This is a genomic window from Exiguobacterium sp. s149, assembly GCF_018618395.1.
GTDB classification, from domain to species: domain Bacteria; phylum Bacillota; class Bacilli; order Exiguobacteriales; family Exiguobacteriaceae; genus Exiguobacterium; species Exiguobacterium chiriqhucha.
Genome location: NZ_JACSLZ010000005.1, coordinates 171,383 through 228,576, shown reverse-complemented (window position 1 = coordinate 228,576; position 57,194 = coordinate 171,383). Strand labels below are relative to the sequence as shown.

Annotated in this window: 62 protein-coding genes and 2 pseudogenes (2 of these 64 running past the window's edge); 51 read left to right on the top strand and 13 right to left on the bottom strand. The window is 52.4% G+C overall.

Annotated elements, in window-relative coordinates:
• The 3 genes in view from asnS to nth are tightly spaced (at most 59 nt apart) and all read left to right on the top strand, a layout consistent with a single transcriptional unit that may run on beyond the window.
• Positions 1–567: the 3' end of an asparagine--tRNA ligase gene (gene asnS / locus KNP81_RS09395; RefSeq protein ID WP_214719751.1), read on the top strand. 735 nt of this gene lie to the left of the window's left edge; only the last 567 of its 1,302 coding nucleotides appear in the window; its start codon lies off the left edge, out of view; the stop codon is at positions 565–567.
• Positions 568–626: 59 nt separating this feature from the next.
• On the top strand, positions 627–1,214 hold the full coding sequence (locus tag KNP81_RS09390) for a DnaD domain-containing protein (protein ID WP_021067227.1): 588 nt from the start codon (positions 627–629) through the stop codon (positions 1,212–1,214).
• Positions 1,214–1,876 (top strand): endonuclease III, encoded by a 663-nt coding sequence (gene nth / locus KNP81_RS09385; RefSeq protein WP_021067228.1) that lies wholly within the window; start codon positions 1,214–1,216, stop codon positions 1,874–1,876. Before KNP81_RS09390 ends, nth begins: the two co-directional genes overlap by 1 nt.
• A 39-nt stretch (positions 1,877–1,915) precedes the next feature.
• Here the strand turns inward: nth and KNP81_RS09380 are convergent, their stop codons facing one another.
• On the bottom strand, positions 1,916–2,767 hold the full coding sequence (locus KNP81_RS09380; protein WP_021067230.1) for a DUF3800 domain-containing protein: 852 nt from the start codon (positions 2,765–2,767) through the stop codon (positions 1,916–1,918).
• A gap of 353 nt (positions 2,768–3,120) precedes the next feature.
• On the opposite strand from KNP81_RS09380, the gene recU reads away from it, so the two are divergent.
• The 9 genes from recU (at position 3,121) to KNP81_RS09335 (ending at position 12,201) form a co-directional block, all read left to right on the top strand.
• Positions 3,121–3,717 (top strand): Holliday junction resolvase RecU, encoded by a 597-nt coding sequence (gene recU / locus KNP81_RS09375; protein ID WP_029595649.1) that lies wholly within the window; start codon positions 3,121–3,123, stop codon positions 3,715–3,717.
• A 21-nt stretch (positions 3,718–3,738) separates the two neighbouring features.
• The gene (locus KNP81_RS09370; protein ID WP_214719750.1) at positions 3,739–6,369 is read left to right on the top strand and encodes a transglycosylase domain-containing protein; all 2,631 of its coding nucleotides are present in this window, start codon (positions 3,739–3,741) and stop codon (positions 6,367–6,369) included.
• A gap of 90 nt (positions 6,370–6,459) precedes the next feature.
• A complete protein-coding gene (locus KNP81_RS09365; RefSeq protein ID WP_251128934.1) occupies positions 6,460–7,020 on the top strand; it encodes a hypothetical protein in 561 nt (186 codons plus the stop codon).
• A 14-nt stretch (positions 7,021–7,034) separates the two neighbouring features.
• Entirely contained in the window at positions 7,035–9,284 is a 2,250-nt protein-coding gene (locus KNP81_RS09360; protein WP_214719749.1) for a DEAD/DEAH box helicase, read from the top strand.
• On the top strand, positions 9,281–10,438 hold the full coding sequence (locus KNP81_RS09355) for a ribonuclease H-like domain-containing protein (RefSeq protein ID WP_214719748.1): 1,158 nt from the start codon (positions 9,281–9,283) through the stop codon (positions 10,436–10,438). The genes KNP81_RS09360 and KNP81_RS09355 overlap by 4 nt, the downstream gene beginning before the upstream one ends.
• Entirely contained in the window at positions 10,435–10,980 is a 546-nt protein-coding gene (locus tag KNP81_RS09350) for an SLOG family protein (RefSeq protein ID WP_214719747.1), read from the top strand. The genes KNP81_RS09355 and KNP81_RS09350 overlap by 4 nt, the downstream gene beginning before the upstream one ends.
• 5 nt (positions 10,981–10,985) lie before the next feature.
• Entirely contained in the window at positions 10,986–11,285 is a 300-nt protein-coding gene (gene gpsB, locus KNP81_RS09345) for a cell division regulator GpsB (RefSeq protein ID WP_021067237.1), read from the top strand.
• A gap of 18 nt (positions 11,286–11,303) precedes the next feature.
• Positions 11,304–11,879 carry an NERD domain-containing protein gene (locus tag KNP81_RS09340; RefSeq protein WP_214719746.1) on the top strand — a complete coding sequence of 192 codons (576 nt, stop codon included), beginning with the start codon at positions 11,304–11,306 and terminating at the stop codon, positions 11,877–11,879.
• A gap of 49 nt (positions 11,880–11,928) precedes the next feature.
• A complete protein-coding gene (locus KNP81_RS09335; RefSeq protein WP_214719745.1) occupies positions 11,929–12,201 on the top strand; it encodes a hypothetical protein in 273 nt (90 codons plus the stop codon).
• Positions 12,202–12,319: 118 nt separating this feature from the next.
• On the opposite strand, the gene KNP81_RS09330 is transcribed toward KNP81_RS09335, so the two are convergent.
• A complete protein-coding gene (locus tag KNP81_RS09330; RefSeq protein WP_021067239.1) occupies positions 12,320–12,613 on the bottom strand; it encodes a hypothetical protein in 294 nt (97 codons plus the stop codon).
• A 95-nt stretch (positions 12,614–12,708) separates the two neighbouring features.
• On the opposite strand from KNP81_RS09330, the gene KNP81_RS09325 reads away from it, so the two are divergent.
• Entirely contained in the window at positions 12,709–12,957 is a 249-nt protein-coding gene (locus tag KNP81_RS09325; RefSeq protein WP_021067240.1) for a hypothetical protein, read from the top strand.
• A 35-nt stretch (positions 12,958–12,992) separates the two neighbouring features.
• Here the strand turns inward: KNP81_RS09325 and KNP81_RS09320 are convergent, their stop codons facing one another.
• The gene (locus KNP81_RS09320; RefSeq protein WP_286038183.1) at positions 12,993–14,525 is read right to left on the bottom strand and encodes an FAD-dependent monooxygenase; all 1,533 of its coding nucleotides are present in this window, start codon (positions 14,523–14,525) and stop codon (positions 12,993–12,995) included.
• 155 nt (positions 14,526–14,680) lie between these two features.
• Between KNP81_RS09320 and KNP81_RS09315 the strand changes: the two genes are divergently transcribed.
• From KNP81_RS09315 to KNP81_RS09255, 13 genes and pseudogenes are all read left to right on the top strand, one after another.
• Positions 14,681–15,259, top strand: a complete 579-nt coding sequence (locus KNP81_RS09315; protein WP_380081934.1) for an NUDIX hydrolase — start codon at positions 14,681–14,683, stop codon at positions 15,257–15,259.
• Positions 15,260–15,300: 41 nt separating this feature from the next.
• Positions 15,301–15,501, top strand: coding sequence for a DUF2187 family protein (locus KNP81_RS09310; protein ID WP_138859537.1), 201 nt, complete (start codon positions 15,301–15,303; stop codon positions 15,499–15,501).
• A gap of 17 nt (positions 15,502–15,518) precedes the next feature.
• On the top strand, positions 15,519–16,712 hold the full coding sequence (locus KNP81_RS09305; protein WP_214719743.1) for a DUF2157 domain-containing protein: 1,194 nt from the start codon (positions 15,519–15,521) through the stop codon (positions 16,710–16,712).
• Positions 16,709–17,173 (top strand): GDYXXLXY domain-containing protein, encoded by a 465-nt coding sequence (locus KNP81_RS09300; protein WP_214719742.1) that lies wholly within the window; start codon positions 16,709–16,711, stop codon positions 17,171–17,173. Before KNP81_RS09305 ends, KNP81_RS09300 begins: the two co-directional genes overlap by 4 nt.
• Positions 17,174–17,435: 262 nt before the next feature.
• Positions 17,436–18,149, top strand: a complete 714-nt coding sequence (locus tag KNP81_RS09295) for a 3D domain-containing protein (protein ID WP_251130322.1) — start codon at positions 17,436–17,438, stop codon at positions 18,147–18,149.
• A 170-nt stretch (positions 18,150–18,319) separates the two neighbouring features.
• Positions 18,320–19,036 (top strand): annotated as a pseudogene (locus tag KNP81_RS09290) (ABC transporter ATP-binding protein); the annotation flags it as partial.
• Between the two features lie 10 nt (positions 19,037–19,046).
• On the top strand, positions 19,047–20,552 hold the full coding sequence (locus tag KNP81_RS09285; protein WP_214719740.1) for an ABC transporter permease/substrate-binding protein: 1,506 nt from the start codon (positions 19,047–19,049) through the stop codon (positions 20,550–20,552).
• A complete protein-coding gene (locus KNP81_RS09280; protein WP_214719739.1) occupies positions 20,549–21,427 on the top strand; it encodes a diacylglycerol/lipid kinase family protein in 879 nt (292 codons plus the stop codon). The genes KNP81_RS09285 and KNP81_RS09280 overlap by 4 nt, the downstream gene beginning before the upstream one ends.
• Before the next feature lie 133 nt (positions 21,428–21,560).
• Complete coding sequence (locus KNP81_RS09275) at positions 21,561–22,913, top strand: sodium-dependent transporter (RefSeq protein WP_214719738.1); 1,353 nt, start codon at positions 21,561–21,563, stop codon at positions 22,911–22,913.
• A 181-nt stretch (positions 22,914–23,094) separates the two neighbouring features.
• The gene (locus KNP81_RS09270) at positions 23,095–23,811 is read left to right on the top strand and encodes a 5-bromo-4-chloroindolyl phosphate hydrolysis family protein (RefSeq protein ID WP_214719737.1); all 717 of its coding nucleotides are present in this window, start codon (positions 23,095–23,097) and stop codon (positions 23,809–23,811) included.
• Entirely contained in the window at positions 23,795–25,024 is a 1,230-nt protein-coding gene (locus KNP81_RS09265; protein ID WP_021067252.1) for a toxic anion resistance protein, read from the top strand. The genes KNP81_RS09270 and KNP81_RS09265 overlap by 17 nt, the downstream gene beginning before the upstream one ends.
• A 52-nt stretch (positions 25,025–25,076) precedes the next feature.
• Positions 25,077–25,652, top strand: coding sequence for a deoxycytidylate deaminase (locus KNP81_RS09260; RefSeq protein ID WP_214719736.1), 576 nt, complete (start codon positions 25,077–25,079; stop codon positions 25,650–25,652).
• Positions 25,653–25,852: 200 nt separating this feature from the next.
• On the top strand, positions 25,853–26,209 hold the full coding sequence (locus KNP81_RS09255) for a hypothetical protein (protein WP_029595627.1): 357 nt from the start codon (positions 25,853–25,855) through the stop codon (positions 26,207–26,209).
• Positions 26,210–26,372: 163 nt separating this feature from the next.
• Here the strand turns inward: KNP81_RS09255 and hisJ are convergent, their stop codons facing one another.
• A complete protein-coding gene (gene hisJ / locus KNP81_RS09250; protein ID WP_214719735.1) occupies positions 26,373–27,185 on the bottom strand; it encodes a histidinol-phosphatase HisJ in 813 nt (270 codons plus the stop codon).
• A gap of 109 nt (positions 27,186–27,294) precedes the next feature.
• Here hisJ and KNP81_RS09245 point away from each other — a divergent pair, with 109 nt between their 5' ends.
• The 10 genes from KNP81_RS09245 to hisE are packed head-to-tail and all read left to right on the top strand — an operon-like array spanning position 27,295 to position 34,242.
• The gene (locus KNP81_RS09245) at positions 27,295–28,218 is read left to right on the top strand and encodes an ATP phosphoribosyltransferase regulatory subunit (protein ID WP_214719734.1); all 924 of its coding nucleotides are present in this window, start codon (positions 27,295–27,297) and stop codon (positions 28,216–28,218) included.
• Positions 28,215–28,823, top strand: a complete 609-nt coding sequence (hisG, locus tag KNP81_RS09240; protein WP_214719733.1) for an ATP phosphoribosyltransferase — start codon at positions 28,215–28,217, stop codon at positions 28,821–28,823. Before KNP81_RS09245 ends, hisG begins: the two co-directional genes overlap by 4 nt.
• Entirely contained in the window at positions 28,820–30,037 is a 1,218-nt protein-coding gene (hisD, locus tag KNP81_RS09235) for a histidinol dehydrogenase (RefSeq protein ID WP_214719732.1), read from the top strand. Before hisG ends, hisD begins: the two co-directional genes overlap by 4 nt.
• The gene (locus tag KNP81_RS09230; RefSeq protein ID WP_214719731.1) at positions 30,034–31,047 is read left to right on the top strand and encodes a pyridoxal phosphate-dependent aminotransferase; all 1,014 of its coding nucleotides are present in this window, start codon (positions 30,034–30,036) and stop codon (positions 31,045–31,047) included. Before hisD ends, KNP81_RS09230 begins: the two co-directional genes overlap by 4 nt.
• Positions 31,034–31,621 carry an imidazoleglycerol-phosphate dehydratase HisB gene (gene hisB / locus KNP81_RS09225; RefSeq protein WP_214719730.1) on the top strand — a complete coding sequence of 196 codons (588 nt, stop codon included), beginning with the start codon at positions 31,034–31,036 and terminating at the stop codon, positions 31,619–31,621. The genes KNP81_RS09230 and hisB overlap by 14 nt, the downstream gene beginning before the upstream one ends.
• Positions 31,618–32,205, top strand: a complete 588-nt coding sequence (hisH, locus tag KNP81_RS09220) for an imidazole glycerol phosphate synthase subunit HisH (protein ID WP_214719729.1) — start codon at positions 31,618–31,620, stop codon at positions 32,203–32,205. The genes hisB and hisH overlap by 4 nt, the downstream gene beginning before the upstream one ends.
• Positions 32,183–32,896, top strand: a complete 714-nt coding sequence (hisA, locus tag KNP81_RS09215) for a 1-(5-phosphoribosyl)-5-[(5-phosphoribosylamino)methylideneamino]imidazole-4-carboxamide isomerase (protein WP_214719728.1) — start codon at positions 32,183–32,185, stop codon at positions 32,894–32,896. The genes hisH and hisA overlap by 23 nt, the downstream gene beginning before the upstream one ends.
• Positions 32,889–33,656 (top strand): imidazole glycerol phosphate synthase subunit HisF, encoded by a 768-nt coding sequence (gene hisF / locus KNP81_RS09210; protein ID WP_214719727.1) that lies wholly within the window; start codon positions 32,889–32,891, stop codon positions 33,654–33,656. Before hisA ends, hisF begins: the two co-directional genes overlap by 8 nt.
• Positions 33,605–33,937: a phosphoribosyl-AMP cyclohydrolase gene (hisI, locus tag KNP81_RS09205; RefSeq protein ID WP_214719726.1), complete on the top strand. Its 333-nt coding sequence runs from the start codon at positions 33,605–33,607 to the stop codon at positions 33,935–33,937. The genes hisF and hisI overlap by 52 nt, the downstream gene beginning before the upstream one ends.
• A complete protein-coding gene (hisE, locus tag KNP81_RS09200; RefSeq protein WP_214719725.1) occupies positions 33,934–34,242 on the top strand; it encodes a phosphoribosyl-ATP diphosphatase in 309 nt (102 codons plus the stop codon). The genes hisI and hisE overlap by 4 nt, the downstream gene beginning before the upstream one ends.
• A gap of 42 nt (positions 34,243–34,284) precedes the next feature.
• On the opposite strand, the gene KNP81_RS09195 is transcribed toward hisE, so the two are convergent.
• Positions 34,285–35,208 (bottom strand): DUF7916 family protein, encoded by a 924-nt coding sequence (locus KNP81_RS09195; protein ID WP_214719724.1) that lies wholly within the window; start codon positions 35,206–35,208, stop codon positions 34,285–34,287.
• A gap of 90 nt (positions 35,209–35,298) precedes the next feature.
• Between KNP81_RS09195 and KNP81_RS09190 the strand changes: the two genes are divergently transcribed.
• Positions 35,299–35,853: a maltose acetyltransferase domain-containing protein gene (locus KNP81_RS09190; RefSeq protein ID WP_214719723.1), complete on the top strand. Its 555-nt coding sequence runs from the start codon at positions 35,299–35,301 to the stop codon at positions 35,851–35,853.
• Between the two features lie 33 nt (positions 35,854–35,886).
• Here KNP81_RS09190 and KNP81_RS09185 read toward each other — a convergent pair whose 3' ends face one another.
• From KNP81_RS09185 to KNP81_RS09150, 8 genes and pseudogenes are all read right to left on the bottom strand, one after another.
• Positions 35,887–36,891 (bottom strand): pyridoxal phosphate-dependent aminotransferase, encoded by a 1,005-nt coding sequence (locus KNP81_RS09185; protein ID WP_214719722.1) that lies wholly within the window; start codon positions 36,889–36,891, stop codon positions 35,887–35,889.
• Positions 36,888–37,646, bottom strand: a complete 759-nt coding sequence (locus KNP81_RS09180) for a transporter substrate-binding domain-containing protein (protein WP_034777396.1) — start codon at positions 37,644–37,646, stop codon at positions 36,888–36,890. The genes KNP81_RS09185 and KNP81_RS09180 overlap by 4 nt, the downstream gene beginning before the upstream one ends.
• Positions 37,647–37,745: 99 nt before the next feature.
• Complete coding sequence (locus KNP81_RS09175; RefSeq protein WP_214719721.1) at positions 37,746–38,300, bottom strand: P-loop nucleotide/nucleoside kinase family protein; 555 nt, start codon at positions 38,298–38,300, stop codon at positions 37,746–37,748.
• 9 nt (positions 38,301–38,309) lie between these two features.
• Positions 38,310–39,032 carry a nucleotidyltransferase domain-containing protein gene (locus KNP81_RS09170; RefSeq protein ID WP_214719720.1) on the bottom strand — a complete coding sequence of 241 codons (723 nt, stop codon included), beginning with the start codon at positions 39,030–39,032 and terminating at the stop codon, positions 38,310–38,312.
• A 123-nt stretch (positions 39,033–39,155) separates the two neighbouring features.
• Complete coding sequence (locus KNP81_RS09165) at positions 39,156–39,506, bottom strand: VOC family protein (RefSeq protein WP_214719719.1); 351 nt, start codon at positions 39,504–39,506, stop codon at positions 39,156–39,158.
• A gap of 14 nt (positions 39,507–39,520) precedes the next feature.
• Positions 39,521–40,022, bottom strand: a pseudogene (locus tag KNP81_RS09160) (DNA topology modulation protein).
• 13 nt (positions 40,023–40,035) lie between these two features.
• Positions 40,036–40,482, bottom strand: coding sequence for a GNAT family N-acetyltransferase (locus KNP81_RS09155; protein WP_214719718.1), 447 nt, complete (start codon positions 40,480–40,482; stop codon positions 40,036–40,038).
• A 16-nt stretch (positions 40,483–40,498) separates the two neighbouring features.
• Complete coding sequence (locus KNP81_RS09150; RefSeq protein WP_214719717.1) at positions 40,499–40,999, bottom strand: hypothetical protein; 501 nt, start codon at positions 40,997–40,999, stop codon at positions 40,499–40,501.
• Positions 41,000–41,140: 141 nt separating this feature from the next.
• Here KNP81_RS09150 and KNP81_RS09145 point away from each other — a divergent pair, with 141 nt between their 5' ends.
• The 14 genes from KNP81_RS09145 to nhaC all read left to right on the top strand — a co-directional run.
• The gene (locus KNP81_RS09145; protein ID WP_214719716.1) at positions 41,141–42,604 is read left to right on the top strand and encodes a phytoene desaturase family protein; all 1,464 of its coding nucleotides are present in this window, start codon (positions 41,141–41,143) and stop codon (positions 42,602–42,604) included.
• 15 nt (positions 42,605–42,619) lie between these two features.
• Positions 42,620–43,048, top strand: a complete 429-nt coding sequence (locus tag KNP81_RS09140) for a GNAT family N-acetyltransferase (protein WP_214719715.1) — start codon at positions 42,620–42,622, stop codon at positions 43,046–43,048.
• 101 nt (positions 43,049–43,149) lie between these two features.
• On the top strand, positions 43,150–43,581 hold the full coding sequence (locus KNP81_RS09135) for a YlbF/YmcA family competence regulator (RefSeq protein WP_021067281.1): 432 nt from the start codon (positions 43,150–43,152) through the stop codon (positions 43,579–43,581).
• Positions 43,582–43,635: 54 nt separating this feature from the next.
• On the top strand, positions 43,636–46,161 hold the full coding sequence (mutS, locus tag KNP81_RS09130) for a DNA mismatch repair protein MutS (protein ID WP_214719714.1): 2,526 nt from the start codon (positions 43,636–43,638) through the stop codon (positions 46,159–46,161).
• Between the two features lie 4 nt (positions 46,162–46,165).
• On the top strand, positions 46,166–47,968 hold the full coding sequence (gene mutL / locus KNP81_RS09125; RefSeq protein WP_214719713.1) for a DNA mismatch repair endonuclease MutL: 1,803 nt from the start codon (positions 46,166–46,168) through the stop codon (positions 47,966–47,968).
• A gap of 163 nt (positions 47,969–48,131) precedes the next feature.
• Complete coding sequence (locus KNP81_RS09120) at positions 48,132–48,800, top strand: 50S ribosomal protein L25/general stress protein Ctc (RefSeq protein WP_214719712.1); 669 nt, start codon at positions 48,132–48,134, stop codon at positions 48,798–48,800.
• Positions 48,801–49,008: 208 nt separating this feature from the next.
• Positions 49,009–49,851 carry a formate/nitrite transporter family protein gene (locus KNP81_RS09115; RefSeq protein ID WP_029595608.1) on the top strand — a complete coding sequence of 281 codons (843 nt, stop codon included), beginning with the start codon at positions 49,009–49,011 and terminating at the stop codon, positions 49,849–49,851.
• 189 nt (positions 49,852–50,040) lie between these two features.
• The gene (locus KNP81_RS09110) at positions 50,041–51,885 is read left to right on the top strand and encodes an anaerobic ribonucleoside triphosphate reductase (protein WP_214719711.1); all 1,845 of its coding nucleotides are present in this window, start codon (positions 50,041–50,043) and stop codon (positions 51,883–51,885) included.
• On the top strand, positions 51,863–52,318 hold the full coding sequence (gene nrdG / locus KNP81_RS09105; protein WP_214719710.1) for an anaerobic ribonucleoside-triphosphate reductase activating protein: 456 nt from the start codon (positions 51,863–51,865) through the stop codon (positions 52,316–52,318). The genes KNP81_RS09110 and nrdG overlap by 23 nt, the downstream gene beginning before the upstream one ends.
• A gap of 54 nt (positions 52,319–52,372) precedes the next feature.
• Positions 52,373–53,191, top strand: a complete 819-nt coding sequence (locus KNP81_RS09100) for a fumarylacetoacetate hydrolase family protein (RefSeq protein ID WP_214719709.1) — start codon at positions 52,373–52,375, stop codon at positions 53,189–53,191.
• 122 nt (positions 53,192–53,313) lie between these two features.
• Positions 53,314–54,576: a S1C family serine protease gene (locus tag KNP81_RS09095; protein ID WP_214719708.1), complete on the top strand. Its 1,263-nt coding sequence runs from the start codon at positions 53,314–53,316 to the stop codon at positions 54,574–54,576.
• Positions 54,577–54,632: 56 nt separating this feature from the next.
• Positions 54,633–54,977, top strand: a complete 345-nt coding sequence (locus tag KNP81_RS09090; protein ID WP_198922698.1) for a DoxX family protein — start codon at positions 54,633–54,635, stop codon at positions 54,975–54,977.
• 20 nt (positions 54,978–54,997) lie between these two features.
• Positions 54,998–56,092: an amidohydrolase gene (locus KNP81_RS09085; RefSeq protein ID WP_214719707.1), complete on the top strand. Its 1,095-nt coding sequence runs from the start codon at positions 54,998–55,000 to the stop codon at positions 56,090–56,092.
• Between the two features lie 161 nt (positions 56,093–56,253).
• Positions 56,254–57,194, top strand: the 5' portion of a protein-coding gene (nhaC, locus tag KNP81_RS09080) for a Na+/H+ antiporter NhaC (protein ID WP_214719776.1). The gene runs 460 nt beyond the window's last position; 941 of the gene's 1,401 nt are visible here — the first part of the coding sequence; the start codon lies at positions 56,254–56,256; its stop codon lies off the right edge, out of view.

Here is a 57,194-nt window from a genome sequence, read left to right as displayed (position 1 = left end):
TATATCGCCAAATCGGCGCTCGAAAACTGCCGCAACGAATTGGAACTGCTCGGACGCGACTTGTCGAAACTTGAGAAAGTCCAAGCACCGTTCCCGCGTGTCCGTTACACCGATGCGATCAAGTTCTTAAAAGACGAAGGCTTCGACGACATCGAGTACGGCGACGATTTCGGTGCCCCGCACGAGACGGCCATCGCCAACGCGCATGACCTCCCGGTGTTCATCACACATTGGCCGAAAGACATCAAGCCGTTCTATATGAAAGTCGATTCGGAAAACCCGGAACTCGTCCTCTGTGCCGACTTGATCGCACCGGAAGGCTACGGCGAGATTATCGGCGGTTCGCAACGTGAAGACGATTACGACCGGTTGAAAGAAGAAATCATCAAAGAAGGTCTCGATGAGACGGACGCGTACGACTGGTACCTCGAACTTCGCAAATACGGGTCGGTCCCGCACTCTGGCTTCGGTCTTGGTCTTGAGCGTACGGTCGCCTGGATTAGCGGTATCGAGCATATCCGCGAAGCGATTCCGTTCCCACGCCTCTTGAACCGCATTCACCCATAATCGCCAATCGGGGATGACTTCGTCTTCCCCGATTGATTTGTCTAGAAAGGATGTGCGACATGGATGCACATAATCTAATCAAGCTGTTCGAACAAAATCCAGTCGTCGTTCCGAGAAAACTGTTCACGGAGGCGCGTCGCCTCAACTTGAGTCCGGTCGAGTTCAATCTCGTCATCCACTTGCTTGAGATGACAGGGGAAGGTATTGAGATGCCGCTTCCGAGCGAACTCGGAGACCGAATGAACGTGGCCGAAAGCGAGGCTCGTTCCGTTTTGCTCGGCTTGCTCCAAAAAGAGTTGATCGCCATCGATGCGTCGACCGAGGTTGAACGATACAGTCTGCTCCCGTTGTTCCTTGCGCTCGAAGAAGGGGCGACACCTGAAAAATCGGCTCATTCGTTAAATGAGAACATCATTCATACGTTTGAGCGCGAATTCGGGACGATCACTCCGTTCGAGATCGAACAGATTGTCGGTTGGTTGACCGAGGACGGCTTCAGTGAAGAGCTGATTATGGCCGCGCTTCGGGAAGCAAAGCTTCGCAACGTACGCAACTTTAAATATATGGACAAGATTCTCAGAGTGTGGCAAGACCACAACGTCGAGTCACTCGAGGACCTCGTCGATTATCAACGGAGGAAAAAGTGATGTTGACGAGAGCCCAATTGACCGAAGTGTCTGACACGATGCGTCGCATGTTCCCGGACGCCCACTGTGAGTTGACGCACCGTAATCCGTTCGAGCTTGTCGTGGCCGTGGCGTTATCGGCGCAGGCGACCGATGCACTCGTCAACAAAGTGACGCCTGGTCTGTTCGAGACCTATCCGACCGTCGAATCGATGGCCGCTGCTGACGTCGCCGACATTGAGGCGTTAATCAAGCGCATCGGTCTGTATCGGAACAAGGCGAAAAACGTGAAGGCGCTCTCGATGCAAATCGTGGAACGTCACGACGGGATCGTCCCGTCGGATCGCGAATCGCTCGAGGCGTTGCCTGGCGTCGGACGGAAGACGGCGAACGTCGTCTTGTCCGTCGCATTTCACGAACCGGCATTCGCCGTCGACACGCACGTCGAGCGTGTCTCGAAACGTCTCGGTATCTGTCGTTGGAAAGATAACGTCCGTCAAGTCGAGGACACGCTCATGAAGAAGTTCCCGCGCGAAGAATGGTCACAGCTCCACCACCAGTTCATCTTCTTCGGCCGCTATCACTGCAAAGCGCAACGTCCTGCTTGCGAGACATGTCCGCTGCTCGATATGTGCCGCGAAGGGAAAAAACGAATGAAGTCCAAGCAAGCGACCGGACAATGAACGAAAAACTGCCTTGCCGAATAATCGGCAAGGCAGTTTTTAGTGGTTCCACGGATGGTCGCTCCATTCGCGGCGCTTTTTCGTGATCGGTACTTTTTTGAATCCCCAGTTGCGGAAATCTTGGTCAGGACTTTCTTTACGAATGTAAATCTTGTCCTTGATGGCTTTGAAGATGCGGTTCTCATCCCCATAATGGACGAACCGTGGTTTTACTTCGATGACGCCGCGGCGCACGCGTGAGAGCGGGAGGCAGACGAGGTCAGCGATTTCAAGACCTGACTGATACACCGTGTTCTGCTTCTCTGAAAAGATGAAGCCTTTGATTTTTTGACGGCTCTTCTCGACGTCGAGATGGACCGTCCCCGAATTGAAGATATCGAAGAACGCTTTTTGGATGAGCAAGTTCTGATAGTCATCCCGTGACTCCAAGACGACGCGGGCGCTGACGGCTTCCGTCTCTTCCAAAAACGCATAGAACGACTTCATCAAGTGAGCGAATGCGACGACGTACGGGTCTTTCGGTGTCGAGTAGAAGTCATGGAGCTTTTGTTTATCGACCTCGACGCTGACGATCGTACAGTCGATATCACGCAAGAAATCAGGCAACTTGTTCCAGAAATCACGAAGCATATCGATCGTGATGCCGTCTTCTTTCCCGTACGGATGCTCGGCTTTTAAAATCTCTTTTAAATGGAGCGGGATATTTTCTGTCTTGAACACGTCACGTTTGAAGGCGTGTAACCGACGTTTCAATTCGCAAGGCATGCCGGCTTCATCGGCATCAATTGCATATTTATATTCCATCAATACGCCGGTCAGATTGAATTGCGTGTTCCCCTTTGGCGTTCCCGTCTCATCGACGAACATGACATACTTCTTTTGTGTTTCCATCTTACTCCTCCAACCATGGCTCTACTGCTTATAAAAGCGGGCCTGCTAATTGTTTATCAACCTTGGTTTACACTATTTATTGCACACTTTTTAGAAACTTCCGTCAATCTGCGTTTACTCCGCCCTGATTATGGCTAATAAGTAGAAGACTTATTTCAGAAAAATAAATAGCTTCTCCGTAACAAGGTCGTGTCAATTTGACTACACAATGCACTACATACTAGTTTAACATACGGGAGTTTGGTACGATATGGATTGCGGAAAATCCACACAGGAGTCGAGCGACAGAACTCGACAATCAGACTTCAGACGGAAGGAACGGCTGGGCGAACCTGTTAAACTAGATATTAGGGGTGACGACATTGTTCCATTATCCAAACGGAAAAAAGCCGCAACCTTCGGCTGGGCCGGCCCGATCGAATCCGCAGACGTATGCGAACCGAGGCATGAACCTCGAGACGCTACTGAACGACACGAACGAGTTTTATCGGCTCCACAGCCGGGCGGTCATCCATAAGAAACCGACGCCGCTGCAAATCGTGAAAGTCGATTATCCGAAACGGAGCGCGGCGAAAGTGACCGAGGCGTATTTCAAGCAAGCATCGACGACCGATTATAACGGGGTGTATCGCGGCAAGTATATCGATTTCGAGGCAAAAGAGACGAACAATAAAACGTCGTTTCCGCTCGGAAACTTCCACGACCACCAAATCCACCACATGCGTGAGTGTGAGCGGCATGGAGGGATTTGTTTTGTCATCATTCGGTTTAGCCGCTATAATACGCAATATGTGTTATCAACGGAGCAATTATTAGTCTGGTGGGAACAGCGCGAATCAGGACGCAAGTCGATTCCGCTCTCCTATATCGAGCAAGAAGCAATTGAAGTTCCAACCCGGGCGATGCCGGCCATCGATTATTTGACGGCGATTGAAGCATGGCTCGATTGAAATAGAAGGAGTGAAGCGTGAATGGAACGAAGTCGGATGGCACGTCGACAAGACACGACGACCAATAAACGTAAACCAGCGGCCAAAAAGCCGAAACCAAAAGCGAAGAAGTCGAAGTTTCGACGCATAATAACGATTTTAGGGATTTTATTCATCATCGGCGTCATCGCCGGCGGCGCATACACCGCGTATGCGATTGCGACAGCACCACCGCTCGATGAAGAGAAATTGGTCGATACGTACCCGATTCAGCTGTTATCGGCTGAAGGCGAACCGCTCGAAGAGAACGGACAGATTCGCGAGTACGTCTCGATTGACGATATCTCGGAAGTGATGCAACAAGCGGTCATCTCGATCGAGGACCGTCGTTTCTATGAACATAACGGGGTCGACTTGCGTCGCATCGGCGGCGCCGTGCTCGCGAACGTGACCGACGGCTTCGGGGCCGAAGGCGGTTCGACGATCACGCAACAGCTCGTTAAGCAGTCGTTCTTATCAACGGATAAAAAGTTGAAACGGAAACTGCAAGAGCAGTGGCTCGCCATCAAACTTGAGCGCGAATACACGAAAGAACAGATTTTAGAGATGTACTTGAACAAGAACTATTACGGTTCAGGGGCATGGGGTGTCCAAGCGGCTTCGAAAACATACTTCAATAAGCCGGTCTCGGAAGTGAACTATCAAGAGGCGGCCATCTTGGCCGGTCTCCCGCAACGTCCGAGTGCCTACGACCCGATTAACGGGGACCAGGAGCTCACGCGTTACCGTCAAGAGCAAGTGCTCTCGGCAATGAAGCGTGACGGCCATATCACGGAAGAACAATACAACGCGGCGCTCGACGTCGAGATTGCGGACGTCATCTCACCAGGTGAGGCTTCAGAAGAACAGACGTATACGCGTTCGATTTACGCCCGCGTCCAAGCCGAGCTCGAGGAAGACTACGGTCTCGAACAGGCGGATATTTACGGGACAGGCTTGAAAGTTTACACGTCAATCAATAAAGAGTTGCATACGAAGTTCAACAGCGACATCAAATCAGACAACGTGAATATCCCGAATGGTGCGTTTCCAGAGGATCTCCGCATGGGGGCGACGGTATTGAACACGAAGACGGGTGAAATCGTCGCGTTGATTGACAGCCAACAAGCGAAACAAGGCGACAAGAGCTATCGCGACTATTCACGGGAGAAACGCCAAATCGGGTCGACGGCGAAGCCGTTCTTCGATTACGGTCCAGGGATTGAGAACGCACAGTGGTCGACCGGAAAAGTGTTGATTGATAAAGCGTTCGAAGAAGATGAATACAATCCAGGAAACTATTACACAGGATATCGCGGCGCCAACACTATGCGCTATTACTTGACGATTTCGGGTAACACGCCGGCCGTCCGCGCCTTCTATGAAGTGCGTGACGAATTCGGTCAAGAGGCCATTCAATCGTTCGTCGAGAACGTCGGCATCGAACCGTCGATGTCAGGCGACGAGATGAACGCCTCGAACGCCCTCGGTGCCGCCGAGGCGAGCACGAGCCAAATGGCGGCGGCTTACGCCGCGCTCGGCACGAACGGCATGTATACGAAGCCACACTTGATTCAAAAGATTGAGTTCAATGACGGCTCGACGATCAACTCGCCAATCAAGGCGAAACAGGCGATGGAAGACTACACGGCGTATATGTTGACCGACATGCTCCGTGACGTCGTCAGCGGGTCGAACGGTACGTATGAGCCAGGTGCATTCCCATGGGACGTCGCCGGCAAGACCGGGACGACGAACAAGGACATGGATAAATGGTTTACGGGCTACACGACCGATTACTCGATTTCGGTCTGGACCGGTCGCTCGAATGACACAGCTGAATCGATAATGAAACCGAACTACGCCCAGTACTACTTCGAGTATATGATGCAGCAAGTGACGAACGCGACGGGTCAACCGGACCGCTTCCAGCAACCGGAGTCGGTGCTCTCGCTCGGCAACGAGCTGTACGTCAAAGGAACGAAACCGAAAGACTTACAGCCGGATAAATTGGCCGCTCCGACCGGCGCATCGATTGACTATGATGTGCCTGCTGGAACGGGTACACTCTCGTGGTCGTATGACACTCAAGGGGTGCAGGCTGCAGGTTACCAAGGACTTTCGTTCACGGTGACCGAAAAACGTCCGGACGGAAGCGAGCGTGTCGTCGGGACAACCGAGGACACGAGCATCGCCATCGCTGATCTCGCTTCAGGGCAGACGACGTTCACGATTGTCGCCAACGCGACGAACGCGCTCGTCGGCGATCAACAATCGAGCCCGCTTCAGACTACGTATACCGTCGAACGAAGCGAGGAGCCTCCGGCCGAAGAGGAAGAAGAGCCAGCCACGGAAGAGACGTCGCCTGAAGAAGAAGGCGATCAAACCGATGGTCAAAATAATGAGAACAACGATAATAATGGCAATAACGGTAATAACAATAATGGTAACAATGAGAATAACGGGAACGACACGAACACCGAAGACGAGAACACGGAACCACCGACCGAAGAAGAACCGCCAGCAGATGAGACTGATGGCGAAACGGATTCGAACGGAGACGTCAGCCGTCAATCGACAGACTCGAATGGCCGAGGTAACGGCAACGGGAATGGCAACGGTGGTCGTGACTAAAACAGATTCACAGGAAACAGGGCGACATCAGCGCCCTGTTTTTCTGTTTCGTTTGCTATAATGAAAAGAAAGCGAATAGGATGGTGACACATGGTACAACTCTCACTGAAACGCAAGATGAAAGTGTTGTTTGTGATCGACCGACTGCAAGACGATGATTTAGGTATTCCGTTACACGGTATCAACGGCTTGAAAATGAGCCGATTGCTCGTCGAGGAGTCGATTCCGTTCGGACGTTTGATTGATGATCAAGCGATAGCCGAGGCCAGTGGCCATCCTTATTTGAAACGAATCGGCGTCGAGACGATGTTCCTCGGCGACGAACCATTCTATCCAGAACTTCTGCGAGGCAAGCGTCAAGCGCTCGCAACGCATGAAGACTACCATAAAGCGGTGCAGCGTTACACGAAACATTTGCAAGCCGTCCATTCGAAATGCACAAAGCTACATACCATCGTCTTGTTCGGACGGTCGACGCAACGGTTGTATGACGATGCGATCATTCGTCTCGAAGAAGAGAATGGACATGTCGCCGACGCCTTCAAAGAAATGGCTGTGCTGCGCTTACCTGCTGTCCATCGGCTCGTACGCGATGAACGAATCGGCGAAGTGAAAGCTATCGTGGAGCGACTCGCACCTTCGAAATCGTAAAGAAGGTGAACCTCATGCGGAAAAAACGTTCCGTGGAAGAAATGATCCATACGCTCAAGACCGACCCGGGCTTTTCTCAAAACGTGACACATTGGCATACGGTCGAGGCGAAACCGGCCCGCTACGCACCGATTCCGTCGAGTCTGCCGCCAGATCTCGTCCGGGTGCTGCATGGCCGGGGAATTGAACAACTGTACACTCATCAAGCCGAAGCAATCGAGCAGACGTCGCGTGGGAACTCGACGGTCATCGTCACACCGACCGCATCCGGGAAGACGCTCTGTTACAACCTGCCCGTCCTGTCGAAAATGATTGAACAACCGAACGCCCGGGCGCTCTATTTGTATCCGACGAAGGCGCTCGCGCAAGACCAAAACAGCGATTTGATGGAGATGGTCGAAGCGCTCGAGGGCGACTTGCGTTGCTTCACCTATGATGGCGACACGGCACCGGCAGCCCGAACGAAAGTACGGGACGCCGGCAATATCGTCATCACGAATCCAGATATGCTACATTCCGGCATCTTGCCGCACCATACGAAATGGATTCGCTTGTTCGAGAATTTAGAGTATATCGTTGTCGATGAGCTTCATACGTATCGCGGCGTGTTCGGCAGCCATGTCGCCAACGTCTTCCGCCGCCTGAAACGGATTTGCGCCTATTACGGGAGTCATCCGAAATGGATTATGACGTCGGCGACGATTGCCAACCCGGTCAAGCTGGCTGAACTGTTGACGGAAGAAGACGTCGTCCTCGTCGACAATAACGGGGCGCCACAAGGCAAGAAGCATTTGATTTTCTATAACCCGCCCGTCGTCAATGAAGCGCTCGGTATTCGCCGGAGTGCCACGCTCGAGACGAAGCGTATCGCTTCCAAACTGGTCGAGGCGGACATCCAGACGATCGTCTTCGCCCGCTCACGCGTCAGGGTCGAAGTGTTGTTGACGTATTTACAAGAATTGACGCGGCGCGAGCTTGGTCCTAAATCGATTGTCGGATACCGGGGTGGTTATTTGCCATCGGAGCGTCGCGAAATCGAACGCCGGCTCCGTAACGGGGAGATTAAGGCCGTCGTCTCGACGAATGCGCTTGAACTCGGCGTCGATATCGGCCAATTGCAAGCGTGTGTGTTGAACGGTTATCCGGGCACGGTCGCCTCGATGTGGCAACAAGCCGGCCGGGCCGGACGCCGTCATTCCGAGGCGCTCGTCATCTTCGTCGCCTCATCGTCATCGCTCGACCAACTCGTCGTCGAACAACCCGATTTGATTTTAGACCGGTCTCCGGAAGCGGCTCGTCTCGACCCGAACAATTTAATCATCCTCGTCGACCATATGAAATGTGCCGCCTTCGAACTGCCTTTCCAGAAAGGGGAGCGGTTCGGCACAGTCGAGACGGAAGAGATTCTCGATTTCTTGACGGACGCCCACATTTTGCACGAACGGGCCGATAAATATTATTGGATGACCGATGCGTTCCCCGCCCATGACATCTCGCTTCGGACGAGTGACCAAGAGAACGTCGTCATCGTCGATCAAACCGCGAAGAACCAAGTCATCGGTGAGATGGATACGTTCAGCGCGATGACATTGCTCCACGACGAAGCCATCTATTTACATGGCGCCGAGCAGTATCAAGTCGAACGTCTCGACTTCGAAGAGAAGAAAGCGTACGTCCGACGCGTCGACGTCGACTACTATACGGACGCCAATTTGGCAGTCGAACTGAAAGTGTTGGAAGAGAACAAGACGACCGGCGTGAAGACGTTTGGGGAAGTGTCGGTCATCGCGATGGCGACCCTGTTCAAGAAAATCAAGTTCGGGACGCATGAGAATATCGGTTCCGGACCGATTCACTTGCCGGAGCGAGAACTTCATACGACCGCGACATGGTTTACGCTCGACGAACGGTTCGCCTATTCGGAGACCGACATGGAAGACCAGCTCGAGGCGGTCAGCGATCTGTTGCGACGCCTGGCCCCGCTCTATTTGATGTGTGACACGCTTGATCTGTTCACGACGATTCAAATGAAAGCGACCCATACGAATAAACCGACCGTTTATTTATATGACCGTTATCCGGGCGGCATCGGGCTGAGCGAAGCACTTTATCGCGACGCCGATGAGGTCTTGGATGCGGCCATTCGAACGGTCGACGATTGTCCGTGCGAGAGCGGTTGTCCGCGCTGTGTCGGAATGATTGGCTACGGTGACTTTAAACAGCAGGTCGTCAGACAGTTGCAAGCATTGAAAGGAACGATATGAAAGCAAAACTATCACGACTCATTAAAACGAATGAACCGAAACAGGTGACCGTGACGCCGGACGACGTCGAGCAAGCGAAATGGCGGGCCCGAGGCGGAGAGATTTTGACGTTCGAACAAGAGTGGTGCGTCCGCTTGAAACAGATTTATCCACTCGATGAGACGTATCATGATTATACGTTCGGAGAGGCGAAAGCCTCGCTCGCGACATCGACCCATCCGTTCTTTCAAGTCGATGTGCCATCCGAACAGGTATTGTTCATGGACACCGAGACGACCGGGCTTCGCGGCTCCGGCACCTCAATCTTTTTAATCGGCTTCGCGCGCTTCCAAGACGATCATCTGGAGATGATTCAGTACGTGTTGCCGCACCCGGCATTCGAGACCGCGTTCTACTATCACTTCTTGAATGACATCGGCGACGAGGTTCGTTTCGTGACGTATAACGGCAAGTCGTTCGACTGGCCCCAAATCAAAACAAGGCATACGTTCGTCCGTTCGAAAGTGAAGGCGCTCCCGGCCGTCGGCCACGTCGATTTGTTGCATGCCTCACGTCGTCTGTTGAAACCGACGCTTGAATCGGTCTCGCTCAAAGCGGTCGAGGCCCATTTCGGTCATGCCCGGACGGACGACATGCCCGGCTTTTTGGCGCCGATGCACTATTTTCAATACGTGAAAGAACGGGAACCGGATATCATCCAGCCCGTCATCGAACACCACCATGCCGACTGTTTGAGTCTCGTCTCGCTCTATAAACGGCTCTGTCATCTCGTCGAAGCTGATGAGACGCTGTTCGGGGAAGAGCGGGCCCACTGGTTGAACGATCTCGGTAATGCCGAGGCGGCGCTTAAAGAATATGAGCGGCTTGAACAGCCGACGAAACGTGCCTTGATGCGTCAAGCCCTGCTGTTGAAACGGACCGGCCAGATGGAGCAGGCGTTGCCGCTGTTCGAACAGGTCGGTACGGTCGAGGCATTCGTCGAGCTCGCGAAATATGCCGAACATCATCAAAAAGACATCAACCGAGCCATCACGTTCACCGAGCAGGCGCTGACGCTCTCGGAACGGAAAGAGACGGTACTTCGACAGACCGCCTTGACCGAGATGCGGGCACTCCGTCATCGGATGAATCGGTTAGAAAGGAAGCGGTCATGAAAGTTGTCGCCATCACAGGATATCGTCCACATGAGCTCGGCATCTTCAAAGCCGACCATCCTGGCATCGATATCATCAAAGAAGCTTACGAGCGAAAAATAATGGAAGCAATCGAGCGTGGGGCCGAATGGTTCATCTTTAGTGGCACGAACGGTTGTGAATTGTGGGCTGGAGAAGTATTGTTAGAGTTAAGAGAATCTTATCCAATCAAAATTGCCGTGTTTCCACCTTTTTTACAGATGGAAGAGAAGTACAAGCCGTTTGAACAAGAACTGTTCATCCGCTTGCAGCTCGAGGCTGACTTTTTTGAACCGCTGACCCAACGTCCGTACGAGGACCCGAGCCAATTGCGCGCAAAAACTGCCTTCTTTTTGGACAAAGCAGCAGGATTAATCACGCTGTATGACGAAGAGACGGGGGGAAGCCCTCGTTTTCTCGTCGAAGGGGCTAAACGAAAACACCAGATGGAGTTATTCTTGATTACGCCGGAAGAGTTACGTGTAATCGAAGAAGAAAAACAATGGGAACAACATTGGGAGTGAAAATCATGCAGACCGAACTAACAGCTGAAGCCATTTATAAACAAGAATTCAAGACCGCCCTCCGTGGCTACTCACAAGAAGAAGTCGACCAGTTTTTGGACGTCGTCATCCGCGATTACGAGAAGATGACGAAAGAAATCGAACGGTTGCGCCAAGAGAACGAGTCGCTTCGTCGCGGTTCGAACGAACAAGCAGCAGAACCGGTCAAACCGGCCCAGCCTGTCGCGTCGAACTATGACATGTTGCGACGCATCTCGAATTTAGAAAAGGCCGTCTTCGGAAAACAGGTCGGTCCAAGCGAATAAAGGGAGGAGGTGGAGTAGATGTTACAAGTATTGACGGCCGTCAAGAAAGAACCTGAGAAACGACAGACGAAAGGCTTGTTCCGCACGAAAGAAGAAGTCATCGCACCACCGAAATCGTACACGGACGAGATCGTTGAGATCATTCGTCATACGTGTCGCTTTGATTGGATGATGATTGAACACGTCCAGCTCGGCGATGACGTTCTCGATTATGTGTTGGTCGGACCGAAAGGCGTCTTTTTAGTCCGCATCAACCGGACGACGTCGGCCGTCCATATGACGAACCGGGATTGTCGTCTCGAGACACCGCTCGGTTGGAAAAACATCTATCCGCATCCGATGGAAGAGCTTGAGCGGATGACGAAGCATGCCCGGAGCGTCTTGAAGAGGCAATGCGGACAAGCTGTCCCCGTCACGTCATTTTTAATATTCCCGGAGACACCACGTCTCAAAGTGGAACGCATCAAAGCGAACTGTGCCGAGACATTCGATGTGATTGACGACGTCATCACGAAGACGAAGCTCGAGCTGTTGTCTGAGGCGACGATTAAACACATCGCCTACTATTGCTCGGAGCGGCAAGTACATAAATGAAAATGGCGCTGAAGAGTCAGCGCCGTTTTCATTGTAGGAGGTTTTCTGAATGTTATCTTGGCTGGGGATGACGAAGGGAGAGAAGAAGGGACGTCAATTTTTTGGGAGCACGCAGAAGAGAACGGTGACCCTTGTTCTGCTTACGTCCCTGATGGTGCTGTTCGGTGTGAAATCTCTATTGACTTCCTTAATCCCAGTAGCATATCTGGCTGACTCCATTATTGCTGTTCTGCCAGGTACGTTGGGAATCCTGGTTGCTTTGGTCTACGTATTAATTTTAGAACGATTACTGGAGGACAAAGCCGACAACAAAAAGTTATAGGAAGCGAGAAAGTGGTAAAAATACAAACTCCTTGTGCCCGGTCGGACAAATACAAAGGCTGCAGACGATGTTTATGTCTACAGCCTGACAAAACGGCGCTGTAGTTTCAGCGTCGTTTTCATTTCAATAATTGTCGAGCCTTCTGTTCGTCTTTGCGATGGACGAACAAGGCGACCCGGTCGTCCAAGTTTTTGGCGAGCGGCCGGAACAGGCGGCCGGTCGGCAAACCGTGCTCGACGCGACACGTGATGCCTTGTTCTGTTAAGTACGTATAGTCGTCCAGCAGCGCCTCGCCTTGTTTGCCAAACGCCTCACCGAAGCGGACCCACTGCAAGTTGCGGACGGCGCGGATTGAGACGAGCACAACGAATGTGATGCCTAAGACGATAATTAAAATAGTTTCCAAATTCAAAGCGTTCAACCCCTTCTTTACATAATTTTAAGGGCGCAACCGCTTGAAAGCAACAACGATGGACCGGTATACTCAAAAGAAAGTGGGGGATGACTATGAAAACAACGATTCAATCGCGTCGCGAAGCCGTGACGCTGCTAGAAGACAAGCACGTGCTCTACATCCGCATCCATAATGGACAGACCGGGATGATCAAACAAACCGATGATGGCATCATCGTTGCAATCCCGAATGAAGAGACGGACAAAGTTGATTTTCGCAAGTTGGAAGATATCGAAGCGTTCGAGGCGTTTTATGACTTGACGCTGTCGAAACCAGGGACGCTTTATTACAATCAAGCGTAAACAAAAGCTCCACTCAAATCCGAGTGGAGCTTTTGTCATAGGGACGGCAACCATGCTGCCATTGTCGCTTGTAGCGCTTCCGGGCGAAGATGCCGCTGCTTGTGGAGCAGATAACCGTCCGGACGGATGACGAGGACGCCGCGTTTCATGAACAGCGATTTCGCGAGCTCGTTGCCTTGATCGAAGAAGGGACGGCTAGTCTTCGACAGCGTGATGATTTGGAAGAACGATTGATGATCGTTCAAATAGTCATACAACGCGCTCGCATCCCGTTTATCGTCGTCGAGCACGAGCACTTGGAAGCGACCGTCGGCGACTTCTGAAATCTTCGTGCGGAGTCCGTCGTCCGTCCGGATAATCTCGATCTCCGGGAAGATCTTGCCTTCGGTGACGCGTAAAAACGGGACGCGGGAATGTCCAGGATACGACAAGTGTAGCTGGGCAATCCGTTCCGTGATTTTTTGGTTGATGAGATTGACGCGCGTGAAGACGTCGGCGCCGAGTGCTTGGAACGGCAGGAGGACTGGGAGCGTTGTCTGTAACACTTCGGTCGCCACGTTCGTCGTCTGCAGGACGTTACGGGCCACATGCTCGCGCTCATCGCGATACGAATCGACGACGCGGAACGGGGCACCCGCCTTCAAATGAAGCCACAGCTTCCAGCCGAGGTTGAACGAATCGGCGATGCCGGTATTCATCCCTTGTCCGCCGACAGGTGAATTGATATGGGCGGCGTCACCCATGAGAATGACGCGATTGTGAATGAATGAGTCAACCATGCGGTTATGGACCCGGAACAATGAGAACCATTCGACCTCGTCGATTTCGACATCCATATGGCTGCGCTGTTCGATTAACTCACGCAATTCCGCCTCGCTGAACGACTCATCGCTCGCGAGATTGCCGGTGATGCGAATCGTGTCGTCCGTGAGCGGGAAGACTTCCAATACACCGCGGTCCGAAAAGAAAATATGCACCTCTTCACGCGAGATGTTCCATTTGGCTTTCATGTCGGCGAGCACCCACGATTCCTTGAACGATTTTCCGCTGAACGGCAGAGCGAGCATGCGTCGAATCGAACTGTTCGCTCCGTCGGCCGCCACGACATATTTGGCCTCGATTGTCCGGTTTGAGTCTGACTCCAAATGTGCGAGCACACGAGACGGGTAATGAGTCAGTGACACGAGCGCTTCGCCACGCTGTACGTAATGCCCGTGCTCGTTTAACGCCGCCTCGAGAATTGCTTCGGTCTCGTTTTGACGGAGCAACGTCACGAACGGATAGGGCGTGACGAGACGGGAGAATTCGAGCTTGGCCGTCCATTGTCCTGAAAAATATAGATTTCCTTTCTCGATGGTCCGCGCCCGGTCGAGCACTTCTTTGGCGACATCGAGACGAGAGAAGACTTCAATCGTCCGAGGTTGAATCCCGATGGCGCGGGAGTTGTTCGACGGTGTCGTCTTGCGATCGATGATTTCAAATGAGATTCCATATCTGGCTAACGTCAGCGCGAGCGTGAGTCCGGTCGGGCCCGCCCCGACAATCAATACATCAACTTGTTTGTCCACCACATCTACCATCTCCTATCATTAATAATGATATTTCCGACATTTGATGCGTTTAAACGAGGAGACAACGGTGGAACTGTAGAAACATAGAGAATGAGGTGGAGAACATGAAACAATCGTGGATCACGGAACAACAATTGCGTGACAGTTTTTCGATGGAAGAGAATTATGAACAGACGGCTGCCGTGTTGATTCCTTTGGTCGAGGTCGATGGAGCGTGGCATGTCATCTTTGAAGTGCGCGCCCATACGATGCGGCGCCAGCCTGGAGAAATCTCATTCCCGGGCGGCCGTCTCGATCCTGGCGAGACCCCGGTCGAGGCGGCTATTCGTGAGACGAGTGAGGAGCTATTGCTCGCGATGGAAGAGATTGAAGTGATCGGTCGCCTGCAACCTCTCGCGACGCCACATCGGCAACTGATCTATCCGTTCGTGGGGGTGATTCCGACAATCCCTGACGTCCGTCACACCGATGAAGTCGACCATCTGTTCTCAATCCCGGTCGAGACGTTGCTGTTGCTCGACCCGTTCCACGGCGAAATGGAATGGACGATGAATCCTGATCAAAATATTCCGTTTGACCGGATGGCGAATGCTAAAGCGTACGAAAAACGGGTAATTAAAATGAGAGAACCTTTTTATGAACATGAAGACTACATTATTTGGGGATTGACTGGGAAAATTTTGACACAATTTATTAAACGGCTTAAAGAAAACGTATTCAAACCGATATAATTTCGTTATAATGATAGAAACAAATTTAAGATTGGAAGTGAATGGTTGTGTCTGTAGAATTCGTTGTGGGTGATATCGTCAAGTCAACTCGTGAAGGTTGGGTCGCAGAAGTGACTGCCGTATTGACCAATACGGTCATCGGGGACGTTTCCATCATGGAAGAATTTCAACAGCTTGGTCTCGAATTCGAGAAGCAAGTTTTACTGAAAAAAGATTTGGAATTGATCGAACGCGCCAGCTGACCTTTTAATCGAAAGGGATGATTCAGGTGTCCATTGACAAAAAAGTTCGTGAATGGGAAGAGGCCGGTTTACTGGATGAAGTGACCGGTCAGCGCTTGGTCGAGTATGAACATAAGAAGTTGGCGGTCGGTGACAAACGTGAGCACAAACCGCCTATTCTTGTGATTATCGGATCGATTTTGCTCGCACTTAGTCTATTCAGTTTTGTCGCGGCCAATTGGCAAGCGATTCCTGATCTTGTGAAAGTCGCCATTTTCCTCGTGTTTATGGTCGGGATGTATGTGACCGCCGAACGCCTGCAAGTGAAAGCGTCACGCTATGTCACGCTATTCCGACTGTTAGGCGTCGCCTTTTTCGTCGCCACGATGATCGTCATTTTCTCGACGTATAATCTTTCCTCGCAAATTCCGTTCTTATTCTGGTTATTCCTTGCCGTCGCCGTCATGCACAAATTGATTTTCAAACATCCGATTTTCACGTTCTTCGCCGCACTCGCTGCTTTTTTGGCAATCACGAATAGTTTTCAAGGCATCGGCATCACGTTGATTGCGTTCGGATTGATCGTGACGTGGGTCTGGTTCCATTATGGGGACAACGAGCTCGATCGCATTTTCGCCTGGTTCGGCTTCTACGGCCTATTGATCACGATTGGTCAGTACGCCGACTATGAAGGCCGCTTTTGGCCGCTATGGGCACTCGCTGCGCTACACGTCTTGTTTCTCGTTTATCGGGAGCGGGCCCAATGGAACTATCTGTACCTTTTCGTCGCAGCCGTCCTATCAATCGGCTATTTGATTAATGCGACGGAAGGCTGGTTGTCGCAACGAACGCCGTCGGTCATCGAGGCGACAATCCTTTCGGTCGTCCTCGTCGCCGTCTATTTGTTGCACCGACGTCCAGATTTGATGTGGGTCAGCCTGCTCGCCGTCATCCCCTTCTCATTGTTCGAGGATTCGGGCATCTTGCTGGCCATCCTGCTTGAAGCGGTCGCCCTCGCTTATCTCGTCTATCAAGACCATAATCGCAAACCGATCGTGCTCGCCTTCATCTATTTCTTGCTCGTTCAAATGACGATCTACTTCATCTATGTTTGGGATAAACTCGATATTTCACTTTTCTTCCTCATCGGAGCATTGATCGTCTTCGCATTGTCGCTCGCCTTGTGGTGGCGCAGCCGTAGTCGTACTACGAGAGGGGATGCTCAGACATGAAACGATTGACGCCTTGGCTAGTACCGATTGTGCAAGTGTTGATAGCCGTCGGGTTTATACTGTTCGTCTATGCGGTGTCCTGGTTCGGTGAGACATATACGTTCAAAGCGACTTCCTACGAACCGTACGACCCGTTTTTCGGAGACTTCGTCTATTTGGAGTATGACTCGTTCGAAGGAAGACAAGATGTCGAGTCAGGGACAGTATACGTTTCATTCAAAACGGGGGACGATGGATATGCGACCATTGACCGGGTCAGTTCACGGCCGTTTTTCGGAGGCACTCGGGCCAACTATTACGACCGCCAAGTATATATTGATGATATGAGTTCGTATCGTGTCGCTGAGGAAGAGACATCAGCAATCGAAGGAGCGAAGACGTTCGAAGTGGACGTCGACGTGGCACCTTGGGGCATGGTAAGACCTCACGATTTGCGCTCGACCGAAGCTGAAACAGAATGACAATCAGATTACAGATTTGTTACACGATATGTTGTAACGAATCTGTAATTTTTTATTAAAACGCTTGGTAGAGCTATGTTTCACGTAAATGTTACAGATTGTAACCGACAGAGAGTCGATGTGTCAGAAATATTTCACTTCATCAAAATCCCTTCTCGGGGTCGGACGGACATGGTAAATTAACTCCTGTTCGTTAGATGACGAGAAAGGTGCTGACCTATTGATTATGCATTCCTTAAAATATATGATGACTGTCCTACTTATGGCGGTGGGAACGTTCGCGTTTGCCGCGACGGCGGATGCCGCCCAAATCGGGATTGGGACGGAACAAAAAATTGTCCAAAACCCACTTGAATTGGAACGAAAAGCGATCGAGCAAGAACGCCAACAAAAGATTGCACGAGAAAAACGACTAGCCGAACAGAAACGGATCGCGGAAGAAAAACGTGTGGCTGAAGCGAAACGGATTGCGGAAGAAAAACGTGCCGACGAAGAGAAAGCCGAGCGAGAGCAGGCAGAGCGTGAAGCAAAAGCAGAACGTTTGGCCGAAGAAAAACGTGTCGCTACCGAGCAGGCACGACAAGAAGAAGCGAAACGTCAAGCCGCAACTTCGAAAAAGCAATCGACGGTGTCGACAACGACTGCAACTCCAGTCTCGACGACAGGACGCTCCATTCAAGCCGAGTCGACGGCGTACACGAACGATGCAGCCGATAACGGCTCATACGGGGGCCGCGTCTTGACGGCAACCGGTCATGATGTCACGGATTCGATTTTCTATAACGGCATGCGTATCATCGCCGTCGATCCAGCTGTCATTCCACTTGGAACGATTGTTCAAATCGAAGGTGTCGGTCAAGCGATCGCCTTGGATACGGGTGGACGCATCAAAGGAAATATCGTCGACTTGCTCGTCGATACGAAAGACGAGGCCATCAACTGGGGTCGTCGCCACATCACGATTACACTTCCATAACAGCAGGTTCTCCTTCAGGAGGACCTTTTTTTGTGCCTTGTTTCATGATTTTACTTATCGGCAGTGGTCATACGCACCAGATAGCACGTCCGATTGTTTAACAAACGTTGGAAACGGGCAAACTAATATTTGACTTTCATGAAAAAGTTACGAGCCGAGGAGGGGTAGAGTTGATAGAATTTCAAAATGTGTCCAAGCGCTACGAAGACGGGACGCTAGCCGTCAAAGACTTGGATTTGACAGTCCGTAAAGGGGAGATTTTTGTCTTAATCGGGCCATCGGGGTGCGGGAAGACGACGACGATGAAGATGGTGAATCGACTGATTGACCATACAGATGGAAAAATCCTCATCGACGGGAAAGAGATTTATCAATTCGATATATACGAGTTGCGACGCAACATCGGTTATGTGCTCCAACAAATTGCCTTATTCCCTCATTTAACGGTTGAGGAAAATATTTCTGTCGTTCCCGAATTATTGAAATGGCCGAAACAGAAGACGAAGGACCGCGTGACCGAACTCATGAACATTGCAGGGCTGGATCCGGTCTTGCGAGTGAAAAAGCCAACGGAACTATCCGGTGGACAGCAACAACGCGTCGGCGTATTGCGGGCGCTTGCAGCCGACCCAGAAGTCATCTTGATGGATGAACCGTTCTCGGCGCTCGATCCGATTAGCCGAGGTCAGCTTCAAGATGATATTAAACGCTTGAACGATGAGCTCGGGAAGACGATTCTGTTCGTGACCCATGATATGCAAGAAGCGATGAAACTAGGGGATCGCATCGCCTTGATGCGTGATGGCGAATTGGTCGTCATCGGTACTCCAGATGAAATCAGAGCGAGTACGGATCCGTTCGTCCTCGACTTTACCCAACGTGGAAGAGGTGAGGTAGATGCTTGAGACATTTCAAAACCGGCGTGGCGAACTCGTCGAGGCGCTGATTGAGCACTTGCAGCTCTCCGTCGTATCACTCTTTATAGCCGTCTTAATCGCCGTTCCGCTCGGGATTTGGTTGACGCGTCGCAAGAAAGTGGCCGAGACCGCAATAGGCGTTACCGCCATCATTCAAACGATTCCTTCTTTGGCGTTACTCGGTCTTATGATTCCGCTCGTCGGGATTGGTGCCTTACCGGCGACGATTGCCCTCGTGCTATATGCCTTGCTCCCGATTTTACGAAATACATTCACCGGGCTGAACGAGGTCGATAAATCTCTCATCGAAGCGGCCCGGGCTTGTGGGATGAAACCGAACCAAAGTTTGATGAAAGTCGAACTCCCGCTCGCGCTACCGGTCATCATGGCCGGGATTCGAACGGCGATGGTGCTGATTGTCGGAACGGCGACGCTCGCCGCCCTTGTCGGCGCTGGTGGGCTCGGGACGTTAATCCTTCTCGGGATCAACCGAAACGACAATTACTTAATTCTGCTCGGGGCAATCCCGGCCGCCATCCTTGCCTTGTTGTTTGATTTCTTGCTTCGCCAAATGGAAGGGGCGACGGCAACCCGGAACAAGACGAAATTGATTGCCGTCTCGACCGTGTTGGCACTCATCGTCGCGGCCCCGCTCGCCTTCGGTCGGACGCAACAGACCGACCTTGTCATCGCGGGGAAACTCGGGCCAGAGCCTGAGATTTTAATGAACATGTATAAGCTGTTGATTGAAGATCAGACTGACTTGTCTGTATCCGTCCGTCCGAACTTCGGAGAGACGACGTTCGTCTGGGGCGCGTTACAATCTGGTGATGTCGACATCTATCCAGAATTCACAGGAACGGTGCTCGCGAGTCTCGTGAAAGAGACACCGAACTCGAACGATGCCCGTGAAGTGTATGAACAGGCTCGGGACGCGCTCGCCGATGACGGCTATGCGTTGCTTGAACCGATGCAGTTCAACAACACGTACGCCATCGCGATCCCACGCGACTATGCCGAGCAAGAAGACATCACGACCATCTCGGATTTACGAAACGTTCAATCGGATATTAAAGCCGGATTCACGCTCGAGTTCACGGACCGTGAAGACGGATACCCGGGACTGCAACAAGCGTATGGACTCGATTTCCCGTCGGTCGTCTCGATGGAACAAAAGTTGCGCTATCGTGCTATCGCACGTGGAGACGTCAACCTCGTCGATGCGTATGCGACCGACCCGGATATCGCCGAGAACGAATTGCTTGTCCTCGAGGACGATCAACAGTTCTTCCCACCTTATCAAGGAGCTCCGTTGGTGAAACAAGAGACGCTCGATGAACATCCGGAAATCGAGGATGCCCTCAACCAATTGGGTGGTAAAATTACTGACGAAGAGATGTCTGAATTGAACCGTCGCGTCGCGTACGGGAATGAACGGGCGTATGACGTCGCGAAAGATTTCTTGGAGCAGGCGGGCTTATTATGAGAGCATTGATTATCTCCAATCCCACGTCTGGCGGGAACGAGACGATGCTCGGTGAGGTAGTCGGGACGATTGAATCGTTATACGATGAGATTTTGATTCGGAAGACGCTCGCGCAAGGAGACGCCGGTCGTTTCGCCGAAGAGAGCGGGGGTTACGAGCACTTGATTGTCATCGGCGGGGACGGGACGCTTCACGAGGTCGTCAATGGCTTGATGAAGCTTCCGCGGGATGAACGGCCGACAATCGGTCTGATTCCGGCCGGCACGTGTAATGATTTCGCCCGTGCCCTCGCTCTACCGGTCGAACCGATCGAGGCGGCCCGTTTGTTCAAGATGAGTTACGCGCAAAAGGTCGATGTGATGCGAGTCAACGAACGGTACGGGCTCAACTTCATCGGGGTCGGACTGATCGCGGACGCGTCGAGACAAATCGATCCGCTCCAAAAAGAATCACTCGGGTCAATCGGTTACTTTTTAGCGACAATCCGGCAGTTTCGTGAACTCGATCCGTTCGACGTTCGCATCGAACACGGAGGGGAAGTCGTCCACGATGGACTAGTCAGCTTCTTATATGTAGGGAACGGGGCTTATCTCGGGACAGTACCGACAAAGCTCCCGACCCAATCGTTCACGGACGGACTCGTCGAGGTCGTCCATAGTTCCGCCATCGGCTTCCCGATGATTCGTCAATTGTTGACCCAACAGCTCGGGCTCGAACAGTCGTCTCCGGAATGGGTGCATCTACAGATGTCTCAACTGACCGTCCATTTGAGTGAATCTCAAATCATCGACGTCGATGGGGAGCACTTCGAGGCTGAACGGTTGGATATCGATGTCTTGCCGGGCGAGTTGTCATTTCTTGTCCCGTCACACTAAAAATCTATAAAAATTGCTGACAGAGAAAAGAATTCAGACTTTTCTCTGTTTTTAGTTGTTCTCATTTCTGAACCGTGTTAGTATTTCACTATTATTATGAAAAAAGATATGAAAACAGGAAGTAGGGATGGTAATGGCGCAAAATTCGTTCGCCTCAAAAATTGGATTCATCTTAGCGGCCGCAGGGTCTGCGATTGGTCTCGGTGCAATCTGGAAATTTCCGTATGTCACCGGCACAAGTGGAGGCGGCGCCTTTTTGCTCATGTTTTTAGCGTTCACGCTCTTACTCGGGTTACCGCTATTGATTGGTGAATTCATCGTCGGACGCTCGACACAAAAGACGGCACTGCTCGCTTTCAAAAAATTAGGCCACGGGCGTTGGACACTCGTCGGCTACCTCGGCGTCATCGCATGTTTCTTATTGCTCTCATTCTACAGTGTCATCGGCGGTTGGGTTTTAATCTATGTCGGGCTCGGATTGAGCGGGACATTGAACGGGCGTTCTCCCGACGAGTTCGGTGTCGTTTTCGGAGATGTCGTCTCATCTCCAGGCATCGCCGTGTTCGGTCAGTTCTTGTTCTTATTAATTACGCTTTTAATCGTCTTGAAAGGTGTCGAGGCTGGCATCGAGCGCATGAGTAAGATTTTAATGCCGCTCTTGTTCGTCAGTTTCATCGTGCTCGTCATCCGTTCGTTGACGCTCGACGGTGCGATGGAAGGGGTTCGCTTCTTCTTGCAGCCTGACTTCTCGGCCTTGACCGGTGAATCGGTTTTGTTCGCCCTCGGTCAAGCGTTCTTCTCGCTATCGCTCGGTGTCGCGGCCATGTTGACGTACGCCTCGTACATTCAGACGAAAGGTACGCTTAATCGTTCAGCGAACATGATCGTTCTCTTGAATATCGCCGTTTCGCTATTGGCAGGCCTCGCGATTTTCCCGGCCGTATTCGCTTCGGGTCTTGACCCGGCAGAGGGACCGGCGCTTCTCTTCGTCGTCTTGCCGGCCGTCTTCAACCAAGTACCGCTCGGTGGATTCTTCATGGTGTTGTTCTTCTTATTGTTCACATTCGCCTCGATCACATCGTCGATTGCGATGCTCGAAGTCGTCGTAGCAGGTGTGACGGACAAGTTGAACGAGAAGAAACAAACGATATCGAAGCGTTACGTCACCCTGTTGTCAGCGGCCATCGTCTTCGCAGTCGGGATTCCATCGGCACTCTCGTTCGGTGTCATGAGCGAGATGCAGTTCTTAGACGGTCGCACGTTCTTCGATTCGATGGATTACATCGTCAGCTACGTATTAATGCCGGTCGGTGCGCTCTTGACGTCGATTTTCGTCGGATATATCGTCGATCAACGCATTTTGAAAGAAGAGATTCAAACGTCAGACATCGGTGTGAAGTTGTACCCGATCTGGCACTTCTTGATCCGGTACGTCATTCCGGTGACGGTCGCCGTAGTTATGGTGACGACGTGGGTCAGATTATAACGGAAGCAACCTCCTGATTCGTTGAATCAGGAGGTTTTTTGTATAGTTATCGGCAATACTTTTCGTTCTTGCGACCGAGAGAGCGCGCGGGAACGTTATGCTAAGCTTATAAAGATGACGAAACTTTTTTTGAAGGGTCACGTAAGGTACAATAGAAGTATCATGAGACGAGGTGAAACGGATGAAAACATGGATGAAATGGGCCCTGACCGGGGCAATCCTATATTTTGCCATAAGCGTTTTTGATTTCTCTTGGTTGTTTATCATCGTCGGGGCGCTCGTATTGAACGAAGTGTGGTCGAACAGCAAACGTCGGAAGCGCTCACCGGTGCCCGTCGCCAAGCGGGCCAAAAAGAAATTGTTGCTCGATGAGGACGAACCGTTCGTTGGTTCACGCATCTTGAAACCGCTCGAAGAAGCGGCACCGGTGCGCCAATTTGAAGCGACAGATGATTTAGAGCTTCAATTTTTACAGCGGACGATTGAACAAGGCTATGAGAAGTTACAACAGATTGACCGCGTCTTGCCTGAGATTAAAGACATCGAGGTGCGGCGTGAGATGAAGGCGGTCTCGAAAGAAGCACACGAACTGTTCGCTGAGCTGTTCGAGAATCCTCAAGATGCCAAGCATGTCCGTGACTTGTTCACGTTCTATTTGGACTCGCTCGTATCGGTCGTATTGAAATTCAAAGAACTAGAAGGAAAACGGGTCGTCATTCAAGAAGAGACACGTGAACAGTTGATGACCAATATGCGGCTCATCGTCGACAAGTTCAAACAACAGCGCAGTCGTCTCCTCGAAGATGACGCGGTCGATTTTGAACGAGAGTTGATCATGATGGAGAGAGTATTGGCCGATCAACCAGAAGGGAGAAAAAAGCATGACTTCATCGAATGAAACGAACTGGCAGTCATGGCCAGAAGAAGAACTTACTTCCCAAACGAAAACGAAGACGGAAACCGATGCGATTTCGGACCCGTCCGTGGACTGGTCAGCGATGACCGAGAAACATGAGGTGCCGGCCATTCAAGTGAATGCCGACGTCCCACAAGCGCACCGGGAACGCATCACGCGCATCGCGGAGTCGATTGATATTAAAAAGACGGATTCCGTCATGCTGTTCGGTTCGAACGTACAACGTGAACTATCGCAATTCTCGGACCAAATCTTGACTGAGGTCCGGATGAAAGATGGCGGAGACGCCGGTAAGCTGTTGTCCGACTTGATGCAGAACGTGCGCAAGATGGACCCGGACATGTTGCAACCGGAAAAGAAGAGCTTCATGGACAACCTGCCGCTCATTGGCCGGGCCAAAAAGAAAGCCGAGAACTATAAGTTACAGTTTGAAAAGATGAGCGTCTATTTAGAAGAGGTCATCCATAATCTAGACCGAGCCAAGTTCGGTTTGATGAAGGATATCACGATGCTCGATCAAATGTACGACAAAAACAAACGCTACTTCGAAGAACTAAACGTCTATATCGCCGCTGGGGAGACGAAGCTTGATCACGTACGGAGCTATGAGATTGCCCCGCTTCGTCAAGAAGTTGAGATGTCGAAAGACCAGGTCAAACTGCAACAGTTGAACGACATGATTCAACTCGCAGACCGGTTTGAGAAGAAGTTGCACGACTTGAAACTGAGCCGGACGATCAGCCTACAGATGGCCCCGCAAATCCGGGTCATCCAGCAGAACAACCAGATTCTAGCCGAGAAAATCGAGTCGGCGGTCGTCAATACGATTCCACTCTGGAAAAACCAAGTCGTGCTCGCGCTTAGCTTGACGCGGCAAAAGACGGCGCTCCGGATGCAGCAAGACGTCACGAAGACGACGAATACTTTGCTCGAGCAGAACTCGAAGATGTTGAAAGACTCGTCAATCGAGATTGCCACGGAGAACGAGAAAGGCATCGTCTCGGTCGAGTCGCTCAAAGTGGCGCACGAGAACTTGCTTTCGACGCTCGATGAGACGCTCCGGATTCAACAAGAGGGACGTCAGAAGCGTCGTGAGGCGGAACGTGAACTCGATCGGATGGAGCACGAGTTGAAAGAAAAAGTCATCGAGATTGCTTCGAAAAACAAAGAGTTGCCAAAAGAGACTGGATATTGAACGGGGAAAGTCTGAGCATTCAGACTTTCCTTTTCTTCGAGGAGGATCAACAATGGATAAACAACACCTATGGGACGAGACGTGGTTACAGTTTGCCGATATGATGGCGTTACGTCATTCGAAGTGTGCTTCTAAAAGTGTCGCTTGCGTCATCGTCAAAGATGAGAAGCCGATTTCGATTGGCCTGAACGGCACGCCGCCGGGGCATACGAACTGCAATGAAATCTTCTTAAAGCGGGATGATGGATTTTATAAGCGTGCTGAATACGTATCCGCGAATGCGGTCGACTTGCTTGAGACGCCGGTCTCGTTCATTCATGACGGTGTGACTTATATCAAATGCTCTGACCCGTACGATCATCACAATTGGTCGAAACAACATGAGATTCATGCTGAAATCAACGCAATCGGAAAGCTCGCCGCCGATTCGACGAACGCTTTCGGGGCGACGGCTTATGTGACCCATTCGCCGTGCCACGCCTGCTCGCTCGCTTTGATCGCCTCCCGCGTCGCTCGTGTCGTCTATGCGGTTGGTTATGAACATGGCGACGGTCTCGATTTGATGCGCGAGAGCGGAATTGACGTGGTACATATGCCACTTGAAAAAAGTTTTAAAAACACATTGTAAACGTTTACATTCGGTGTTATATTATTAATGTACTGCCAATGGTGTTTTACTCTTCCATTATTTGTCTCTCCTCGGAGGGACCTTTTTTTATGTTCACAACTAGGTGAGACAAAAATTCCACAAAATGTTCAACATTTCACAATCTTTTCGGGGGTTTCTTTCTTATAATGAAAGTAGATTAACGAGAGGGGAAATGTTACATGGAAAAACAAGTTCGTTTCACAGATGGTGCCTATGATGTGGAAGCGTTGATCACACTCGAAGAGGTGTGGGAAGATAAGTTCGCGATTGGAACGCATAAAGAGTTGGCAGTCAAAGCACTTAAGATCAATGGAAATGATATTTCAGAAATGAAGCACGTCCGCGCGCTACTCCGTTACTATCCGACGCTAGGTGTATCGGGCATCTTGCTCGCGCTCGATGATGCGGCAGCCGAGATCGTTCGGATGTCGGGCGACAAGGATCCAGCCCTTCAATTCGTCGAACTCGTGGCGTTACAGATGGACGAGGCGTCTACAGAGGAATTAAAAGGTTTATACGCTGAAATGGCGGTCTAAATAACAAAGGATGACAACTCCGTCATCCTTTTTTTCATTTTCAGGTTGCATTGCCGAATTAGTATGGTATTATTGTCAATAGATGAAGAAATGGAACGCCATATCGTTATCGACAACCAAAAATGGGGATCTAGATAGCTAGATCGCTGTGAAAAAGCCACGTTCATAGGAACGTGGCTTTTTTTTGTATGTCATTAAATCCAGCGGCGACGTCAACAGCGATATGGGCGTCCGATCCGAGCACGAACGGGATTCCGAGTCCGGCCGCCTCAGACGCGACATCGATGGCATACGGCTGTCCGCATTCGGGTTTGCGGAGTCCGGCCGTATTCAAATCGATCCCGAAGCCACGGGCAGCCATCGTCTGGAGCAGGCGCGACTGTTCGGCCTGGACGTTGGACCGGTCCCATACATAGTTGGACTGATATTTGATTGGTAAATCGATATGCCCGATGCGGTCCACTTTCAGGCGCTCCCAAGGGAATGCGAGGCCGGCAGCAAGCGCCGTATAATATTGTTTCATCACGGCCTCGAACGAGCCGATACGTTCGACGAGGACATGAAACGTCTCGAGCGAGAAGTCGACAGGCAGGAGCTCACCGTCAACGAGTATAAAGTGTTGAGACAAGATTGTTTCATCTAATACGTCGGCATAGGGCTCGAGCAACGCCAACGTCTCAGCTTCATAGCCGGGCAAGTAGTCGATCTCTAAACCGAGGCGAAGGTCGAGTGCCGGATACGTCCGTTTTAACGACTGCAAGGCCTCGATATAATCCGGAAGCAACTCGAACGCCATCGCCGAGTCTTTGTCTGGTGTCGGGTCTTGAAACCGGGCCGGGAGCGGAGCGTGTTCGGTGAACGTGAGTGTCTTGATACCACGGGCTAACGCCTGCTCGACGTACGCCTGGAGCGGGTCTGTCGAGCCATGTGGGCAAAATGGGGTGTGAAGGTGACCATCACGGGTAAAGTCAATCATCAGGCGACATTCCTTTCGAGTTCGCCGGTTGACAGCACCGGCTTGATTTGATAAATTTAACACACTACTTTAGTTTGGTAAAGTGATAATAAGATAAAGGGTGATATCGATGATTTGGTTCAATACAAAAGGATCCATCCCGGAAGGATGGCACGAATTGCAAGGGGAGGACGTTCTGCGTCCGAAGCAGTGGATGTTATCATTTCTCGAACGAGCCGAATCGAACGGCTACAGCGTGATCGAACCCCCACTCGTAGAATATTATTCGCACTATCAAGACTTGGCCTTGTTTGATGAGTCGGCCTATTATCGTCTGTTCGGGAATGACGGAGAGTTGCTCGTCATGCGTCCAGACTATACGTTACAAATTGCACGGAAACTCGCGGACGGTCATGAGCCGATGCGTGTCGCATATGCCGGTGCCGTCTACCGACGTACCCCGAAGCATTCGGGACAGCCGCATGAACGTCAACAGCTCGGTCTCGAATGGATTGACGGGGACGCTCCTGATATGAAGTTGATCGCCTCGTTCCTCAGTATGACCGAGCGTGTCCTGCCGCAAGACGGACTCCGGATTCAAGTTGGATCGGCTGCCTTGGTCGCTGCAGTGGCGGACGAAGCCGGTATCCCAGAACGGACGTTACGCCAATATTTGGCGCTCCGTAACTTGGAATCGCTTCGAGAACTCGCCGATACGTATCAATACCCGTTAATCGCGAAATTACCGTTCTTGATTGGTGACTCTGCACTTGATGAGTTACGTGAAGTCGCGGAGTCAAGCTTGACGGCTGCAATCGATGAAGTCGAACGGGCGGTCGAACATTTACGGTCCATCGGTTTGAATGTCTCGTACGACTTTGGTCAGACTGGTGATTTTGATTACTATTCAGGATTGACGGTGACAGGAAGCATCGACGGACGGCGCGTCCTCTCGGGTGGTCGTTATGATTCATTATACGGACATTTTGGACAATCTCGACGAGCGTTCGGCCTGTCCCTTGATTTAGAACAGTTAAGTGAGGTGATTTTATGAAGGTAGCCATCGCAAAAGGGCGCATTGAAAAAGCGGCCCGAGACTATTTCGAACAAGTCGGACTTACCGTTTGGCCTGAAAAGCGCGGCCGTGAACTGACGGTCGAAGTCGACGGGCATGAGTTCATCTTCGTTAAAGGGGATGACGTCTACAAATATGTCATTCACGGCGCCGCTGATGTCGGCGTCGTCGGCGGAGACATCTTGCGAGAGAAAACGCCGGGGGTTCTTGAAGTCGTAGACTTGCCGTTCGGCCGTTGCCGCATGGCGGTCTGCGGACCGAAAGAATGGAAGAATGGAACGAAAAAATTGAAAGTCGCGAGCAAATATCCGAATATCGCCATCTCTCATTTCGCTTCGAAACGACAGAACGTCGAAGTGATTGCATTGAACGGATCGGTCGAACTCGCACCGCTCACAGGTCTCGCCGATTGTATCGTCGATATCGTCGAGACGGGGGCGACGCTCCGCGCGAACGACCTTGAAGAATACGAGACGATTTTCACGGTGAACGCCAAGTTCATAACGAGTGAGGCGGCACTTGCCAACAATCCTGATGAATTGAAGGCGTGGATTCGTCGCTTGAGCAAGGAGGATGCCCAATGAGCACTGAAACGAACCGGACCCGGCGGGAAAGCTGGGTTGAAGTGGTCAAACCAATCCTCGAGGCCGTGGAGTCGAACGGGGACGAGGCGCTCCTCGCATTCACGAAGAAATTTGACGGCGTCGACAAAATTGAGACGGTCGATTTGACGACCTTTACGCCGCCTGAAGCATACGCCGAACTGACCGAGGCGTTGACGCTCGCCGCCGAACGCATTCGCACGTTTCACGAACGCCAGCGACGTCAAGATGACGTGTACGAAGACGGCATGTTCCGGCTTGGACGTCGTTTCATGGCGCTCGATTCGGTCGGTGTGTATGTACCAGGCGGGACGGCCGTCTATCCGTCGAGCGTGTTGATGAACATCATTCCCGCGAAAGTGGCAGGCGTGAAGCGAGTCGTCATGGTGACGCCGCCGAAACAAGACGGCATCGATTTGTCGTTATTGATTGCGGCAAAAATCGCAGGGGCGGATGAATGTTATCTCGTCGGCGGGGCGCAAGCCGTGGCCGCCTTGGCGTTCGGCACCGAGACGATTCAACCGGTCGATAAAATCGTCGGGCCTGGGAATGCCTATGTCGCGACGGCAAAATCGCTCGTCTCCCACATCGTCGGCATCGATTCGGTCGCTGGACCGTCCGAGGTGCTTATCATCGCCGATGAGACGGCCAACCCGAAATGGGTCGCCGCTGATTTGCTCGCCCAAGCCGAACACGATGTCGAAGCGACGGCACTTGCGCTCGTCACGACTGACGAATTGGCCGAAGCGATTCGACAAGAATTAGAGCGACAATTGGCTGAATTACCCCGGCGTGACATTGCGATAGAGGCGATGAAGCGCGGGGGTGTCCTCGTGAAGACGAAGGATGAGGCGATTCGGTATGCGAACGAGATGGCGGCTGAACACGTCCAACTCGCCGTCGCCGACCCGGAAGATTACATGCAAGCCATCCGTCACGCTGGGTCGTTCTTCCTCGGTCATGAAGCGGCGGAGGCGTTTGGGGATTACATCGCTGGACCGAACCATGTCCTGCCGACGAGCGGGACGGCCCGTTTCTCGAGCGGTCTCTCGGTCGATGATTTTTACCGACGCCAGACATTCCTGCAAATGACAGAACTCGATGAGCGCATCACGCGTGCCGCGATTCGAATCGCGCAACAAGAACAACTTGACGGCCACGCCCGGGCGATGGCGGTCCGATTGGAGGACGTATGAGACTGAACTATGAGACGATTCCACGCTACGTTCCGCATGCGGTCAAAGGGCACGCGTTGAATCAAAACGAAAGCCAATATGTCTTCCCAGAGCGCTTAAAGACGGCTATCCGAGAGCTTCCGCTCGACTTGAGCCATTATCCGGTCGACGAGTTGACGGCGCTTAAACAAAGCTATGCGGCGTATGCCGGTGTGAGCCCGCAGCAACTCATGGTCGGCAGTGGCAGCGATGAATTGCTCGCGATTCTTTGTCAGGCCATTCTCGATGCCGACGATGTCGTCGCCGCACCGATTCCAGACTTTTCGATGTATGGGATTTATACGCACATCGCCCGCGGGAATTTCGTACAGCCGGATACGGACGGATTGTCGTTCGAGGCGCTCATGCAGACGATTGAGGCGGAACGGCCGAAACTTGTCCTCATATCGAACCCGAACAATCCGACCGGAAAGATGTGGTCGCTCGATGATCTTGGGACGATTGCCAGTCGAGTCCCGTATTTGGTCGTCGACGAAGCGTATATCGATTTCACGATGGAAGATTCATTCAAAGACCGCCTAGCGGATCACGCGAACGTCATCATTCTCCGGACGTTATCGAAAGCGTTCGGACTCGCGAATCTGCGCATCGGCTTCATGATTGCCGACGAGCGCTTAATCGAGAAGATTGACCGGTTCCGCTCGCCGTTCAATGTGAGTGGGCTGAGTGCGGCCGTGGCGACGGTCGTCTTGAACGACTCCGCTTATATCGATGAGTCGATCAACTTCCATCAAACGCAGCGACAAAAGCTTGAGACGTTGCTCGCACCGATTGGGAACGTCTTGCCAAGTCGTGCTAATTTCCTATACGTCGAGACACCGGACAGCGAAGCCTGGGCCGCGCGATTCCTTGAAAAAGACGTGCACGTTCGCGCGTTCGCAGACGGGCTTCGTGTCAGTGCGGGTACGGACGAGGCATACCGCTTGCTTCAACAAACGATAGAAGAGGTGACTTCACTTGAGAACAGCTGAGACGAAACGAGAGACAAAAGAGACGAACATTGAGCTCAAGCTTGATTTGAACGGGACGGGGCAGAGTGACGTTAAGACAGGCGTCGGCTTCTTTGACCACATGCTGACACTGTTCGCGTTCCACAGCCAAATCGATTTGACGGTCCATGTCGAAGGGGATACGTGGGTCGACGCTCACCATACGGTCGAAGACGTCGGAATCGCCCTCGGGCAGATGATCAATCAAGCGCTCGGTGACAAAATCGGTATCCGCCGCTACGGCACGAGTTATTTGCCGATGGATGAGACGCTCGCGCGTGCCGTCGTCGACGTGTCCGGCCGTCCGTTCCTCGTCTACCGGACCGAAATCAAAAATCCGAAACTCGGGGACTTTGATACCGAGCTCGCCGAAGAGTTTTTCCGGGCCGTGGCGATGAACGCCCGCTTAACGCTTCATCTTGAGGTGCTCTACGGGTCGAACTCGCACCATATGATTGAAGGGCTGTTCAAAGCGTTCGGTCGCGCCCTCGCTGAAGCAATCGGGCAAGACGGATCGAATCGACTCCCATCGACGAAAGGACTGATCGAAGGATGAAGGTCGCGGTCATCGATTATGGAATGGGCAACGTATTCAATGTCGAACGGGCGCTCCAAGCCATCGGCTGTTACGTTACCATCACGAACGATCCTGTCGACATCGAGGCAGCTGACGCCATCTTGCTTCCGGGCGTCGGCGCATTCCCGCAGGCGATGCAATCGCTGAACGAGACGGGACTGATTCCGTTGTTAAAGCGCTCGGCACAGGAGAAGCCGTTCCTTGGCATTTGCCTTGGCATGCAACTCTTATTCGAGTCGAGCACGGAAGGGATCCCGACAGAAGGACTCGGTTTGATTGAAGGCCGCGTTGAACGGATGCGTGCGAAACGTCTGCCGCACGTCGGCTGGAACTCGATTTTACGAGACGAGGACGTCTATTTCGTTCACTCGTATCACGTCATGACCGACCCGGTAAATGTAATCGCCTCTGCCGATTATATGGGTGAAGACGTGCCAGCCATCGTGCAAAAAGGGCTCGTCACGGGGATGCAGTTCCACCCGGAGAAGAGCGGCGCGTTTGGACTCAGTTTATTGAAAGAATGGAAGGAGGCGGTCGAACGTGAGATTACTACCGGCCATTGATTTGATTGACGGAAAAATCGTCCGCTTGACAGAAGGCGATTTCAATACAGAAGAACAGTACGGAGACCCGTATGAGAAATTGAAGGAGTGGCAAGGGCGCGTCCCGATGCTTCACTTGATTGATCTCGAAGGGGCGAAAGCCGGTGAACCGAGACATCTCGATGTCGTCCGCTTTGCCAAAACGTGCGGTTTCTTCGTTCAGACTGGCGGGGGCATCCGTTCCGAGGAAGCGCTCGATGCGGTCATGGCGACCGGTGCGGACCGGGTCTTGCTCGGGACGAAAGCGTTCACAGACTCGGATTTCTTGAACCGGGCGCTCGCGAAGTACGGGGATCGTGTCGCCGTCGCCCTCGATGCCTATGATGGCATCGTCGCCGTCAACGGCTGGCAAGAAGCGACCGACTTAAAAGATATCGATGCCGCGAAAGGGCTCGTTGACCGTGGTGTCAAAACGATTCTCTATACGGATATCGGGTCGGACGGGAAGTTGAACGGACCGAATCTCGAGCGGATGAAGGCGCTGCGTGAGGCTGTTTCAGTCACGCTCATCGCTTCGGGTGGTGTGACGACCGAGGCTGATGTCGAAGCACTTCAAGCGGCCGGTATCGACGAAGCGGTCGTCGGGAAGGCACTACTTTCCGGACAAGTCAGCCTCGATGACTTGATTGAGTGGGAGGCGCGCCATGCTTAAACGTCGCATTATTCCGTGTCTTGATGTGAAAGACGGTCGTGTCGTCAAAGGAATCGAGTTCGTGGCACTCCGGGATATCGGCGACCCGGTCGAGATTGCTAAGTATTATGACGCATCCGGTGCGGATGAGCTCGTGTTTCTAGATATCACTGCGAGTACGGAACGCCGCCAGACGATGCTTGACGTCGTCAGTGCCGTCGCCCGGAAAGTGTTCATTCCGCTCACGGTCGGTGGCGGTATTCGGTCGCTGGAGGATATTTCCTCGCTCTTAAAAGCCGGGGCCGATAAAGTGTCGCTCAACACGCTCGCCGTCGAATCACCCGATTTGATTAAACGAGCGGCCGAGCGGTTCGGGTCACAATGTATCGTCATCGCCATCGACGTCAAGTTTGAGGACGATGATTACTTCGTCTATACGTATGGTGGGAAGAACCGGACCGAGTTGCGGGCCGTCGATTGGGCAAAGCAAGTGGCTGCACTTGGGGCGGGTGAACTGCTCGTCACGTCGATGAATCAGGACGGAAAGCAGAGCGGCTACGATTTGCGAATCCTTGATTTGCTCCGGGACGCCGTCGATATCCCGATTATCGCCTCTGGCGGTGCCGGGAACGCGAATCATGTCGTCGACGCGCTCGAGAAGGTCGATGCGGCGCTACTCGCCTCGATTTTGCATGACCGGAAAACGACAGTGGAAGAGGTGAAGAACGTATGCAACGAGCACAACTTGCCGATGCGGTTCGTTACGACGCAAACGGATTGATTCCAGCCATCATCGTGTCGACAGCGGACGACGCCGTCCTCATGTTAGGCTATATGAACGATGAGGCGATTCAAAAGACGCTCGAGACGAACACAGTCACGTTCTGGTCACGTTCGAAAGGGCGACTCTGGATGAAAGGGGAGTCGAGCGGAAATACGCTCGAGCTCGAAAGCATCCACGTCGATTGTGACCAAGACGCACTCTTGGTACGTGTCCGTGCCAATGGACCGACGTGTCATACGGGAAATCGAAGCTGCTTTTTCACGGAGGTGGAAGGATGATTCACGAATTAGAGAAGTTGATTCAAGAACGACAGGCGTCACCGAAAGAAGGGTCTTATACGTCTTATCTATTCGACCAAGGTGTCGACAAGATTGCCAAGAAGTTTGGGGAAGAGTCGTTCGAAGTCGTCATCGCGGCACTGAACGATGAAGATTTAGTCGAAGAGTCGGCCGATCTCTTGTACCACTTGCTCGTCTTGCTCGCCGCCAAAGGCGTATCGTTACAAGACGTCGAGACGCTTCTCGCCAAACGACATGGGACGACGACTCCGGCGAAACCACGCCGTGACGTCACTGACTGGTAACACAAAAAGGAACGAGGCCATAAGCGGCTTCGTTCCTTTTGATTAGCGGTTGACCGAGGCGGCCATGCGGATGTACGTATGACGTCGTCCACGGATGGCGATTGATAACGCCTGAATGTTCTCTGGTGTGGCGATTCCGGACAGCCCAGCATCGCCGATATGGAAGATATCCGTCCCGCCGCGCTTCGAGGACAAGGCGATGTCACGAATCGTCGCTTCATCTGACCCTTCTTGCGACGTACCGATGGCGGCGAGAACGAGTTTATCCAACGCCTGAATCTCGCGCGTGACTTCATAGAATTCATTTTCGCGGACGCCAGGAACGGTGCCGGGCGCTGGAATCAAGATAATGTCGGCCCCGGCCTCAGCAAAGCGGACATACGCCTCTTGATCGAGCACTCGGCCGACACCGGCTTGGTGCATCTTGCCGGCGATGATGACCCCAGCGAACTCTTGGCGCGCGTTGATGATGGCTTGCTCGATTGCCTCATTCGTCACCCCGGTGTTCGGGTTGCCGGTCAAGCAGATAAAGTCGATTCCGAGCTCGGACGCTCTGGCGAATGCCTCCCGTGTCGCGAGCCGTCCTTGTTTCACGTCATACATGTCCTCCGATTTCTCGGAAAAGTCGACTGGTTCGAGGTTGACCCCAATCGGCAAACCGACGAGCCGCTTCAATTCCATTATCGGATTGTCAGACATTGTCTCGCCCGGTACGTTACCGAACAAGGCGTGGCTTTCGAGACCCTTTATGTACGGGTGGAACACGTCGAGCATATTCAATAGAATCATATCGGCTCCGAACGCTCGAGCGAGTTCGGCGTTCGTCACTTCTGGATAGAGCGGCTGCACGGTCGGGATGACCTCGGCGAGGACGGTCCGCCCCTCGGCTTTCCGAATCGATCTAATCAAATCCGAACGATTGAACGTCAAGAAATCACTGGCTCTGCAATCAAGAATTCGTTTCATCTGTCTATTCCTCCTCTAATTCGTCATGTTCCTATTCCCCGTTTGGTCAGAAATTCCTCTATACTAAAAAAAGAAAAGGGGGAGAAGCAGATGACAGAAAAAGAAAAGATGATTCGAGGCGAACTTTATATGGCCGGGGACGACGAGCTCGTCGCCGACCGGCGTCAGGCCAGACGTTTAACGGAACGGTTCAATCGGTCTGGCATCGATGAACTGGATATCCGCAAAGCCTTGTTAGCGGAGCTGTTCGGGTCGACCGGAGGTTCGTTTTATCTGGAACCGACGTTCAAATGCGACTACGGCTATAACATTCATCTCGGAGAACGGTTCTTCGCCAACTTTGACTGCGTATTCCTCGACATCTGTCCGATCACATTCGGTGACGATTGTATGCTCGGTCCAGGTGTGCACGTCTATACGGCGACGCATCCGCTCGACCCGACTGAACGGATTTCAGGTCTTGAATACGGGAAGCCGGTCACGGTCGGGCATCGGGTATGGATTGGCGGCGGTGCCATCTTGAATCCAGGGGTGACGGTCGGTGACGATGCCGTTATCGCCTCTGGCGCCATTGTGACGAAAGATGTGCCAGCTCGTGCCGTCGTCGGGGGGAATCCAGCAAAAGTGCTCAAGTTCATACCATGACGAAACGACCCGTCGTGATGTCGGGTCGTTTGTTTATACTGTCGGTTGTGACGCGTAGGTGACTAGTGCCTGACGTGCTGCTTCAAGAGCAGATTCACTGCCGAGGGTGATGCGAATCCCATTCGGTTGCCGGGACGTGTGAACCCCATGCGCGGCGAGGTGAGCCCAAACGGCTTCCGGCTCATCGAGCGTGACGTAAATGAAGTTCGCCTCGGCGGGCTGGACGTGTCCAATCGTGGCGAACAAGTCGGTCCACTGTCCACGCATGTCGGCGTGCCAAGCGATGGCCTCATCGAGATACGTCACATCTTGTAAGAACATGTTGGCGATTTTCGCACTGACGCCGCTAATGTTGAACGGCGGAACGAACTGACGGAAGTAAGCGACGAGTTCAGTCGTCGTCACCATGAAACCGAGGCGGACGTTGGCCAGGCCAAACGCCTTCGATAACGTCCGCAACACGATCACATTCGTGAATGAATCAAGGTGAGCCACCATACTCGACGCCGGCGTGAAGTCGATATACGCCTCGTCGACGATCAAGTACGGCACCAGTCCCGCTAGTTCGGTCAATTCAGCGACGCTCCACAATTTTCCGGTCGGATTGTTCGGGTTCGACAACAGCAACAGCTTCGGTGTGTGTTTCGTGATCGCCTGGACGAGTGCGTCATACGACAGGTCATCGGCTTGCACGTGACGACCGTGCGCGATCGTTGTGAAAATCGGATAGAGTGCGAAATCCGGGCTCGGTGACAAGACGACGTCTTCCGGTGCCAACAGCGCCTGGGTGACGACGTGAATCATCTCGTCACTGCCGCAACCGACTAGCAATTGATTCGGCTCGACACCGGCGTAGGCTGCATAACGGGTGAACAACTCGTCAATCGGTTGGACCGGATACTCATGTAAGTCTTGGAACGAGATCGTCGCGAGCTGGTCATACAGGCGGGACGGCACCGGGAACTGACTCTCGTTTTGATTCAAACGGTAACCTTCTGGATAGGTGACTGGATAAATTGGCAACGAGACTGGTCTCATTCCGTCGGCTCCATCGAGAACCATTTTTTGGCGAGTTTGTCGATTTCACCTGAGTCAATCATCTTGTTCAACTCCTCGTTGAACTGATCGCGAAGGTCATCCTCCAATTTAAAGGCGGCTGCAGAACCTTTCTCGCCATCTTCTTTAAGCGCGAACGTATAGAGCCCTGCGTCTTGATCCAAGTATTTTTGGGCGACCGTGTCCTCGATGACCATCGCGTCGATCCGACCCGTATTCAACTCTTGGACGATCTCTGGAATCTTATTCAATGAGACGAGCTCTGCCTCCGGAGCTTGGTCTTTGGCGATGTTTTCTTGAATCGAAGCCGTTTGGACACCGATTTTCTTGCCGGCGAGCGCTTCGATCGATTCGAGTGACTCATCTTTCGTCATGACTAAGTTCGTCGCCGACAAGTAGATATCCGAGAAGGCGGCATTTTCTTTCCGCTCTTCGGTCGGCGTCATACCGGCCATAACGAAGTCGACACGTCCGGCGTTTAGTGCCCCGAGCAGGCTACCGAAGTCCATGTCTTCAATTTTGAGTTCGTAGCCGAGGCGTTCCGTGACCGTTTCGGCAATCTCGATATCAAATCCGACAATCTCGTCCCCGTTCGCCGTATCGACAAACTCATACGGGAAGTAATCGGCGCTCGTCCCCATGACGAGTGTCTTTTTCTCTTCGCCCGTCGTCTCTTGGCTACATCCTGCTAATAATGCACTTGCCACTAATCCCCCTGTAATGACCCACTTTTTCATGTATGAATTCCTCCTTCAAGATATGAGACTAAGTGTATATGTATGGTTATTAATTGTAAAGCATAAAAATACAAAAAAAGTTTAAAAAAATGCATCCGGTCAAAAGTCGCAGGATGCATCAGGTGGTCTATCAATCCCTTGAAGATAGGCGATGACGTCAGGCAAGTACGTCTCGAGGGGGCGATTCGTATCGATTGTAAGCGTATGCATATGTGCAGGTCTTTTACTGGCTGTGACAGTCCGATAAAAATCTTCTGGTGACACGCTCCTGATTTGACTGAGCTTTCGCTCGCGCTCGCGCAAGCGACGATTGATTTCATCGACGTCGTCGACGAGACACTCGACGTAACGATACGTGGCTCCGCTATTTGCCGTCATCGCCAGGCCGCGGTCAATCATTACGCCATACAGACAGGGGCTATCTAGAATGACATTCCGTCCTAAAGACAGATGGAACTCGACGAGCGCCCAGTCGAGATCATAGGCGACTCTTCCGGCCAGCTCCGGGTCGAGCGAATGTTGTGCGGTTAATTCGAGCAGTGCCGTCTTCGTGACATCGTGATCGACGATGACCGCATCCAGTCGTCGGGCGATTTCCCGAGACAGCGTCGACTTACCTGATCCGGGAAAACCGGACATTTGTAGAAAGAACATGGAGGCCCCTCACGTTTCGTTTGATTTCCCGCGGCTGAATCCGACGAACAACCGGCCGCTTAACGGGGAGAGCGTCTCATCGACGTAACGGATGAGCGCGTCGGTTTCGTTCGTTTGATAATACGCCTCAAGGGCGCCAGTGAGTTGACGTGCGGCTGACGCATCAAATTGTTCAAGCGAACGATAAGTCCATTTCGATGAACCAATCCATTTTTTGTTCGTACGCAATATGAACTCAGCCGTGAGCTCACCGATTTTTGCGGCGATGAACAGTCCTTCCGAGCGACGGGTACATCCAATCAAGTCATCGAGTGCATCGGTCAGAAAGTATCGTTTCAACTCAATCGTCTCGTCCGACCAAGCCTCCGGCCCGCTGTCGAGCAACGCTCTCGCTTCACGTTTGATGTCTTCGACGATGTCTATGTCCTTCAAGACGATGCCTTCGATGACCATTCTCGGTAACGATGGAATGGCACGCTGGCAATCCTGTTCGAAGAAAGTACGATACGACGTCAAGTTATGGGCGAATAGTTCGATGGGCCATCCGGACTCGATGAACGATTCTCGATAAGACGAGACGAGGGTGTCGTCGAAGATGATGATGTCTAAATCCGACGTCTCGGTCGCCTCACCACGGACGACACTCCCGGCGAGCAACGCGGCCTGACAGTAGGGGAAATGTATAGAGATAAAGTGATGTGCCGCTTCGAGCGGGTCAATTTTAGAAGGCATTATGGACTCCTTTCAAGTAGAAGTGCGGCAATCAACAAATGGACGTCCGGCGATAACACGCTGTTCCAATAGGCATTCGCCTCCTCATCGGACAAGCCATTCATGAAACCTACGTAGCCCCCGTCAGCATTGGCACATCATCAGGACGTTTCCATCCGGGTCTTTGAAATTAAACCAATGGTCGTGTTCAATCGGGGTTACAATGTCAATTTGTCGTTGCTCCATGTGCGCATACGCCTGATGAATATCCGTTGTGTTCAAATGAAACAGCGGAGTTTTCAGGACGTTCCTTTCAGAAAATATCTTACTATCCAGCACGAGATTCGGTCCGTCGAGCGGAACGACATAGAGGTGACCGAACAAAATCTGCCCATCTGCTGGTAAATCGAATAGCTGACAGTACCAGTCCCGTGACGTCGCAACGTCTCGGACGGGAATAAAGACGGTCCCGATTTCTGCGAGAATTGGATTCATTTATTCGCCTCCAGTTAATTCGCTACGAAACGACGGACTTCGGCCCGTGAAAGCAGGACAATGATGTCTTTTTCGGATTCAAGTTTGTGTAAACGTTGCAAAATCGCTGGTCGCTGCGACTTTGGATAATCCCATACCCACTTCAAGAACTTCGGATCAAACCGTTCCTCACAACCAGGGGCCCATGTCCGGACGTGTTTTGCCGTGATAGGACAGCATGCGTTTCAAGACGCGGTACGTGCAGACGGTGCGCGGCAAATCAAGAAATACGACCGTATCGGCAGCATCAACTCGCAAATCGAGTGTGCCGCCGTAATTGCCGTCGATGATCCACGAATCACGTTCAATCAACTCGGACTGAATGACGATTTGTTCTTGTCTCGTGGCAGGTGTCCAATTCGGTTTCCATAACAAGGCATCCAAATGGTGGACGTCGATGCCGAGTCGAGTTCCTAACTCGCGGGCAAGTGTCGATTTGCCTGAACCACCCGAACCGATGAGAAGTATTATTTTCATCGAATACCGCCTTTTATAGAGTAATCTTCATAAATTTGCTGACGTCAGTGAAGCCGATTTGTTCATATAGGTGCATCGCCGTTTGATTGTGGGCATATACGTTCAAGCGTACGTCGGTATAGCCCATTCGTTTGAACGTATCGAGCGCTTCTCGCATTAACTGTTTCGAATAACCGCGGCCCCGATATGTCGGTTTCACATACAGGTCGTTGATCCAGCCGACCTCCTCGCCAGTCAAATAGTCGAACGCTTTGTCGATTTGCGTCCAGCCGATGAGTGTATCGCCATCAACCAGACAGAGAAAATAAGCGCCAAACTTTGCGGAATGCTCGTACGCTTCGATCATCTTTTCCTGATTATCGGGCGAGACGTGAGCAGTCGCTTCTTCGCGATTGATGCCCGCGAGTGCATAAATTTCGGCTTGTTGTGATTCGGTGGCTCGTTGAAACGTAAAATTCATATCCATTCCGCCTTTATTAGGAGTCTTTCGATTCAAGGATGCGCCATTTCTCAATGACACCGTCCTCTTCGTACAGGATGCGGACTTCCATCTGGTTTAGGACGAGCCGCTGCTCGCTAGCGAACAGCACAATCGGATAACCGATTGACAGCGGTTCGTCCGCTTCGAAGACTGGGCTATGCGCCTGCATGGCATAATAGCCGTCCGAGCGCGTGTTGGCCGCCCCGGCATCGACTTGAAGCACCGTCTCGAACCCTTGCAGTCGGAGCACATAACTATATGTCGTGCGGGCCCCGCGTTCGAGTTGCCACTCCTCAATGATTGCCTCCCGGCCATCGTTCACTTCCTCGAGTAACACTTTTTGGGCTGTGTACTCGCGTTCATACGGAATCATCTCTTGAATATTGACAGCCGTCATGGTGGCGACTTTTTGTGATTCTTCGGATGGGGGTGTGATTAAAATACCGATAAAAATCAAGATCGGAATGAGCAGATAAATGATGACCCGACTTCGCATATGGTTTCACCTGTCCTTTATCGATTTTTTTCGCCATCTTCCGGCAGAACCCTGCCTGGCGGATGAAATATGTTCATATGACAGGTTGAAATGTCTCGGATTTCGGGAAGGCATGTATGATGAAGGCAGGAGGGGATTACTATGCGAATCGGGATTATCGGTGGGGGAATTGCCGGATTGACGGCGGGCGCGCTCGCGAGCCGAATCGGCCATGACGTGACCGTATACGAGTCGTCACGAGAATGGGGCGGTTGCGCCGGGAAATTCGAACGTGGGGACTATCGATTCCCGGCCGGGGCGACGCTCGGGATGGGATTTGAACCGGGGGGCCTGCATGAGCGGGTCTTATCTTATTTAGGTGAATCGATTGACGTTCGTCCATTACCTGAGGTGATGCAGATTCATCTCGATGGAAAGACGGTCCGCTATCATCAAGACCGTAATCAATTTTTAGCAGAACTCGAGACGATGTTTCCGGAGCTCGCTCCGCAGATTCGTGCCTTCTTAAATGAGGTGTGGGCCGATTTCGAGACGATTCGTCCTTTGTTTGAGACGCTACCGGCGTTGCCGTTTCGCACAATTCGTGACGCAACGCTCGCGATCCGTGCGTTTCGACCGGAACAACTTCGGGCGTTCCGGAAGTTGTATCGACCGCTCGGTACAACGTTAAAACGGCATCGATTAAACGGAACTACGTTCGAGCGGGTCATCGACGGGATTTTGCTCGACAGCCTGCAGACCGGTGCCCGCGAGGCGAGTCACTTGCTCGCGGCCGTCGCCTTATCGATTTATCATGAAGGGGCGTTTTACGTCGATGGGGGGTTGTATACGCTCGGCCACGCCTTGGAACGAGCGATTCGGCAAGACGGGGGGATGACGCTCCTCGGCCGGCAAATCGTGAAAGTCGAGCAAGTCGCGGACAGCTGGTTGTTGACCGATCGCCGGGGCCGGCTCGACCTCGTCGATGTCGTCGTGTCGGCAATCCCGCTCGAGGCGACCGCTCAGTTGGTCACGGGACAAGCGGCACGACAGTTTAAAAGACAGTACGGCCGTCAATTAAAACGGATGCAATGGGGAACGTTCAGTCTGTATATCACGTTACCGGAAGCGGCGTGTACGGGACGTCCGCTCTTTCAACAAGTGTATAGTGACGATTTGCCGTCAGGTCACGCCTTCATTTCATTGTCGGCTGCGGACGATACACGCCGGACCGAACTGCCGGAACGAACCTTGACCGTCTCGACTCATATCGATTTGTCGGAGTGGCAGGCTTGGAAGGACAAGGCAACCTATGAGAAACTAGAGGCAGAATGGACCGAGCGCCTCGTCAAGGCAGTGCGACGGGCGTTCCCGAGTTGGACCGGCACATCGTCGGTATTGCTTCCGGGTGGACCGGGGGCGTGGGTGAAATATACGAAACGTCCGCACGGTGCGGTCGGTGGATATGCCCAAACGCCGCAACAAGCATTATTCCATGCGGCGAGCTATCGGGCGAACCTCCCGAATTTTTACGTTTGCGGCGACACGGTGTTTCCAGGTGCCGGGACGATCGGGGCGATGACGAGCGGGCTCCACGTCGCCAGAGCGCTCGGTTCGACGTTATAAGGGGGACAAGTTGAGATGCAGAAAAAACGGTTTGACGAATTGACGACGAGAGAGCTCTATGCGTTATTGGCGCTCCGCACTGAAATCTTCGTCGTGGAACAAGATTGCCCGTACCAAGAAGTCGATGGGAAAGATGTGACGGCCGTCCATTACTGGATTGAGGCAGACGGTCGCCCGATCGCGGCGTTACGTGTCCTCGAGGATGAAGCGCCAATCGCCATCGGTCGTGTCGTCACAAAATCGACGCATCGGGGACAAGGCCATTCGCGGCGCTTGATGCAAGAAGCCGTGGCCGACTTTGGGGATCGCGATTTGTATTTGCAAGCGCAAACGTACGTGGAGCCGTTCTATGCAAGCTTTGGGTTCACACGAACGAGCGAGGAGTACTTAGAGGATGGGATTCCCCACGTCGATATGGTTCGGACGGCGACCGTCTCGAAGTGAATCGATGCGGTACCGTTTGCCATAAGTTCGTGGTAGAATGATGAGGAATACTTGCGTGCGTCAAATCGTGCGTTCAATCATAGAGAGCAAAGGGGTTTACGATGGTGACTGATCAAACTGTGATTCAAAAAGCGAGAGAATTAGCCGACTTATTGGCGAGCACGCCGGAAGTGGCCCGCTTCAAAGAAGCGGAAACGAAAGTGAACGAAAGTGAGCGCGTTCAAACGTTGATCAAGCGTATCAAATACTTACAAAAAGAAGCCGTCAACTGCAAGCACTACGGAAAGACGGAAGCACTCGCCAAAGTCGAGCTAAAAATCGACAAAGCGATGGACGAACTCGATTCGATTCCGGTCGTCCAGGCGTTCCAAGAGACGCAAGTCGAAGTGAACGATTTGCTTCAATACGTGACGGTCACACTCGCCAACTCGGTGACAGACCGCATTATCGAGTCGACGGACGGTGACGTTCTCGCCGGTAAAACAGGAAGCGGCATGGCAGCGGAGAAATCACGCGGCGGCTGCGGATACTAACAAACAGACAGCTGGCCTTTGGTCAGCTGTTCTAATTTCTAGAGGTGAACACGAATGGAAACGATACATCAAACCCCAATGATGAAACAATACTTTTCAATCAAGGCCGATTATCCAGACGCCTTTCTCTTCTACCGGCTCGGTGACTTTTACGAGCTGTTTTTTGAAGATGCTCAAATCGTCGCCAAAGAGCTCGAATTGACATTGACTGCGAAAAACGGAAAAAACGCCGAGCACCCGATTCCGATGTGCGGGGTCCCGCATCATTCCGCTGCGATCTATATCGAGCAACTCATTGAAAAAGGGTTCAACGTGGCGATTTGTGAGCAGATGGAAGATCCAAAAGCGACGAAAGGAATCGTCAAACGGGAAGTCATTCAAGTCATCACGCCGGGTACATATATGGCCGCGCTCGGTGAGAAAGAGAACCGGTATTTACTATCGGTCGTGAACGTCGCAGGCCGTTTTGGGATTGCCCGCGGCGACGTGACGACAGGTGAATCATGGTTGACGACCTTACCGTCGCGCGAGGCCGTCCTACGCGAAGTCGAAGGATTGGTCCCGAGTGAAATCATCGTTGATGACGCCGAGTTGGCAGACCATCTCTCATCACTCGGCATCCCGCTGTCGGTACAGACGGAGCGATTGTCGAGCACGTTGTCGAGCGGTGCCCGCGACGAGGCGCAAGTAAGTGCGTTCGAACTCCTTTTCGCCTACTTGACGCGGACGCAAAAACGAGCCCTCGATCACCTGCAGCCCGCTGTCGCCTATGAGGTTGAAGCCCATATGCAACTCGATGCGAACACGGCCCGGAACTTGGAGCTGTTCCGTTCGGCCCGGTCCGGGGAACGGAAAGGATCACTCCTCGCCCTGCTCGATGAGACGACGACGGCGATGGGGGGACGACTATTGAAACGTTGGCTCGAACAGCCGCTCTATACGGAACAGGCGATTCGTGAACGCCAAGATGCCGTCGAAAATTTAGTCGATGATTTCATGCTCCGCGATCAATTACGGGAGCAGTTACGTCACGTCTACGATATCGAACGGCTCGTCGCGAAAGTAGGATACGGGACGGCCAACGCACGTGACCTCGTTCAGTTGCGGAACACGCTTGAACGCATTCCAGCGGTACGAGAGTTGCTCGCGAATGTCACGGCAACACGATTGCATCACATCGATGCGACACTCGACACGTTCGACGCGCTATCGGAACGACTTCAGGCGGCGCTCGTCGAGACACCACCCATCTCGATTAAAGAAGGTGGCATGATTCGTTCAGGCTATTCGACAGAACTCGATGAACTGCTCGAGGCGAAAGCGAACGGGAAGATGTGGATTGCCAATCTCGAGCAACAAGAGCGGCTCGCGACCGGCATCAAGTCGCTGAAAATCGGCTATAACCGAGTCTTTGGCTACTATTTGGAAGTGACGAAAGCGAACGCGCGCTTACTCGAAGAGGGGCGGTATGAACGGAAACAGACGCTTACGAACGCCGAACGCTATGTCACGCCTGAGTTAAAAGAAAAAGAAGCGCTCATCCTCGGTGCCGAGGAGAAGAGCTGTACGCTTGAATATGACTTGTTCGTCACGTTACGTGAAGAAGTCAAACAAGAGACGAAACCGCTCCAACAACTGGCCCGCTCATTAAGTGAACTAGATGTCCTGCTCGCGCTCGCCATTGTCGCCGAAAAACGGGACTATGTCCGGCCGACAACGTCAAACAATGTCCAAATCGATCGTGGGCGCCATCCGGTCATCGAAACGGTATTGCCTCGTGGTGAATACGTGGCCAACGACTTGACGCTCGATGACACGCGGCGCATGCTGTTGATCACCGGACCGAACATGTCCGGTAAATCGACGTATATGCGCCAGTTCGCACTGATTGCCATCCTGCATCAAATCGGTTCGTTCGTGCCGGCCGAAGCGGCCGAACTTCCATTGTTCGATCGCATTTTTACCCGCATCGGGGCAGCCGATGATTTGGTGAGCGGTCAGTCGACGTTCATGGTCGAGATGACGGAGACACGGCAGGCGGTGACGGAAGCAACAGCAGATAGTCTCATCCTCCTCGATGAGATTGGACGAGGAACCTCGACGTATGACGGCATGGCGCTCGCGCAGGCCATCATCGAATATATCGCGGCCACCATCGGCGCGAAGACGTTGTTCTCGACCCATTATCACGAGTTGACCGTGCTCGAGGACACGATTCCTGCCCTTGAGAACGTGCACGTCCGTGCCATCGAACGGGACGGGCGCGTCGTCTTCCTGCATGAAGTTCACCCGGGACGGGCCGACAAGTCGTACGGGATTCATGTCGCCGAACTCGCTGATTTGCCGCCTGATTTGATTGAACGGGCGCGAACGATTTTGTCTGAGCTCGAGACGGAACCGAAACCGGCCCGCACAGTCGCGGAACATCCGGTGCCAGCCGAACCTGTGGCCCAACTGTCACTATTTGAGGCGGAAGACGATATCAAACGACAACTGCTCGACCTCGATTTACTGGCGATGAACCCGATTGAGGCGATGCAGGCGCTCTATGCGCTCCAACAATCTGCGAAGAAGGGGTGAGTCGATGGGAATCATTCAAGAGTTACCGGAGCAACTGGCCAACCGAATCGCGGCCGGCGAGGTCGTCGAACGCCCGGCCTCGGTCGTGAAAGAACTCGTCGAGAATGCGATTGATGCCGGTGCCACGAAAATCGAAGTCGACTTGGAGGAGGCGGGGATACGTCTCATTAAAGTTCGGGATAACGGGCACGGGTTTTATGAAGAGGATGCTCCGCGCGCCTTTTTGCGTCATGCGACGAGCAAAATTCGGGACGAGCACGACTTGTTCCGGATTCGCACGCTCGGCTTCCGTGGAGAGGCCTTAGCGTCCATCGCCTCGGTCAGTCATGTGACGCTGAAGTCACGCCGGACCGAAGAGGACGGATTTGAGATGACGCTCCAAGGGGGTGTCGTTACGGCGCAAACACCGGCCGCAGCCAACGTCGGAACAGAGATAGCGGTCAGTCAATTGTTCTACAATACACCGGCCCGCCTTAAATACTTGAAGACGTCGGCGACCGAACTCGCGAGCATCACCGATACGTTGAACCGGATCGCCTTATCCCACCCGGAAGTTCGCCTCACGGCGTTCCATGAAGACAAGGAACTCCTGCGGACGAGTGGCAACGGCGACATCAAGCAAGTCATGCTCGCCATTTACGGACGTCAAGTCGCGGCGCAAATCGTCACCGCGTCAAGCAAGACGAACGACTATAGCTTGAGCGCCCATCTCGTCCGTCCGGAAGTGACCCGGTCGAACAAGCAGTATGTGACGCTCATCTTGAACGGACGGAGCATCAAAAACTTTGCGCTGACCCAAAGTGTGCTCGAGGGCTACCACACGCTACTCCCGATTGGTCGTTATCCGATCGCCGTCCTCGAAGTGAAGATGGACCCGATGTTGATTGACGTTAACGTCCATCCGACAAAACGGGAAGTCCGACTCTCGAAAGAGAAAGAGCTGTGCCAGTTGATTCGCGAGACGGTCCAACTGACGCTCCGGGAACAGCGTTTAATCCCATCGGTCAAACCGAAAGAGCGACCGGTTAATCGGACCGAACAAGAACGACTTGATTTCACGGTCGAACGGACACCTGTCACGGATGAACCGCCGACGTGGAACTATCCGATTCCCCGTGAACCTGTCACGTCACCAAGCCGATGGTCGCCGACCCCGCTCGTCAATGAAGCGCCTGCACCGACCGACCCGATTATCGAATCGGATAAAATTGAGACGAAAGGAGAGCGGTTGCCGCCGCTCGACGTCATCGGCCAATTGCATGCGAGCTATATCGTCTGCGGTTCCGAAGACGGCATGTATGTCATCGACCAACACGCCGCTCAGGAACGGATCAAATACGAATTGTTTTATGAGCAACTCGGGAATCCGGACAAGGAATATCAATTGTTGCTGCTCCCGCTCCCGCTCGAGTTCACGCAAGAAGAGACGCTCGCGATTGAAGAAGTCGCTCCGCTCTTGAAAGAAGCGGGTCTCGAATTGGAGCCGTTCGGTGGCAACACGTTCCTCGTCCGGGAGATTCCGACGTGGTACCCGCAACACGATTTAGAAGGAACGGTCCGCGATTTGATTGAGATGGCGATTCGGGACCGCTCTGTCAATCTCGCCAAATATCGGGAAGACGCGTCAATCTTGATGGCGTGCAAGCGGTCGATTAAAGCGAACCATCCATTGAACCACGAAATGATGCGGCAATTGCTGAATGACCTCAATCAGACGACGTCCCCGTATACATGTCCGCACGGGCGACCGATCTTGGTGAAATGGAGCACGTACGAACTTGAGAAGTTGTTCAAACGGGTTATGTGACACGCTTGTAATCTTTTTTTAACCGGCTGTAACGTTTATGTCCGGGTGCCTATGGGAACAATATACACATGTCACTCAACGCATCGAGGTTGAGAGGTGGCTTTTTCACTGCCTCACCCTCAAGATGTAGACATGATCGATAAACCAGTAGGGGGAAAAGATTATGGCAGACACGCTTAAAGTAACGAAACGAGAATTACGACCACGTTCGGTCCGCGCAAACTTGCGTAAAGAAGGTAAAGTACTAGGTGTCGTATACGGCTATAAAGTCGAGAGCACACCAGTTGCATTCGAGGAGATGGCACTTCGCAAGATTCTCCGCGAACACGGTGACAACGCATTAATCGAGTTGAACATCGACGGCAAGAAAGTGAACACGCTCGTTCACGGGACTGAAGTTGACCCGTTCACAAACGAATACAAGCACGTCGAGTTCATGGCCGTGAAGATGGACGAAGCGACGGAAGTCGAAGCAGACGTCACACTCGTCGGCGATGCGAAAGGTGTCAAAGAAGGCGGCTTCTTGGCGCAAACGCTTTATAAAGTAACGGTATCGGCGACACCGGCTAACATTCCGGAACGAATTGAACTAGATGTTTCTGAACTCGGTATCGGTGATTCGGTCACGGTAGCTGACATTCCAGAGAACAAAGACTATGAAATCGTCTCGGATGGCGAGCTTCAAATCGCATCTGTAAACGAGCCGGTCTCTCTTGAAGAACTTGAAGCAGACACAGACACAACGACAGAAAGTGAAGCTGAAGCAACTGAAGAAGAGTCGGCTGAGGCATCTTCTGAGGAGTCTGAAGAGAAGTCTGCAGACAAAGAATAAGCTGTATCAAATGACCCTTTGCGAAGGGTCGTTTTTTTCGTCACAAATCCGACAAATGTAAACGATTACGATGTGAAAAATGTGTCAACAAGGTCCAAGGTCGATTGCAATTTATTGGATTCGGGCTTATATTGTTAATGATTTCACATGTTCGTTCTTATTATATGGGTTCATTCAAACAGAAAGAAGGGTTTGTGACATGGCATCAATGGAAATCCATGCACTCGAATCATTACGGAAAAAAGCTCAGGCATCTTCGCAAATGATTCATTATCGGCCAATGGAATACTTTTTACGGGCAATGCTCGCGGGGATCTTTATCGGATTCGCTTCAATCTTCACACTTAAAGTCGTCAACGGAATGTACTTGATCGATTCGCCGTTCACGACACTCATCGGTGGGTTCTCATTCGGGATCGCCCTTGTCATGATCATTTACGGCGGAGCAGAACTGTTCACGGGGAACACAATGTACTTCACGACCTCGACGTTACGCGGCTATACGACGCTCAGCGACACGATGCTCGTCTGGTTACTTTGTTTCGTCGGGAACGCACTCGGTGGCGTCTTGTTCGCCTTGTTGCTTGCCCCGACCGGCGTCATCCAAGAACTCGGGATGGATAACTGGTTGTTCGCGGTCGTCGAGAGCAAGATGCATCATACGACGGTCGAGATTTTCTTCCGTGCCATCTTCTGTAACTGGATGGTCTGTCTCGCGATTTTCTTACCAAAACAGATGAAAAATGAGTTCGCTCAAATCTTCTCGATGATTTTCCTCGTCGCCGTCTTCTTCGCGTCAGGATTTGATCACGTCATCGCCAACTTCGTCTTATTTGCGCTCACGCTCGTCGTCCCACACCCTGAGGCGATTAGCTTTGCCGGCGCCATCCACAACTTGATTCCGGCCACGTTCGGTAACATCATCGGCGGCGCCTTGTTCATGGGTGCGATCTATACGTGGTTGAACGCGAAAGGCTTGCGCGAAGCTCAAGAGTCAGAGGAAAAAGAAGAAGTTGAATTAAAAATCGTGAAACCAGCTAAAGAATTATAAGTTGGGTCACTTGAAAGAACGGTCGAGTCCATATGCGGGCTTGGCTGTTTTTGCGTTTATATCACAACCAACGCTCACAATTTAGACTCCACATCTCCATGCTCAAACATGACATAATCTATATATGGAATTGAATCGAGTTCATAACTCGATTCATATCAATATATAGTGAGGTGATGCGGAGTGAACATGCTCCAGCTTTATGAAGATGTCTGTGTTCTCCCAGATCAAGATCTCGTACAAGAGAACGCCAACGTCGACGGGAAATCACCACTTGGCAAACTGGCACGATTATCCTCGGAAGTATCGAAACAGCTGTCGACAACGTATTTGTTGTCAGAGAGGACACGTCAGGCCGTCGCAGACAACTTTTTGTACATCCACGACGCCGACTATTACGTGACGGGATCGACGACGTGTTGTCAAATCCCGCTCGGCGAGTTGTTGACGAACGGATTTCATACCGGTCACGGGACGATTCGACCACCCCAGGACATCCGTTCGGCGATGGCACTCGCTTCGATCATTCTTCAAGCGAACCAGAATATGCAACACGGGGGTCAAGCGTTCCCGATGTTCGATGTCGATTTAGCGCCATACGTCGAAAAGACGTATGAACGTCAACTGGAGCGTCTCAAGAAGCTTCCGGTGGAATGGTCGACCGAGCAACTTCTCGAAGTCGCTGAGACCGAGACAATCACAGCGACCTATCAAGCGTGTGAAGCGTTCATCCATAATGCCAATTCGATGCATTCGCGAGGAGGCGGCCAAGTGCCATTCGTCTCCATCAACTACGGGACCGACACGAGCCGTTGGGGCCGGATTTTCATCCGCGAGTTGTTGCATGCGACCGAGCGGGGGCTCGGCAACGGGGAGACGCCAATTTTCCCGATTCAAATCTTTAAAGTAAAAGAGGGCGTCAACTTTCATGAAACCGACCCGAACGTCGACTTGTTCCGACTCGCCTGTCGCGTGACGGGCAAGCGTCTATTCCCAAACTTCTCGTTCGTCGATGCCCCGTTCAACTTGCAATATTATGATGGGAGCCATGACTCAGAAGTCGCTTATATGGGGTGTCGGACACGAGTGATGGGGAATCGTCACGGCGCCGAGACATCGATTGGACGAGGTAATTTATCGTTCTCGACCTTGAACTTGGTCAAGATGGCGCTCGTCGCTCCGGACATCCATACATTTTTTGAGACGCTCGACGCCTACGTCGACGTCGCCATCGAACAATTGCTCGAGCGTTACGACTATCAAGCGAAACGTCATGCCGACGAATTCCGATTCCTATATGCTCAACACGTCTGGAGGGGCAGCGAGAGACTCCAACCGGAAGAAGAGCTACGGGATGTACTGAAGCAAGGGACGTTGTCCGTCGGTTTCATCGGTCTCGCCGAAGCGCTACGCGTGCTCACAGGCGGCACGCATGCCGATTCACGGGAAGCGGAACGTCTCGGACTCGATATCGTCACACATTTACGTAATCGGATGAGACAGGCAGCAGAGCAGCACGATTTAAACTTTTCGCTCTTGGCCACCCCGGCCGAAGGATTATCTGGGAAGTTCGTATTGAAGGACCAGCAGGCGTTCGGGATGATTGAGGGTGTCACCGACCGCGCCTTTTATACGAATTCGTTTCATGTACCGGTGTACCAGTCAGTGTCGATTCGTGACAAGATTCGATTGGAGGCGCCGTACCATGAGCTTTGTGACGCGGGTCATATCACTTATGTCGAAGTCGACGGGTCGCTCGCCCATAACCCGGAAGCGGTCGAAGCGATCGTCCGGCTCATGCGAACCGAAAACGTCGGCTACGGATCGATTAACCATCCCGTCGACCGGTGCGGTAACTGCGGCCTCGAGGGAACGATTGATGCCGCGTGCCCGACGTGTGGCGAGGAAGAGCAAATTGAACGGATTCGTCGCATCACCGGCTATCTGGTCGGTACGATGGACCGATGGAATTCGGCGAAACGAGAAGAAGAACGAGCGAGGGTGAAGCATCATGCTCGTCCTATCCGTACTTAACGAATCGGTCGTCGACGGTCCAGGCATTCGCACGGTCATCTTTACGGCAGGATGCCCTCATCGCTGTCCTGGATGTCACAATCCGGAATCGTGGAACCCGCGAGGTGGGGAAGACGTACCAGTCGAGGACTTGCTCACTCGAATCGAACAATCCGGGTGGGACGGTGTTACCGTCTCGGGCGGAGAGCCGTTCCTGCAACCAGAAGCACTGTCACGGCTCGTCGACGGGTGCAAGGCGCTTCAGAAAAACGTGTGGGTGTATACAGGCTATACGTTCGAACAGTTACAAGGTATGGACGATGAGTACGTCACGAGCGTGCTCGATCGTGCCGATGTACTTGTCGACGGTCGTTTCGAACAGCCGCTCATGGACCGGTCGCTCCGATTTCGGGGGTCGAGCAATCAGCGAATTATTTTCTTGAACAAAGCGTAATCGGGGCCGTCGCGTCCCGATTTTTTGTATACTAGCAAAAAAGGGGGAATTTTGATGAAATGGTGTAGTTTTCAAGTCGAAGGAGAGCAAAGGGTCGGTGTCGTGGCGGGGGAGTTTGTTTATGACGTCAGTGACCAATTACATACGACTTCGTTGTTAGAGGTCATCGCGCGGGAGTTTAAACCGGATGTCGATTTGGACGTCGCACCTCGGATCCCATTGACCGACGTCACGCTCGTCGCGCCATACCGACCACTCAAAAACGTAATCTGTATCGGCAAGAACTATGAAGAGCATGTGAAAGAGATGGATACGGCGGGAGCCGGCAAACTCGTCATCTTCACGAAAGCTCCGACTTCGGTCGTTGGACCAGGGGCTGTCGTTGAACGTCATCCTGAACTGACCGACCAACTCGATTACGAAGGCGAGCTCGCCGTCATTATTGGGAAATCAGGACGGGACATCGACGACGTCGACGCCCATATTTTCGGCTATACGATTTTGAACGATATCACGGCCCGGGACGTTCAAAAACAGCACGTCCAATTTTTCCGCGGTAAATCGTTCGACACGTTTTGTCCGCTCGGACCGTATATCGTCACACCGGATGAGCTCTCGTTTCCACTTGTGATTCAAACGGTCGTGAACGGTGAGACACGCCAAAACGGGTCGACAACGGACATGATTCGTCCAATTGAAGAGTTGATTCGGACGTTGTCGAAAGGGATGACGCTAGAAGCTGGTGATATCATCGCCACCGGTACGCCGGCGGGGGTCGGCCATGGGATTAAACCGCCCGTCTATCTCCAATCTGGGGATACAATCGAAGTGAGCATCACGGGACTCGGGACGTTAAAAAACGTTATCGTCTGACCCAATTGACGCAAATTGTGAAGAATCTTGTAATCGATGTCTCATTTCCGCACAACGATGACTATGCCTCTTATACTAAGGGTATAACAAAAGAGGAGACATCATATAGGAGATGATTACACATGGAACGCAACGATCGTCCAACAGAATCAAATGAACCAAATCGCCGCGAGGATTGGCTCGACACCGAGCTTGGCTCGTCCGAACAACGACACGAGCCGTCGCGCGCAACACAACCGGCCCGACCTTCATTCGTCAGTCGGATGTTCCCTGGGTTTGTAGGTGGGGTAATCGGTGCTGTCTTGACTGGGGCCATCGCCTTCCCGTTCATCGATCAAGTCCCAACGAACGTGTCTGATACGAACGTGACGTCGGAAGGGTCACCGGTCCAGACGACATCGACGACGGCGGACAGCTCGGTCATCGATGCGGTCGCGACCGCACAACCTGCCGTCGTGACGGTAAACAATTTTGCTTCGAACGGATTATCGAATGAATCGGTCGAAGCTGGTGTCGGCTCGGGTGTCATCTATAAGAAAGACGGTGACTCGGCTTACATCGTCACGAACCATCACGTCGTCAACGGTGCTGACCGTTTGACCGTGACATTCAATGACGGATCGACAGCGGACGCCAAGTTGATGGGCAGTGACGCCACGTACGACTTGGCGGTGCTCGAAGTCGATGCGGACAAAGTCTCATCCGTCATCACGATGGGGAAGTCGAGTGAACTGAAGCCTGGACAGACTGTCATCGCCATCGGCAATCCGCTCGGCCAGTTTGAGAACTCGGTCACGCGCGGCGTCGTCTCGTCGACGTCCCGTCTCGTTCCGGTCGATACGGATGAGAACGGACAAGCCGATTTCAATGCCGAGGTCATCCAGACGGATGCTGCCATCAACCCAGGTAACTCCGGTGGCGCCTTGATTAACGAATCGGGCCAATTGGTCGGAATCAACTCGATGAAAATTGCGACCGATTCGGTGGAAGGGGTCGGCTTCTCGATTCCAGTCGATATCGCCTTGCCGCTCATCAACCAAATCGAACAGACGGGCGAAGTGAACCATCCATCGCTCGGCGTGTCGCTCCGTGACGTGTCCGAGTTTCCACCCGGGTACTTGACCGAGCAAATCAATCTGCCGGAGTCGGTGACGGCCGGTACGATTATCGTCGAAGTGCAGACGAATAGCTCGGCCGCACGGGCCGGACTCGAAGCACGCGACGTTATCGTGAAAATTAACGATCAAGCCGTCTCGTCGTTCATTGACCTTCGGAGTGAATTGATTCGCGATACGGACGGAACGGTCAAAATCGAATACGTTCGTGACGGCAAGACCGAGACGGTCGATGTCGAGATTCAAAATGCGAATGGGGATGCATTGTAAAGATGGGCACGTAGCCCATCTTTTTTGTTATGCTTAGAAAAAAGGAGGGGATTCCATTGATTCGCACACTATACGGTGTTTTATTTTTAGGAGCCGGCATCATGCACTTCGTTCAAGAACGGGCGTTCATGTCGATCATTCCGAAATCATGGCCGTTCAAACGGTTCATGGTCCAGGCGAGCGGGGTCATCGAAGTCGTCTATGGCGCACTGTTGCTCACGAACAAGGGAACACGGTTTGTGAAGGGAACGTTACCGGCATTTTTGATTGCCGTCTTCCCGGCCAATATCAATATGGCGCTCAAACCGTCGAAACTCGGCAAGATGCCGCTCCCGAAATGGGTGACGTGGGCCCGATTGCCGCTGCAATGGGTATTGATTAAAGGGGTCAAAAAAATATAAGTACATATGGGGGATCGATCATGACGAACGTATTGAACTGGTTTGAGCATTTTCATGCCCATCCCGAAGTGAGCTGGAATGAATTCGAGACGACGAAGACGATTGCCGATATTTTGACGTCATGGCAAGTCCGTCACGAAACGTTTGCCGACGTCACCGGCGTCATCGCCGAGATTGGTGAGGGAGATGATGTCATCGCTGTCCGAGCCGACATCGACGCGTTATGGCAACAAGTTGACGGGACGTTCCAAGCCAATCACTCATGTGGCCATGATGCCAATATCAGCATGGTGCTCGGTGCACTTGATGAGTTGCGACACGAACACTTGCCGAAACGGGTCCGGTTTATTTTCCAACCGGCCGAAGAACAAGGCAACGGGTCGCTCGCGATGATTCGACACGGGGCGTTACAAGACGTCAGTCAGCTGTACGGCATTCATTTGCGTCCGCTCGAGGAACTGAAACGCGGTCAATATGCGGCTGCGATTCAACATGGGGCCGCGTTCTTCTTGAAAGGCAAGATCAGCGGGGACGATGCTCATGGCGCGCGGCCGCATCAAGGTCAGAACGCGTTAGACGTCATTTTCACGATTCAACAGATGCTTAAGAGTATCTATTTGTCACCGTTTGAGCCGCATTCGGTCAAACTGACGGGTGTACGAGCTGGGAGTGAGAATTTGAACATCATTCCGGGCAATGCGACATTCTCGATTGACGTCCGGGCCCAACAGAACAAGGAACTGCTCGAGCTGCGCGACCGGGTCGAGACGATGTTGCACCAGATTGCAGTCCTGCATGGAGTGACGATCGACTGGGAGTGGCAAGATTTCACCCCTGGCGCCTTGATTGGCGAGCGTTCGAGCCGACATGCGGCTGAAGCGATTAGTCAGCGGTTCGGGGATGATGCGCTCGTCGATCGTATCATCACGTCAGGTAGCGACGATTTTCATTTTTATACGGTCGAGCAACCGGGACTCGATGCGACGATGATTGGAATCGGGGCCAACTTGACACCAGGGCTTCATCATCCACAAATGACGTTCGATCGTGACGTATTACCGGAAGCGTCCGCCCTGCTCGCCGATACGTTGCGACGGGCCGTACACACTAATTGATTAACGAAATGAACGAGGGGACTTCGCTTCCGTTCATTTTTTTATTGCCTTCCTCGAATGTAAGCGTTATCATAATTTTATTAGCGACAATATAACGACAATTCAGAATCTTTCGCTATCGGGGAGGAAGGTACATGGAACAACAGGGGAACAAGGTAGACATGAAGCTTCGCTGGGCAGTATTGCCGCTACTTGTCATGATCGGGGTCATGCTCGTAGCCATTGTCCAATTAAAACAAGGCCCACACATCCCGCTCATCATCGGGACTGCGGTGGCGGCACTCGTCGCCTGGCGACACGGCTATAAGTGGAAAGAGATTGAAGAGATGATGTACAAAGGGATTCGGCTCGCTTTGCCGGCGGTCGTCATCATCATCTTGGTCGGCTTGACAATTGGGGCGTGGATTGGGGGAGGCGTCGTCGCGACGATGATTTATTATGGGTTGACGATTATCTCACCGGCCTATTTTCTTGTGACGATTTGTATCATCTGTGCGGTCGTTGCGCTCTCCATCGGCAGTTCATGGTCGACGATGGGGACGATTGGCGTCGCCGGGATGGGCATCGGGCTAAGTATGGGGATACCAGCACCGATGGTCGCCGGAGCGGTCATTTCTGGCGCCTATTTTGGGGACAAGATGTCGCCGCTGTCGGATACGACGAACTTGGCGGCCGGTTTGACGCATACTGACCTATTCGTCCATATCCGTCACATGCTCTATACGACTATCCCGGGCCTTATCATTGCGCTTGGCGCGTATTGGTGGCTCGGCCGCCGCTTCAGCGAGACGATGACGGACTCGTCGGAAATCGTCCAGACGCTCGCGATTTTAAAAGACAGTTTTGTCATCTCACCGTGGTTGTTGCTAATCCCGCTCGCCGTCATCGCGCTCGTCGCGAAAAAAGTGCCGGCCATTCCGGCACTCGTCGTCGGCATCGCCCTTGGCTTTTTGGCGCAAGTCATCGTCCAAGGCGGCTCGCTCTCAGATAGTGTCGGCGCGCTCCAAAGTGGATACGTGATCGACACCGGCAACGAACTCGTCGATAACTTGTTCAGTCGGGGTGGTCTCGATGCGATGATGTATACCGTTTCGATGACGAT

Bases quoted from the DNA above. Each gene is read 5' to 3' on its own strand.
- KNP81_RS09390 (WP_021067227.1), top strand. From the start codon at position 627: ATGGATGCACATAATCTAATCAAGCTGTTCGAACAAAATCCAGTCGTC.
- nth (WP_021067228.1), top strand. From the start codon at position 1,214: ATGTTGACGAGAGCCCAATTGACCGAAGTGTCTGACACGATGCGTCGC.
- KNP81_RS09380 (WP_021067230.1), bottom strand. From the start codon at position 2,767: ATGGAAACACAAAAGAAGTATGTCATGTTCGTCGATGAGACGGGAACG.
- KNP81_RS09370 (WP_214719750.1), top strand. From the start codon at position 3,739: ATGGAACGAAGTCGGATGGCACGTCGACAAGACACGACGACCAATAAA.
- KNP81_RS09365 (WP_251128934.1), top strand. From the start codon at position 6,460: ATGGTACAACTCTCACTGAAACGCAAGATGAAAGTGTTGTTTGTGATC.
- KNP81_RS09360 (WP_214719749.1), top strand. From the start codon at position 7,035: ATGCGGAAAAAACGTTCCGTGGAAGAAATGATCCATACGCTCAAGACC.
- KNP81_RS09355 (WP_214719748.1), top strand. From the start codon at position 9,281: ATGAAAGCAAAACTATCACGACTCATTAAAACGAATGAACCGAAACAG.
- KNP81_RS09350 (WP_214719747.1), top strand. From the start codon at position 10,435: ATGAAAGTTGTCGCCATCACAGGATATCGTCCACATGAGCTCGGCATC.
- gpsB (WP_021067237.1), top strand. From the start codon at position 10,986: ATGCAGACCGAACTAACAGCTGAAGCCATTTATAAACAAGAATTCAAG.
- KNP81_RS09340 (WP_214719746.1), top strand. From the start codon at position 11,304: ATGTTACAAGTATTGACGGCCGTCAAGAAAGAACCTGAGAAACGACAG.
- KNP81_RS09335 (WP_214719745.1), top strand. From the start codon at position 11,929: ATGTTATCTTGGCTGGGGATGACGAAGGGAGAGAAGAAGGGACGTCAA.
- KNP81_RS09325 (WP_021067240.1), top strand. From the start codon at position 12,709: ATGAAAACAACGATTCAATCGCGTCGCGAAGCCGTGACGCTGCTAGAA.
- KNP81_RS09315 (WP_380081934.1), top strand. From the start codon at position 14,681: ATGGAAGAGAATTATGAACAGACGGCTGCCGTGTTGATTCCTTTGGTC.
- KNP81_RS09310 (WP_138859537.1), top strand. From the start codon at position 15,301: ATGGTTGTGTCTGTAGAATTCGTTGTGGGTGATATCGTCAAGTCAACT.
- KNP81_RS09305 (WP_214719743.1), top strand. From the start codon at position 15,519: ATGATTCAGGTGTCCATTGACAAAAAAGTTCGTGAATGGGAAGAGGCC.
- KNP81_RS09300 (WP_214719742.1), top strand. From the start codon at position 16,709: ATGAAACGATTGACGCCTTGGCTAGTACCGATTGTGCAAGTGTTGATA.
- KNP81_RS09295 (WP_251130322.1), top strand. From the start codon at position 17,436: ATGGCGGTGGGAACGTTCGCGTTTGCCGCGACGGCGGATGCCGCCCAA.
- KNP81_RS09285 (WP_214719740.1), top strand. From the start codon at position 19,047: ATGCTTGAGACATTTCAAAACCGGCGTGGCGAACTCGTCGAGGCGCTG.
- KNP81_RS09280 (WP_214719739.1), top strand. From the start codon at position 20,549: ATGAGAGCATTGATTATCTCCAATCCCACGTCTGGCGGGAACGAGACG.
- KNP81_RS09275 (WP_214719738.1), top strand. From the start codon at position 21,561: ATGGCGCAAAATTCGTTCGCCTCAAAAATTGGATTCATCTTAGCGGCC.
- KNP81_RS09270 (WP_214719737.1), top strand. From the start codon at position 23,095: ATGAAAACATGGATGAAATGGGCCCTGACCGGGGCAATCCTATATTTT.
- KNP81_RS09265 (WP_021067252.1), top strand. From the start codon at position 23,795: ATGACTTCATCGAATGAAACGAACTGGCAGTCATGGCCAGAAGAAGAA.
- KNP81_RS09260 (WP_214719736.1), top strand. From the start codon at position 25,077: ATGGATAAACAACACCTATGGGACGAGACGTGGTTACAGTTTGCCGAT.
- KNP81_RS09255 (WP_029595627.1), top strand. From the start codon at position 25,853: ATGGAAAAACAAGTTCGTTTCACAGATGGTGCCTATGATGTGGAAGCG.
- hisJ (WP_214719735.1), bottom strand. From the start codon at position 27,185: ATGATTGACTTTACCCGTGATGGTCACCTTCACACCCCATTTTGCCCA.
- KNP81_RS09245 (WP_214719734.1), top strand. From the start codon at position 27,295: ATGATTTGGTTCAATACAAAAGGATCCATCCCGGAAGGATGGCACGAA.
- hisG (WP_214719733.1), top strand. From the start codon at position 28,215: ATGAAGGTAGCCATCGCAAAAGGGCGCATTGAAAAAGCGGCCCGAGAC.
- hisD (WP_214719732.1), top strand. From the start codon at position 28,820: ATGAGCACTGAAACGAACCGGACCCGGCGGGAAAGCTGGGTTGAAGTG.
- KNP81_RS09230 (WP_214719731.1), top strand. From the start codon at position 30,034: ATGAGACTGAACTATGAGACGATTCCACGCTACGTTCCGCATGCGGTC.
- hisH (WP_214719729.1), top strand. From the start codon at position 31,618: ATGAAGGTCGCGGTCATCGATTATGGAATGGGCAACGTATTCAATGTC.
- hisF (WP_214719727.1), top strand. From the start codon at position 32,889: ATGCTTAAACGTCGCATTATTCCGTGTCTTGATGTGAAAGACGGTCGT.
- hisI (WP_214719726.1), top strand. From the start codon at position 33,605: ATGCAACGAGCACAACTTGCCGATGCGGTTCGTTACGACGCAAACGGA.
- hisE (WP_214719725.1), top strand. From the start codon at position 33,934: ATGATTCACGAATTAGAGAAGTTGATTCAAGAACGACAGGCGTCACCG.
- KNP81_RS09195 (WP_214719724.1), bottom strand. From the start codon at position 35,208: ATGAAACGAATTCTTGATTGCAGAGCCAGTGATTTCTTGACGTTCAAT.
- KNP81_RS09190 (WP_214719723.1), top strand. From the start codon at position 35,299: ATGACAGAAAAAGAAAAGATGATTCGAGGCGAACTTTATATGGCCGGG.
- KNP81_RS09185 (WP_214719722.1), bottom strand. From the start codon at position 36,891: ATGAGACCAGTCTCGTTGCCAATTTATCCAGTCACCTATCCAGAAGGT.
- KNP81_RS09180 (WP_034777396.1), bottom strand. From the start codon at position 37,646: ATGAAAAAGTGGGTCATTACAGGGGGATTAGTGGCAAGTGCATTATTA.
- KNP81_RS09175 (WP_214719721.1), bottom strand. From the start codon at position 38,300: ATGTTCTTTCTACAAATGTCCGGTTTTCCCGGATCAGGTAAGTCGACG.
- KNP81_RS09170 (WP_214719720.1), bottom strand. From the start codon at position 39,032: ATGCCTTCTAAAATTGACCCGCTCGAAGCGGCACATCACTTTATCTCT.
- KNP81_RS09165 (WP_214719719.1), bottom strand. From the start codon at position 39,506: ATGAATCCAATTCTCGCAGAAATCGGGACCGTCTTTATTCCCGTCCGA.
- KNP81_RS09155 (WP_214719718.1), bottom strand. From the start codon at position 40,482: ATGAATTTTACGTTTCAACGAGCCACCGAATCACAACAAGCCGAAATT.
- KNP81_RS09150 (WP_214719717.1), bottom strand. From the start codon at position 40,999: ATGCGAAGTCGGGTCATCATTTATCTGCTCATTCCGATCTTGATTTTT.
- KNP81_RS09145 (WP_214719716.1), top strand. From the start codon at position 41,141: ATGCGAATCGGGATTATCGGTGGGGGAATTGCCGGATTGACGGCGGGC.
- KNP81_RS09140 (WP_214719715.1), top strand. From the start codon at position 42,620: ATGCAGAAAAAACGGTTTGACGAATTGACGACGAGAGAGCTCTATGCG.
- KNP81_RS09135 (WP_021067281.1), top strand. From the start codon at position 43,150: ATGGTGACTGATCAAACTGTGATTCAAAAAGCGAGAGAATTAGCCGAC.
- mutS (WP_214719714.1), top strand. From the start codon at position 43,636: ATGGAAACGATACATCAAACCCCAATGATGAAACAATACTTTTCAATC.
- mutL (WP_214719713.1), top strand. From the start codon at position 46,166: ATGGGAATCATTCAAGAGTTACCGGAGCAACTGGCCAACCGAATCGCG.
- KNP81_RS09120 (WP_214719712.1), top strand. From the start codon at position 48,132: ATGGCAGACACGCTTAAAGTAACGAAACGAGAATTACGACCACGTTCG.
- KNP81_RS09115 (WP_029595608.1), top strand. From the start codon at position 49,009: ATGGAAATCCATGCACTCGAATCATTACGGAAAAAAGCTCAGGCATCT.
- KNP81_RS09110 (WP_214719711.1), top strand. From the start codon at position 50,041: ATGCTCCAGCTTTATGAAGATGTCTGTGTTCTCCCAGATCAAGATCTC.
- nrdG (WP_214719710.1), top strand. From the start codon at position 51,863: ATGCTCGTCCTATCCGTACTTAACGAATCGGTCGTCGACGGTCCAGGC.
- KNP81_RS09100 (WP_214719709.1), top strand. From the start codon at position 52,373: ATGAAATGGTGTAGTTTTCAAGTCGAAGGAGAGCAAAGGGTCGGTGTC.
- KNP81_RS09095 (WP_214719708.1), top strand. From the start codon at position 53,314: ATGGAACGCAACGATCGTCCAACAGAATCAAATGAACCAAATCGCCGC.
- KNP81_RS09085 (WP_214719707.1), top strand. From the start codon at position 54,998: ATGACGAACGTATTGAACTGGTTTGAGCATTTTCATGCCCATCCCGAA.